Source organism: Pseudomonas helleri, from assembly GCF_009600315.1.
Classification (GTDB): Bacteria; Pseudomonadota; Gammaproteobacteria; order Pseudomonadales; family Pseudomonadaceae; genus Aquipseudomonas; species Aquipseudomonas helleri_A.
Window position 1 is genome coordinate 1 of record NZ_WIWC01000031.1, and the last position, 56,368, is coordinate 56,368.

53 protein-coding genes, 2 tRNA genes and 3 pseudogenes (1 of these 58 cut by a window edge) are annotated in these 56,368 nt (G+C 57.5%); 38 read left to right on the forward strand and 20 right to left on the reverse strand.

Annotated elements, in window-relative coordinates; genetic code table 11:
• Position 1 precedes the first annotated feature (1 nt).
• From GHN86_RS16740 to GHN86_RS16755, 4 genes are all read left to right on the forward strand, one after another.
• Positions 2-77 (forward strand) — tRNA-Glu (locus tag GHN86_RS16740).
• Between the two features lie 174 nt (positions 78-251).
• The gene (locus GHN86_RS16745) at positions 252-686 is read left to right on the forward strand and encodes an acyl-CoA thioesterase (protein WP_153382753.1); all 435 of its coding nucleotides are present in this window, start codon (positions 252-254) and stop codon (positions 684-686) included.
• A gap of 73 nt (positions 687-759) precedes the next feature.
• Positions 760-1,719 carry a tRNA dihydrouridine synthase gene (locus tag GHN86_RS16750; protein ID WP_153386966.1) on the forward strand — a complete coding sequence of 320 codons (960 nt, stop codon included), beginning with the start codon at positions 760-762 and terminating at the stop codon, positions 1,717-1,719.
• A 134-nt stretch (positions 1,720-1,853) separates the two neighbouring features.
• Positions 1,854-2,306, forward strand: coding sequence for an Hsp20 family protein (locus GHN86_RS16755; RefSeq protein WP_153382749.1), 453 nt, complete (start codon positions 1,854-1,856; stop codon positions 2,304-2,306).
• A gap of 139 nt (positions 2,307-2,445) precedes the next feature.
• Here GHN86_RS16755 and pbpG read toward each other — a convergent pair whose 3' ends face one another.
• Positions 2,446-3,372 (reverse strand): D-alanyl-D-alanine endopeptidase, encoded by a 927-nt coding sequence (gene pbpG / locus GHN86_RS16760; protein ID WP_323369581.1) that lies wholly within the window; start codon positions 3,370-3,372, stop codon positions 2,446-2,448.
• A gap of 310 nt (positions 3,373-3,682) precedes the next feature.
• Between pbpG and GHN86_RS16765 the strand changes: the two genes are divergently transcribed.
• Positions 3,683-4,624 (forward strand): class I SAM-dependent methyltransferase, encoded by a 942-nt coding sequence (locus GHN86_RS16765; RefSeq protein ID WP_153382745.1) that lies wholly within the window; start codon positions 3,683-3,685, stop codon positions 4,622-4,624.
• Between the two features lie 158 nt (positions 4,625-4,782).
• Here the strand turns inward: GHN86_RS16765 and GHN86_RS16770 are convergent, their stop codons facing one another.
• Complete coding sequence (locus GHN86_RS16770) at positions 4,783-5,301, reverse strand: Dps family protein (RefSeq protein WP_153382744.1); 519 nt, start codon at positions 5,299-5,301, stop codon at positions 4,783-4,785.
• Between the two features lie 202 nt (positions 5,302-5,503).
• Here GHN86_RS16770 and GHN86_RS16775 point away from each other — a divergent pair, with 202 nt between their 5' ends.
• Together GHN86_RS16775 and GHN86_RS16780 are read left to right on the forward strand one after the other, a co-directional pair.
• Positions 5,504-6,199 carry an AzlC family ABC transporter permease gene (locus tag GHN86_RS16775; RefSeq protein WP_153382743.1) on the forward strand — a complete coding sequence of 232 codons (696 nt, stop codon included), beginning with the start codon at positions 5,504-5,506 and terminating at the stop codon, positions 6,197-6,199.
• Complete coding sequence (locus GHN86_RS16780) at positions 6,196-6,507, forward strand: AzlD domain-containing protein (protein WP_153382741.1); 312 nt, start codon at positions 6,196-6,198, stop codon at positions 6,505-6,507. The genes GHN86_RS16775 and GHN86_RS16780 overlap by 4 nt, the downstream gene beginning before the upstream one ends.
• Here GHN86_RS16780 and GHN86_RS23715 read toward each other — a convergent pair.
• The 3 genes from GHN86_RS23715 to GHN86_RS16790 all read right to left on the reverse strand — a co-directional run bounded on the left by GHN86_RS23715 (position 6,455) and on the right by GHN86_RS16790 (position 7,440).
• The gene (locus GHN86_RS23715; RefSeq protein WP_228389624.1) at positions 6,455-6,649 is read right to left on the reverse strand and encodes a hypothetical protein; all 195 of its coding nucleotides are present in this window, start codon (positions 6,647-6,649) and stop codon (positions 6,455-6,457) included. The two genes, GHN86_RS16780 and GHN86_RS23715, sit on opposite strands and share 53 nt — an antisense overlap.
• Before the next feature lie 94 nt (positions 6,650-6,743).
• Positions 6,744-6,938: a hypothetical protein gene (locus GHN86_RS16785; protein WP_153382739.1), complete on the reverse strand. Its 195-nt coding sequence runs from the start codon at positions 6,936-6,938 to the stop codon at positions 6,744-6,746.
• A gap of 148 nt (positions 6,939-7,086) precedes the next feature.
• Positions 7,087-7,440, reverse strand: a complete 354-nt coding sequence (locus GHN86_RS16790; RefSeq protein WP_153382737.1) for a hypothetical protein — start codon at positions 7,438-7,440, stop codon at positions 7,087-7,089.
• 193 nt (positions 7,441-7,633) lie between these two features.
• Here GHN86_RS16790 and GHN86_RS16795 point away from each other — a divergent pair, with 193 nt between their 5' ends.
• On the forward strand, positions 7,634-8,452 hold the full coding sequence (locus tag GHN86_RS16795; protein WP_153382735.1) for a shikimate 5-dehydrogenase: 819 nt from the start codon (positions 7,634-7,636) through the stop codon (positions 8,450-8,452).
• Between the two features lie 36 nt (positions 8,453-8,488).
• Here GHN86_RS16795 and GHN86_RS16800 read toward each other — a convergent pair whose 3' ends face one another.
• The 6 genes from GHN86_RS16800 to GHN86_RS16825 form a co-directional block, all read right to left on the reverse strand.
• Positions 8,489-9,160, reverse strand: a complete 672-nt coding sequence (locus tag GHN86_RS16800) for a YceH family protein (RefSeq protein WP_153382733.1) — start codon at positions 9,158-9,160, stop codon at positions 8,489-8,491.
• A 289-nt stretch (positions 9,161-9,449) separates the two neighbouring features.
• Entirely contained in the window at positions 9,450-10,766 is a 1,317-nt protein-coding gene (locus tag GHN86_RS16805; RefSeq protein WP_153382731.1) for an MFS transporter, read from the reverse strand.
• 188 nt (positions 10,767-10,954) lie between these two features.
• Entirely contained in the window at positions 10,955-11,593 is a 639-nt protein-coding gene (locus GHN86_RS16810) for an N-carbamoylsarcosine amidohydrolase (RefSeq protein WP_153382729.1), read from the reverse strand.
• Between the two features lie 9 nt (positions 11,594-11,602).
• Entirely contained in the window at positions 11,603-12,358 is a 756-nt protein-coding gene (locus GHN86_RS16815) for an Asp/Glu racemase (RefSeq protein WP_397462591.1), read from the reverse strand.
• Positions 12,355-13,182, reverse strand: a complete 828-nt coding sequence (locus GHN86_RS16820; protein WP_153382727.1) for an alpha/beta fold hydrolase — start codon at positions 13,180-13,182, stop codon at positions 12,355-12,357. The genes GHN86_RS16815 and GHN86_RS16820 overlap by 4 nt, the downstream gene beginning before the upstream one ends.
• Positions 13,179-14,327, reverse strand: a complete 1,149-nt coding sequence (locus GHN86_RS16825) for an FAD-dependent monooxygenase (protein WP_153386968.1) — start codon at positions 14,325-14,327, stop codon at positions 13,179-13,181. The genes GHN86_RS16820 and GHN86_RS16825 overlap by 4 nt, the downstream gene beginning before the upstream one ends.
• Before the next feature lie 329 nt (positions 14,328-14,656).
• Between GHN86_RS16825 and GHN86_RS16830 the strand changes: the two genes are divergently transcribed.
• The 4 genes from GHN86_RS16830 to GHN86_RS16845 all read left to right on the forward strand — a co-directional run bounded on the left by GHN86_RS16830 (position 14,657) and on the right by GHN86_RS16845 (position 20,593).
• Positions 14,657-15,694, forward strand: a complete 1,038-nt coding sequence (locus GHN86_RS16830) for a 2,5-dihydroxypyridine 5,6-dioxygenase (protein WP_153382723.1) — start codon at positions 14,657-14,659, stop codon at positions 15,692-15,694.
• A 226-nt stretch (positions 15,695-15,920) separates the two neighbouring features.
• On the forward strand, positions 15,921-16,349 hold the full coding sequence (locus GHN86_RS16835) for a MarR family winged helix-turn-helix transcriptional regulator (protein WP_153382722.1): 429 nt from the start codon (positions 15,921-15,923) through the stop codon (positions 16,347-16,349).
• A 178-nt stretch (positions 16,350-16,527) separates the two neighbouring features.
• The gene (locus GHN86_RS16840) at positions 16,528-17,016 is read left to right on the forward strand and encodes a (2Fe-2S)-binding protein (protein WP_153382720.1); all 489 of its coding nucleotides are present in this window, start codon (positions 16,528-16,530) and stop codon (positions 17,014-17,016) included.
• A 13-nt stretch (positions 17,017-17,029) separates the two neighbouring features.
• Positions 17,030-20,593 carry a molybdopterin cofactor-binding domain-containing protein gene (locus GHN86_RS16845; protein ID WP_153386970.1) on the forward strand — a complete coding sequence of 1,188 codons (3,564 nt, stop codon included), beginning with the start codon at positions 17,030-17,032 and terminating at the stop codon, positions 20,591-20,593.
• On the opposite strand, the gene GHN86_RS16850 is transcribed toward GHN86_RS16845, so the two are convergent.
• On the reverse strand, positions 20,587-21,246 hold the full coding sequence (locus GHN86_RS16850) for a TetR/AcrR family transcriptional regulator (RefSeq protein WP_323369549.1): 660 nt from the start codon (positions 21,244-21,246) through the stop codon (positions 20,587-20,589). The genes GHN86_RS16845 and GHN86_RS16850 overlap by 7 nt on opposite strands.
• Before the next feature lie 97 nt (positions 21,247-21,343).
• Between GHN86_RS16850 and GHN86_RS16855 the strand changes: the two genes are divergently transcribed.
• Both GHN86_RS16855 and GHN86_RS16860 read left to right on the forward strand, forming a co-directional pair.
• Complete coding sequence (locus GHN86_RS16855) at positions 21,344-22,543, forward strand: XdhC family protein (protein WP_153382332.1); 1,200 nt, start codon at positions 21,344-21,346, stop codon at positions 22,541-22,543.
• Between the two features lie 102 nt (positions 22,544-22,645).
• A complete protein-coding gene (locus GHN86_RS16860; RefSeq protein WP_153386973.1) occupies positions 22,646-23,155 on the forward strand; it encodes a DUF1993 domain-containing protein in 510 nt (169 codons plus the stop codon).
• 53 nt (positions 23,156-23,208) lie between these two features.
• Here the strand turns inward: GHN86_RS16860 and sstT are convergent, their stop codons facing one another.
• Positions 23,209-24,429, reverse strand: coding sequence for a serine/threonine transporter SstT (gene sstT, locus GHN86_RS16865; RefSeq protein WP_153386975.1), 1,221 nt, complete (start codon positions 24,427-24,429; stop codon positions 23,209-23,211).
• 361 nt (positions 24,430-24,790) lie between these two features.
• Between sstT and GHN86_RS16870 the strand changes: the two are divergent.
• A pseudogene (locus GHN86_RS16870) lies at positions 24,791-25,947 on the forward strand (MFS transporter).
• Here the strand turns inward: GHN86_RS16870 and nhaR are convergent.
• On the reverse strand, positions 25,944-26,840 hold the full coding sequence (gene nhaR, locus GHN86_RS16875) for a transcriptional activator NhaR (protein ID WP_153386977.1): 897 nt from the start codon (positions 26,838-26,840) through the stop codon (positions 25,944-25,946). The pseudogene GHN86_RS16870 and the gene nhaR overlap by 4 nt on opposite strands.
• 134 nt (positions 26,841-26,974) lie before the next feature.
• On the opposite strand from nhaR, the gene GHN86_RS16880 reads away from it, so the two are divergent.
• Positions 26,975-27,214 (forward strand): hypothetical protein, encoded by a 240-nt coding sequence (locus GHN86_RS16880; protein WP_153382322.1) that lies wholly within the window; start codon positions 26,975-26,977, stop codon positions 27,212-27,214.
• Between the two features lie 30 nt (positions 27,215-27,244).
• Positions 27,245-28,006 carry a TerC family protein gene (locus GHN86_RS16885; protein ID WP_153382320.1) on the forward strand — a complete coding sequence of 254 codons (762 nt, stop codon included), beginning with the start codon at positions 27,245-27,247 and terminating at the stop codon, positions 28,004-28,006.
• Between the two features lie 52 nt (positions 28,007-28,058).
• Here GHN86_RS16885 and GHN86_RS23430 read toward each other — a convergent pair whose 3' ends face one another.
• On the reverse strand, positions 28,059-28,226 hold the full coding sequence (locus GHN86_RS23430) for a hypothetical protein (RefSeq protein ID WP_194286285.1): 168 nt from the start codon (positions 28,224-28,226) through the stop codon (positions 28,059-28,061).
• 220 nt (positions 28,227-28,446) lie between these two features.
• On the opposite strand from GHN86_RS23430, the gene GHN86_RS16890 reads away from it, so the two are divergent.
• Positions 28,447-29,127: a peptidase C39 family protein gene (locus tag GHN86_RS16890; RefSeq protein ID WP_153382318.1), complete on the forward strand. Its 681-nt coding sequence runs from the start codon at positions 28,447-28,449 to the stop codon at positions 29,125-29,127.
• A 10-nt stretch (positions 29,128-29,137) separates the two neighbouring features.
• On the opposite strand, the gene GHN86_RS16895 is transcribed toward GHN86_RS16890, so the two are convergent.
• Positions 29,138-30,421, reverse strand: coding sequence for an NAD(P)/FAD-dependent oxidoreductase (locus GHN86_RS16895; RefSeq protein WP_153382316.1), 1,284 nt, complete (start codon positions 30,419-30,421; stop codon positions 29,138-29,140).
• A gap of 184 nt (positions 30,422-30,605) precedes the next feature.
• Between GHN86_RS16895 and GHN86_RS16900 the strand changes: the two genes are divergently transcribed.
• From GHN86_RS16900 to GHN86_RS23725, 4 genes and pseudogenes are all read left to right on the forward strand, one after another.
• A tRNA-Val gene (locus tag GHN86_RS16900) sits at positions 30,606-30,682 on the forward strand.
• Positions 30,683-30,915: 233 nt separating this feature from the next.
• Positions 30,916-31,749, forward strand: coding sequence for an S-type pyocin domain-containing protein (locus GHN86_RS16905; RefSeq protein WP_153382314.1), 834 nt, complete (start codon positions 30,916-30,918; stop codon positions 31,747-31,749).
• A 2-nt stretch (positions 31,750-31,751) separates the two neighbouring features.
• The gene (locus tag GHN86_RS16910; protein ID WP_153382313.1) at positions 31,752-32,012 is read left to right on the forward strand and encodes a bacteriocin immunity protein; all 261 of its coding nucleotides are present in this window, start codon (positions 31,752-31,754) and stop codon (positions 32,010-32,012) included.
• Positions 32,013-32,711: 699 nt separating this feature from the next.
• Positions 32,712-33,179: pseudogene (locus tag GHN86_RS23725) on the forward strand (host specificity protein); the annotation flags it as partial.
• Positions 33,180-33,197: 18 nt separating this feature from the next.
• On the opposite strand, the gene GHN86_RS16920 reads toward GHN86_RS23725, so the two are convergent.
• Positions 33,198-33,407 carry a cold-shock protein gene (locus GHN86_RS16920; RefSeq protein WP_153382309.1) on the reverse strand — a complete coding sequence of 70 codons (210 nt, stop codon included), beginning with the start codon at positions 33,405-33,407 and terminating at the stop codon, positions 33,198-33,200.
• A gap of 156 nt (positions 33,408-33,563) precedes the next feature.
• On the opposite strand from GHN86_RS16920, the pseudogene GHN86_RS16925 reads away from it, so the two are divergent.
• The 3 genes and pseudogenes from GHN86_RS16925 to GHN86_RS16935 all read left to right on the forward strand — a co-directional run bounded on the left by GHN86_RS16925 (position 33,564) and on the right by GHN86_RS16935 (position 35,756).
• Positions 33,564-34,089, forward strand: a pseudogene (locus GHN86_RS16925) (glycoside hydrolase family 19 protein).
• A gap of 85 nt (positions 34,090-34,174) precedes the next feature.
• The gene (locus GHN86_RS16930; RefSeq protein ID WP_153386979.1) at positions 34,175-35,359 is read left to right on the forward strand and encodes an HNH endonuclease; all 1,185 of its coding nucleotides are present in this window, start codon (positions 34,175-34,177) and stop codon (positions 35,357-35,359) included.
• A 190-nt stretch (positions 35,360-35,549) separates the two neighbouring features.
• Positions 35,550-35,756 carry a hypothetical protein gene (locus GHN86_RS16935; RefSeq protein ID WP_153382305.1) on the forward strand — a complete coding sequence of 69 codons (207 nt, stop codon included), beginning with the start codon at positions 35,550-35,552 and terminating at the stop codon, positions 35,754-35,756.
• A 357-nt stretch (positions 35,757-36,113) separates the two neighbouring features.
• On the opposite strand, the gene GHN86_RS16940 is transcribed toward GHN86_RS16935, so the two are convergent.
• The 3 genes from GHN86_RS16940 to GHN86_RS16950 all read right to left on the reverse strand — a co-directional run bounded on the left by GHN86_RS16940 (position 36,114) and on the right by GHN86_RS16950 (position 37,789).
• Positions 36,114-36,671, reverse strand: a complete 558-nt coding sequence (locus GHN86_RS16940) for a Smr/MutS family protein (protein WP_059762984.1) — start codon at positions 36,669-36,671, stop codon at positions 36,114-36,116.
• A 63-nt stretch (positions 36,672-36,734) separates the two neighbouring features.
• Positions 36,735-37,055: a hypothetical protein gene (locus tag GHN86_RS16945; protein ID WP_153382303.1), complete on the reverse strand. Its 321-nt coding sequence runs from the start codon at positions 37,053-37,055 to the stop codon at positions 36,735-36,737.
• Between the two features lie 143 nt (positions 37,056-37,198).
• Complete coding sequence (locus GHN86_RS16950; RefSeq protein ID WP_153382301.1) at positions 37,199-37,789, reverse strand: cysteine hydrolase family protein; 591 nt, start codon at positions 37,787-37,789, stop codon at positions 37,199-37,201.
• Positions 37,790-38,060: 271 nt separating this feature from the next.
• On the opposite strand from GHN86_RS16950, the gene prmB reads away from it, so the two are divergent.
• The 13 genes from prmB to GHN86_RS17015 all read left to right on the forward strand — a co-directional run.
• Positions 38,061-38,969 (forward strand): 50S ribosomal protein L3 N(5)-glutamine methyltransferase, encoded by a 909-nt coding sequence (gene prmB / locus GHN86_RS16955; protein ID WP_122782951.1) that lies wholly within the window; start codon positions 38,061-38,063, stop codon positions 38,967-38,969.
• Between the two features lie 227 nt (positions 38,970-39,196).
• Complete coding sequence (locus GHN86_RS16960) at positions 39,197-39,634, forward strand: hypothetical protein (RefSeq protein ID WP_153382299.1); 438 nt, start codon at positions 39,197-39,199, stop codon at positions 39,632-39,634.
• 172 nt (positions 39,635-39,806) lie between these two features.
• Positions 39,807-40,859 carry an NADP(H)-dependent aldo-keto reductase gene (locus GHN86_RS16965; RefSeq protein WP_153382336.1) on the forward strand — a complete coding sequence of 351 codons (1,053 nt, stop codon included), beginning with the start codon at positions 39,807-39,809 and terminating at the stop codon, positions 40,857-40,859.
• A 15-nt stretch (positions 40,860-40,874) separates the two neighbouring features.
• The gene (locus GHN86_RS16970; protein WP_153382297.1) at positions 40,875-42,272 is read left to right on the forward strand and encodes an LLM class flavin-dependent oxidoreductase; all 1,398 of its coding nucleotides are present in this window, start codon (positions 40,875-40,877) and stop codon (positions 42,270-42,272) included.
• Between the two features lie 146 nt (positions 42,273-42,418).
• Positions 42,419-44,053, forward strand: coding sequence for an ABC transporter substrate-binding protein (locus GHN86_RS16975; RefSeq protein WP_153382295.1), 1,635 nt, complete (start codon positions 42,419-42,421; stop codon positions 44,051-44,053).
• 13 nt (positions 44,054-44,066) lie between these two features.
• Complete coding sequence (locus tag GHN86_RS16980) at positions 44,067-45,047, forward strand: ABC transporter permease (protein WP_153382293.1); 981 nt, start codon at positions 44,067-44,069, stop codon at positions 45,045-45,047.
• Positions 45,044-45,907 carry an ABC transporter permease gene (locus tag GHN86_RS16985; protein ID WP_153386981.1) on the forward strand — a complete coding sequence of 288 codons (864 nt, stop codon included), beginning with the start codon at positions 45,044-45,046 and terminating at the stop codon, positions 45,905-45,907. The genes GHN86_RS16980 and GHN86_RS16985 overlap by 4 nt, the downstream gene beginning before the upstream one ends.
• The gene (locus tag GHN86_RS16990; RefSeq protein ID WP_153380586.1) at positions 45,904-47,616 is read left to right on the forward strand and encodes a dipeptide ABC transporter ATP-binding protein; all 1,713 of its coding nucleotides are present in this window, start codon (positions 45,904-45,906) and stop codon (positions 47,614-47,616) included. The genes GHN86_RS16985 and GHN86_RS16990 overlap by 4 nt, the downstream gene beginning before the upstream one ends.
• Before the next feature lie 23 nt (positions 47,617-47,639).
• Positions 47,640-48,848 carry an acyl-CoA dehydrogenase family protein gene (locus GHN86_RS16995; RefSeq protein ID WP_153380588.1) on the forward strand — a complete coding sequence of 403 codons (1,209 nt, stop codon included), beginning with the start codon at positions 47,640-47,642 and terminating at the stop codon, positions 48,846-48,848.
• A 307-nt stretch (positions 48,849-49,155) separates the two neighbouring features.
• Positions 49,156-51,195, forward strand: coding sequence for a type VI secretion system tip protein TssI/VgrG (tssI, locus tag GHN86_RS17000; RefSeq protein WP_153380590.1), 2,040 nt, complete (start codon positions 49,156-49,158; stop codon positions 51,193-51,195).
• The gene (locus GHN86_RS17005; protein ID WP_153380592.1) at positions 51,192-52,070 is read left to right on the forward strand and encodes a DUF4123 domain-containing protein; all 879 of its coding nucleotides are present in this window, start codon (positions 51,192-51,194) and stop codon (positions 52,068-52,070) included. The genes tssI and GHN86_RS17005 overlap by 4 nt, the downstream gene beginning before the upstream one ends.
• On the forward strand, positions 52,067-55,492 hold the full coding sequence (locus GHN86_RS17010) for a toxin VasX (RefSeq protein WP_153386983.1): 3,426 nt from the start codon (positions 52,067-52,069) through the stop codon (positions 55,490-55,492). Before GHN86_RS17005 ends, GHN86_RS17010 begins: the two co-directional genes overlap by 4 nt.
• Positions 55,485-56,368: the 5' portion of a hypothetical protein gene (locus GHN86_RS17015; RefSeq protein WP_228384980.1), read on the forward strand. The gene runs 307 nt beyond the window's last position; only the first 884 of its 1,191 coding nucleotides appear in the window; its start codon is at positions 55,485-55,487; the stop codon falls past the right edge of the window. The genes GHN86_RS17010 and GHN86_RS17015 overlap by 8 nt, the downstream gene beginning before the upstream one ends.

A 56,368-nucleotide genomic window follows, 5' to 3' on the forward strand; every position in this document is an offset into this window, starting at 1 on the left:
TGTCCCCTTCGTCTAGTGGCCTAGGACACCGCCCTTTCACGGCGGTAACAGGGGTTCGAGTCCCCTAGGGGACGCCACGATTACCCGCTTTGCGGGATTTTTAAGGGTCATTCAATTATTGAATGGCCCTTTTGTTTGTCTGGCGTTTACTGCCTGCGTGACCATTTCCCTGGATCAATACATGCCCCGTGCCTTTGCGCAGAGCGGGTGCGTTACACTGCGCGCTTCATTTGTGTGCGTGGAGACAGGGCATGAGTTGGGACTTGGCAACACCGTTCATCATTGATCTGCAAGTGCAGGCCGAGGACATTGACGGATTTGGCCATGCCAATAACGCCGCCTACGTGGTGTGGCTTGAACGTTGCGCCTGGCGCCACTCACAGCGTCTGGGGCTGGATTTAACCGAATACCGCCGCCTTGATCGCGCCATGGCCGTGGCCCGCCATGAAATTGATTACCTGGCCAGCGCCTACGAAGGCGATGAGTTGCAACTGGCCACCTGGATTGTGGATTGCGACCGTCGCCTGCGCATGACCCGTCACTTTCAGTTGATACGCCCCAGCGACGCCAAAACCTTGCTGCGAGCGCAAACCACCTTTGTGTGTATCGAGCTGTCCAGTGGTAAGGCGAAGCGTTTGCCGGCCGAATTTCTTGAAGGGTATGGCCCGGCCATCGTGGCGCGCTGATCAAGACACGTCGTTGATACCGCATCGCGGCCGAACCCCGTAAACTGCCGCACGTTTTTGAAGAGAGTCACCCATGCAAATTGCCTTGGCGCCGATGGAAGGGTTGGTCGATAACATCCTGCGTGATGTGCTGACCCGCACCGGCGGTATCGACTGGTGTGTGACCGAATTTATTCGCGTCACTGAACGGCTGCTGCCTGAAGCCTATATCCACAAGTTTGCCCCTGAGCTGCAAAACGGTGCGAAAACCCGCGCCGGGGTGCCGCTGCGCGTGCAGTTATTAGGTTCTGACCCGGCGTGCCTAGCCGATAACGCAGCCTTGGCCTGCCAGTTGGGCAGTGAGGTGATCGACCTCAATTTCGGCTGCCCGGCCAAAACGGTGAATAAATCCCGCGGCGGGGCCGTGTTGCTCAAAGAGCCGGAGTTACTGCACGCCATCCTGCTGCAAGTGCGCCGTACCGTCCCTGCGCATATTCCGGTGACGGCAAAGATGCGTCTGGGCTTCGACACGCCTGACAGCGCCAATGAATGTGCGATTGCCCTCTCCGAAGGCGGTGCCAGCCAGATCGTGGTGCATGCGCGAACCAAGATGGACGGTTACAAACCGCCTGCGCATTGGGAGTACATCGCTCAAGTGCAGGACGTGGTCAAGGTGCCGGTATTTGCCAACGGTGACATCTGGTCGGTTGAAGATTGGCGTCGTTGCCGCGAAATCAGTGGTGCCGAAGACATCATGCTGGGGCGTGGTCTGGTGTCGCGCCCTGATTTGGCCCGGCAGATTGCGGCAGCTCGTGCGGGCGAAGAGGTGGTGCCGATGACCTGGGCCGATTTGCAGCCCATGATCCAGGATTTCTGGGCGCAGGCCGAGGCGCAGTTGACCCCGCGCTCAGCGCCGGGTCGGCTCAAACAGTGGCTGGCCATGCTGACCCGCAACTACCCCGAAGCGGTGGTGTTGTTCAATGCCATGCGCCGTGAAACTGACTGCGAAAAAGTCCGCCATATGGTCAACAATCCGCCGCAGGACGCTGCCTGAGGGGTGGAAAAAATAAATTAAAAAAAATTGAAAAAAAACCCTTGAAATGGATTTGGCGGTCCCTATTTAGGGGTTAAGCGATGCCGAAACCGGGTCGCAGATACACAATCTCGCTGAAATCAGGAGGCTAAATTATGAGCAACGCATTTTCCATGGCGCCACTGTTCCGTAATTCTGTCGGCTTTGACCGTTTTAGTGACTTGTTTGAAACCGCACTTCGCAATGATTCGAGCGGTGGGTACCCACCTTACAACGTTGAAAAACGCGGTGAAGACAGCTATCGCATCGTCGTAGCAACCGCAGGCTTCCAGCAAGATGACCTGGACCTGCAAGTAGAGAAAGGTGTGCTGACCGTGAGCGGCAGCAAACGCGAAAGCACCAACGAAGAAGGCGTGACCTTCTTGCATCAGGGCATTGCGCAACGGGCATTCAAATTGTCCTTCCGCCTCGATGACCATATCGAGATCAAAGGCGCAAACCTGAGCAATGGCTTGCTGAGCATCGACTTGCATCGAGTCGTGCCAGAAGAAGCGAAAGCAAAACGCATCCCTATCAATGGGGATCAACAAGCCACTCTGCAAAACTGATCTGAGTGAGCGTCTGACAGGAACCCCGTCTTTGGGCGGGGTTCTTCTCAACCCGTCCGGGCGCTGGCCCGTGACGCACTAAAGAGCAGTACGCAGGCATTTGCTTTGAACCCTCTCCCCAAAGCGAGTGCCTGCTTTTTTATTTGCCGGTTTCGTGGCGGGCTTTCAGGTTTTTATCCGCTTTATAGCGCAAGGCCACATCGGGCACGCTGCCGCTTTTACCGGTTTCTACCCACTTACGAATACGCCCTGCATCAGCAAAGTGGGTGTATTTGCCAAAAGCATCAAGAATGACCAGCGACACCGGGCGGTTGCCCATTTCGGTGACCAGTACCAGGCAGTGGCCTGCCTGATTGGTAAAGCCGGTTTTGGTGATCTTGATGTTCCACTTGTCTTTGTTCACCAGATGATCGGTATTACGAAAACCCAGCGTGTAGTTAGGTTTGCGGAACGCCACGGTTTTTTCTTTGGTGGTGCTCAACTGGCTGAGCATCGGGTATTTGCGGGCCGCTGACAGCAGCTTGCTCAAGTCCCGGGCCGTGGACACGTTGTGCATCGACAGACCGGTGGGTTCGACGTAATGCGTATTCATCATGCCCAGGCTCTTGGCCTTGGCATTCATCGCGGCGATAAAGGCGACATAACCTCCCGGATAATGGTGGGCGAGGCTGGCGGCGGCGCGGTTTTCCGAAGACATCAAGGTGATCAGCATCATTTCGTGACGCGACAGCTCGCTGCCCAGCTTGACCCGGGAAAACACGCCCTTCATTTCCGGCGTGTCGCTGATATTGACTGAGATGTACTCGTCCATCGACTGCTTGGCATCCAGCACCACCATGGCGGTCATAAGCTTACTGACCGAGGCGATGGGGACAACAACGTCGGGGTTGCTGGCATAAATGACTTTATTGGTTTGCAGGTCAACCAGCATGGCGCTGCCTGAGGCAATGTGCAGTTGTGAGGTATCGCGTGGCGCTAGTGTGCTTTCAGTCGCTGCGGCAACTGAAGAGGCGGCGGTGCCTGTGAGCACTAAAAAAAGACTCAAAATCGAAAGATGAATTTTCACGCAGATTGACTCAAAAAAGGTGGAAGAGAGCTGCAACCCAGGGGGTGATTTACACATTGGGTTACATTTGCGGAGTATGGACCAAGACTGCTTGAAATTCCTGTATTTGCGGGGGGTTACACGATGTATTTGATGTTAATAGTCTTTTTTGGGCATTAAGCCGATGGCCATTTCTCGAACAGACGGCGGCGCGCACTGAGGGTAGCAGTTTGAAACTGAGCGCCACCTGAACGGGGGCTTGAAGGTCGTGCAGCACGCTGACCCTGGCAATTGTGTAAAATGCCGCCCCTTTAAATGACCGGCCGTCCCGATGACTCCTGAAGCATTAAGCACTCTGCACCTGCATTTATCGACCGCGCTGGAGGCTGCGCCGGCAGAAACCCGGCGCTTGTTCCATGGCCGTGGTCGTTGCTGGCCGGGGCTTGAGCAAGTGACGGTGGACTGGCTGCAAGGTGTGGTGCTGGTTTCGCTGTTCAAGGAGCCTGAACCTGAACAGCTTGAGGCGCTGAAGCAGTTGCTGCTCGACCTTGCACAGTCGCCTGTGTGGCAGGCCAGCGGCGCACACACGCTGGTGTTGCAGCATCGCTATACCCTGCAAAGTGATACCGAGTGGCTGGTGGGTGAGGCGATTGACGAGTGGACGCTGACCGAAGGGGGGTTGCGGTATCTCGTCGACCTGGGCCGCAAGCAGAACAACGGCTTGTTTCTGGACATGCGCTATGGCCGCGATTGGGTGCGAGCCCATGCCGAGGGCAAGCGGGTCTTGAACTTGTTTGCCTACACCTGCGGTTTTTCGGTCGCGGCCATCGAAGGGGGCGCGCAGCATGTGGTCAACCTCGATATGTCGCGCGCCGCGCTGAGTCGTGGGCGTGATAACCACCGGCTCAATGGGCATGACATGAGCAAGGTGAGTTTTCTGGGGCATGATCTGTTCAAGTCCTGGGGCAAGGTCAAAAGCATGGGGCCCTATGATCTGGTGATCATTGATCCGCCGTCCTTTCAGAAAGGCAGCTTTCTGTTGACCAAGGATTATCAGCGCGTGGTGCGCCGCTTGCCGGAACTGCTGACTGAGAACGGCACGGTGTTGGCCTGCATGAATGATCCGGCGTTGGGCTCGGACTTCCTGATTGACGGCATCACGGTCGATGCACCGGCTTTGAGGTTTGTGCAGCGTCTGGACAATCCACCGGAATTTCCGGACGCCGATGCTGAATGCGGCCTGAAGGCGCTGGTGTTCAAACAGGGTATTTGACAGGCAAAAAAAAGCCCGCGGGGGAGGGTGCGGGCGAAGGGTTCATTAAATGAGCAAACCGAATATAGCGCGCGTTACCAGCAAAAACTGTGAAACAAATTTCATGCGGGTGTAGCCGCTGCCAAAGGCCGTAGGCGCAGGGCTACACGAATCGAGTATTACTTGGTGCGTGACGACTCGAACAGGAACCAGACGCGCTCTTCAGCTTCGTCGATCCAGTTTTCCAGCAGACTGGTGGTGGCGACATCGCCCAGCTCCGAGCACATGTCGTGGGTTTCACGCATGTAGCCGGCCAGCTGAATATTGTCTTCGCGCAGCTCTGCCAGCATGTCTTCGGGGGTGACGAAATCAGCGTCGTTGTCCAGCAAACGCTGCAGCCGTTTGATATGGCCGATGGAGCGGATGGTGGTGCGACCCAGCTTGCGCACGCGCTCGGCAATGGCATCGGTGGTGGCATAAATCTGGTCAGCTTGTTCGTCCAGCAGCAGGTGGAAGTCACGGAAGTGCGGGCCGGACATGTGCCAGTGGAAGTTCTTGGTTTTGAGGTAAATGGCAAAGGTGTCTGCCAGTAGAGCATTCACTTCAGCCGCAATATTGATGCAGGCTTCTTCGCTCAGCGCCGTAGGTGTCCGCAGATCGGCCTTTCTGCTTTCCTTGGCGGATTTCAGGTCTTTCATGGTGGTTCCTCGTGATGGCTGTGAATGAAAACAGGTGGGTCATGCCCGCTGACTAAAGACCACGATCAGTTTTCCGTCAAACCTGTCAGACCGCTGCACGTCAGCGGTTACACTCATCGACTGGTTGAATAACAAGATCGTTCAAGACTTTTTTATCTCGAACTGCGACCCTTTGACGCTGCTGACTGCCGGATGCTTTTAAATGCCTACCACTGTTCCTCGCATCGCATTTTCTCGCGGTGCAATTGCCTGTCTTCCTTTGACGCTGGCGTGCGCGCCCTGGGGCTTGCTTGCAGGCTCGACGGCGATTGATGCCCAACTGTCCCCGTTGCAAAGTCAGGGTCTGTCCTTATTCGTGTTTGCCGGTGCTGCCCAATTGGTGGCCATTGGCATGATCAAGGGCGGTGCCAGTGTGATTTCAATTTTGGTGACCACGCTGCTGCTGACCTCGCAGCATTTGCTCTACGCGATGCACCTGCGCCCGCTGGTGGCGCCCTTGCCTGGCAAGTGGCGTTTGGGGCTGGGGTTTTTGCTGACGGATGAGTTCTTTGCGCTGGTCAGCCCGTTTGACCGCCAGACCTTTAATCGCTGGTACGCGCTGGGTGTGGGGCTGTGCATGTACGTGGGCTGGAACATCTTCACCCTGTTGGGGGTGGTGCTGGGCAAAAGCATTCCGGGGCTGGATCAGTTAGGCCTTGAGTTCTCGATTGCAGCGACCTTTATTGCGCTGATTACCCCGATAGTGCGCAATCTGCCCACGGTGGTGTGCGTGGCGGTTTCGCTGCTGTGCGTGGTGCTGTTCAGTGCTTGGCAGTGGGAGTCGGCGATTGTACTCGCGGGCCTTGCCGGCATGTGCGCGGGTTATGTATGCAAGCGCCTGGGAGGGTACTTCGCATGATCTGGGTGATTATTGGCGGGATGACGCTGATTCTGTTTTTCAACCGCTACCTGTTTCTGGAGCCGCGCTTGCCGATTCGCCTGAATCGCGGGGTCAAGGAGTTCCTCGGGTTTGCGGTGCCGGGCATGTTGACGGCAATTTGTGGGCCGATCATTTTTATCAAGGATCACACCTTGAACCTGAGTCCGGCTAATCCTTACCTGCTGGCCGGGCTCTGTGCGATAGGTCTGATGCTCTGGACCCGCAACGTGTTGCTCAGTGTCGTGTTAAGTGTGGCGTTGTTTTACCTGTTTCGCTGGTGGCTATGACCTCCGCGGCAGCGCGGGTGGAGAAGGGGCCGCTGACGGTAACGCCGTCGCTGACGACGTACCAGCAGGCGAGCAGGCCGTCAGCCCTGAGTGGGGCGGGAACAGCGCTGCCAATGACTGACATGACATGAACGTTGGACATATACACCTCCGGCTAACAATGGACTTAGCTTACGGCGGTGGCCGCCGAGCAAAAAATCATTGCGGGTGATAGTGGCCATTGATGTCAGTGTGGATCAGTCGACCACTTGGTCAAGCATGTCCATGACATCCTCCTCGCTCAGCAAACCCTGATGGACAAGATGCTGGGCCAACAACGACACCATTTTTGCGCTGCGATGGCCTTCAAGCTGCTTGAGTTCCGTCAGGGTGTTGTAGACCTTGCTGGAGGTGCACAGGCCTACAATGCGGTGCGGGTTTTGGGTGGGCATGCCGGTCGTCCTTGTTTTTATTTACGTCTTGTGGTCTTCGCTCATGCCGCTGCATGGCGTTACTTTATGCCGCATTTGCAGCGGGTTGATCGGTTCACAAGCGACTTTCATGCCAGTTTTATGGGTCGCGCCCTTGAATTCCCCCCGATTACCAGCGAGGCGGGCCGTAGTAGCCTCTTGGAGGACCGTAATACACCGGCTGCGGCCGACCGTAATGACCTTGATAGTAGACCGGCTGCGGCGCCTGCACATACACCGGCTGTGGCTGGTAGTACACCGGCGGGGCCTGCACATACACCGGTTGCGGCTGCACATAGACAGGCTGTTGTTGCACATACACCGGGCGTTCTTGCTGGCCGGCGATCACCGAACCGATAACAGCAGCACCGACCACTGCGCCGACGATGGCCGGGCCCGCACCCCAACCGCCATGAGCGGAGGCGGGGCCTGTGACAGCCAATGCGCCAATAAGTAAAGCGACTGCGGGGAGAGTACGCATCATGACGATTCCTCGAACTTCAGCACGGCCCGCAGACAGCGTGCGGGGATAACATTCAGACAGCGGTTTTTGAAAAAACTGCGAAGCCCCTGAGTAAATTTTGTGTAAGGTCTTGCGGGGTGCTGACACGTTTAAGCGCTGCGCCTCACGTTCCAGTCATAAATATCATCAGAAAGCATTCAGCAAGGAGATGGGCATGCAAATGAATCCGGATAAAGATACCCGGTTGTGCATATCGCTGTCGGGCCGACCGGGCAACTTCGGACTGCGTTTTCATAATCATCTGTACGAACAACTGGGCCTCAATTTTTACTACAAAGCCTTTACCACCAAAGACCTTACCGGGGCGGTGACCGGTATCAGGGCGCTGGGAATTCGCGGTTGCGGGGTGTCCATGCCGTTCAAGGAAGCCTGCATCGCGCTGGTGGATGAGCTGGATGCCTCGGCGCAGGCGATTGCGTCGATCAACACCATCGTCAATACCGACGGGCACCTTAAGGCCTACAACACCGATTACATCGCCATCGCGCAATTGCTCCAGACCCATCAGGTGCCCAAGGACACGACCTTTGCCCTGCTGGGCAGTGGCGGCATGGCCAAGGCCGTGGCCAGTGCCTTGCGTGATGGCGGTTATCGCAACGGCATGGTGGTGGCGCGCAATGAGCTGACTGGGCCGGCGCTGGCGACCAGTTGTGGCTATTCGTGGCAAGCGCAGTTAGGCGCGCACAGGCCGCAAATGCTGATCAATGTATCGCCGGTGGGGATGGCGGGCGGGGCGGAAGCGGATGATTTGGCGTTTGAAGAGGATGCGGTAGACAGTGCAGAGATTGTCTTCGACGTGGTGGCCATTCCAGTGGAAACACCCCTGATCAAGCGCGGGCGTGCACAGGGCAAGCAGGTGATCACCGGGCTGGAAGTCATCGCGATTCAGGCGGTAGAGCAGTTTGTGCTGTACACCGGCGTTCGCCCAACCCCTGAGCAGTTTCAGGCGGCTGTGGCCTTTGCGCGCAGCTGACAACGTAGCGGGCGAGTCACCTCGCCCGTTCGCGGGTTACTCCAGTTCTGCCAGGCGCGCTTCCAGCGCGGCAATGCGCGCCTCCAGCGCTTCAAAGCGTTCCAGTGAAACACTTGAACCGCTGCTGCGCTCAGCAGGTTGCTGACGGGCAGCCATCAGGGTGTCGATATCGGCCGGGTCGCCCAGTGCGTGCATGTAACGGTCTTCGCGCTGGCCGCTCTGGCGTGGCACCAGTAACGCCAGATCGCGGGCGATCAGGCGTTCGAGCTGGTGCTGCACTTGCTCGGTGTCTTCAAAGTCGTGCATGCGCGAACTGCGGGTCAACAGTTCGTTGAGGGTTTGTGGGCCGCGCAAAAACAGCAGGCCCAGCAGGATCACTTGCGCAGGCACCAGTTCCAGTGCCTTATCGACTCGATGTTCCCAGCGGTCTGCCCGGCTGCCCATCACCAGCCGGGTAAAGCCGCGGCCTTCCAGTGCGCGCAGGCTGTGTCCGACCTGCCCTTGGGTCAGGCTCATCACCGGCTCGCGGCTGGTTTTCTGATTGCATGCCAGCACCAGCGCATTGAGCGTCAGCGGGTAGGTTTCAGGGTTGGTGGCTTGTTTCTCGATCAGCGAGCCGAGAATGCGAATCTCGATGGCGTCGAGCCGGGGTTCGCTGGGGGCGTCGAGGAGGGTGCTATCCGAGGATTGACTTGAAGGCGCTTCCATTTTTCTTCTCCATTTTTAGCCAGCGGCCATTGTGGAGTTTTTTCTGCGCCAGAGCGACTGTCATGCGCAGCAATGACAACGCTCGTCGCCTCGTAGCAACTGACGAGCTCTGCGAGGCTGCGTTCGACGATGCAATCGTCGCAAGATCTGCGGGTGCGGAGTAACGAATAGCCAAAAAAGCTGGCCTTTACGCATTTGACGGACCGGGCTTAATGGTTTTGCGACGGCTTTGCCGCCGAACGCAGCCTCGCAGAGCTCGTCAGCTGCTACGAGGCTTTTGCATGTTGGGTTAACGGTTAACCAGCTTCGCCGGGAGTGCGATCACCAGCAGGCTGCTCAGCAGCAGGCAGAGCGCGAAGAACCACAGCGCGCCATTGCCGCTGCCGGTGACGTCGATGGCAATGCCCATCAAGGAGTTGCTCACCAACCCGGCAATATTGGCCAGTGAGCAGGCCAGGGCAAAGCCGGTGGCTGCCGCGCGGCCTTTGAGAAAGGTTGCCGGTAGACTGAAAAACACCGGCACGGCGCCAATGATGGCCGCCGAAGCAATGCCGAACAGCAACACCGTGGCAAACACGTTATGGCTGTAAAAGGTGGTGCCTGCCATCGCGGCCGCGCCAATGATAAACGGCACAATGATATGCCAGCGGCGTTCGCGGCGACGGTCAGAGCTGGCGCCGATCATCAGCATGCCAATCACGGCGGCGGCGCTGGGCAGGGCGGTCAGTACGCCAATATGGAAGTTGTCCGCCACGCCCGCATTGCGAATGAAGGTGGGCATCCAGAAGGCCATCGCATAGGCGCTGAGCAGGATGGAAAAATCGATACCGCCCAGCATCCAGACTTTCAGATTGAAGAAGCCGTCGCGAAAGCTGTGCTTACTGTGTTTGCCTTCGGCGTCGTCCTGACGCAGCTCGGTTTCGAGCAGGGTTTTTTCTTCAGGGCTCAGCCATTTGACCGAGTGATGACTGTTGGGCAGTGCCCAGAACGTCAAAATACCCAGCAATACGGTGGGTACGGCTTCAAGGATAAACAACCACTGCCAGCCGCGAAGGCCTGCCGTGTTGTCGAACGCGCCCATGATCCAGCCCGACAGTGGCCCGCCGATGACGCTGGACAGGGGCATGCCGATCATGAAGAGGGCGATGATGCGACCGCGCCGATGGGTCGGAAACCAGGTGGTCAGGTAGTACAGCACGCCCGGCAGAAAGCCCGCTTCAGCCGCGCCCAGCAGAAAGCGCACGATATAGAACTGGGTCGGGGTGGTGACGAGCATGGTGCAGGCCGACAGCAGCCCCCAGCTGATCATGATCCGGGCGATCCAGACTTTGGCGCCGATTTTTTCAAGGGCCAGGTTGCTCGGCACTTCGAACAGGATATAGCCCACAAAGAACAGGCCCGCACCCAGGCCGAACGCCGTTTCACTGAACTGCAAGTCGCCGAGCATTTGCAGCTTGGCAAAGCCGATGTTGATCCGGTCCAGATAGGAGGCCAGATAACAAAAGCAAAGAAAGGGAATGAGCTTCCAGGTGATCTTGCGATAGAGCACCTGGAGCGGATCTGCGACAGGGGTCGCAAGGGTTGTACCAGCATTTGCAGAGGGCATGTGTGTCTCCTGGCGGTGACGTATTGTTATGGGTGTAGCCGCGATCAGTGCTTTGGCAGGCTCGTATAGCGGCTTCCAAAGGCAGAGTCAGAAGACTGGGCAGGCCTCGAATCAGGCCCTTGCTCAGTTAGGGCGACCAGTGCTCTGCGGCCTGGTTCAGTGGCGGACTACCCTGTCCGCCGGTCAATCTAGTGGCTGATTTTGAACTGTTTGATGGCCTCCTGCTTGCTGACAACGTCACCGTATTTGCTGTCGATATCGAACAGATTGGCTTCATGGGGTGCGCTGTGACGATCACCGACACATTCGCGCACAACAATGGTTCGAAAGCCGTGTTGCACCGCATCCACCGCCGTGGCTCGGATGCAGCCGCTGGTGGAGCAACCGGCCAACACCACGGTGTCGATACCTTGAGCGTGCAACAGGGATGCCAGGCTGGTGCCGAAAAACGAACTGGCGTATTGCTTGCTGATCACGACTTCGTCCGGGGTAGGCAGCACGGCCTCGCAAAAGGCGGCCAATGGATTACCCTCGACCATGTCTTTCATGACCGGCGCTTTTTTAACCCAGATGCCGCCATCAATAAAATGCCCCGGGTGATAACGAATATTGGTGTGCACCACCAGTATCTGCTGATCGCGGGCGCAGGCCAGCAGTTCGACACTTTCGGCCACGGCACTGACCACGCCGGGAGCGAACAGAGGAGCGCCCTCAAGGGTGTAGCCCTGCATGAAATCGATCATCAGCAACGCTGGTTTCTTACCGAAACCGATGCGTTGGCCCCACACGCCCTGATAGTTGGCGTCGGCACTTAGCTCTTCAGACATGTTTAGCTCCTAGTGATACGCGCCGGAAAGCAAGGCCCCGGCACCCGGCACAACAGGCTCCAGGTCGAGGGCCTTGAGCATGGCGTAGGTGGTGGCGATGGCGGCGGTCAGTACCGGTTTGCCGGTTTGCGCTTCAACCTGCGGCACCACGGGCAACGACTGCATCTGCACACAGGCCGACAGCACGATGACGTCCACGCCTTCAAGGTTCATGCCGCTGACAATGCCGGGCAGGTTGGCCGGGTCATGCTGGGCCACTTGCAGGTTGTCGGGGATCTCCAGCGCGCGCCAGTCCACCACCTCGAAGCCTTCCTCGCGGATGTAATCCACCACCAGTTCAGTCAGCGGTTTCATATAGGGCGCGACGATAGCGATTTTTTTCGCGCCCATCACCTTCAATGCGTCGATGAGGGCGCCAGCGCTGGTGATCACCGGCGCGTTGCCGTCATTTTCAGCCGTGGCCCGGGTCAGGCGCTGTTCGGATTGGCGGTGATAACCCAAGCCCATCGCCATGATTGCCACCAGACAGGCGTAGCCCAGCACGTCGACTCGGGCGTCGGACAGTTCGATGGCGCAGCGGTCGGACTCACCGTCCATGGCAGCCAATTCTTCTTTGCGCACTTGCTTCATGCGCATGCGGCTGGAGTGAAAGGTAAAGCGCTCGGGGCGGATCAACTGGCGCGCGGTCAGCATCGCCGGGATCTCGGTTTCCATGGTGGTGTTGGAGCTCGGCACAATCTGGCCGATACGGTAAGGCTTGATCACGGGTAACTCCTTTGAGGGTGGGCGAGGAAGTCGGTGCAGGCGCTCAGGAACCCTTCGAGGTCATCCCACGGGATCATGTGCCCGGCGTTTTCCACGCGGGCGATCTGAATGCGCGGTTGCAGGTCAAGTATTTCGGCTTCGTCTTCGGCTTCAATCACGCCGCCACGCCCGGCCACCATCAGCAGTGTCGGTACCTTGAGGGCGGGCAAGTCTTGATGAAAGTCCACGTCATGGAAGTCATTGAAAGCGCGAACAATGGCGGGCTCGTAGCAGGTGTGCAGCCATTCGGCGCGCAGTTGCAGTTGCTCCGGCGTCCAGGTTGGACAGAAGGCGCGCATGGCTTCTGCGTCCATGCCGTGCTCAGCCAGTCGGATCGAGTCCACGTACCACGGCAGTTTGCTCGGGTAGGCGCGACGGCCCGGCCCCGACACGGGCGGGTCGATCAGTACCAGACTTCTCACGCCTGCGGGGTGCTGCGCAGCGCTGCGCACAGCAAAGCGCGCGCCCATCGAGTGGCCGGCCAGGTGGTAGTGGTCAAAGCCCATGGCTTGAGCAAACGCAGTGATGTCGTCGGCACAGGTATCGCTGCTGTAATCGAGTTGCGGCCCGCTGGATGACAGGCCGCGCCCGCGCACGTCCAGCACGTAGGTGTCGAATTGAGCGCCAAGGCGTTCAGCGACAAAGCCCCAGGTAATCGCCGGGCTGGTGATGCCGGGAATCAGCAGCAGCACCGGTTTGCTGCCGCTTTGCTGGCCGCCGTAGCGCAAGTAGTGCTGGCGAATGCCGTTGGCGTGAACGTTGCCGCCCTCTATAAATGTGCTCATGCCACCACTTCCGATTCAAGCGCGTGGCTGTAGATGTCGTAGCCGTAGACCCAGGCCGGATCTTCCTGGGTGCGCAACCAGGTGTTGGCATTGGACACGGCTTGCACCCGCGAGGCGCGATTTTTGCGGTTGGCTTCGTACAGGTCGAAGGCGGTTCGGTAGTCGCTCAGGCCGGTTTCCTGCAGGCAGCGAGTGAGCATGGCGGCGTCTTCAATGGCCATGCCAGCGCCTTGGGCCATGTGTGGCTTCATCGGGTGGCAGGCATCCCCCAGCAGTACCAGTCGGCCACGGCTCCAGAGTGGCAGCGGGTTGCGATTGAGCAACGGCCATTTGGTCACGCTTTCGCTGGACTCGATCAGGGCCTGCACCGTTGGGTTGTACCCCTCAAAGGCGTCAAACATTTCTTCGCGACTGCTGTCGACGAAGTTGCCCTGAAAATCCCAGGCGGCGTGCGGCACGCCGGTGACGTAGTAGTACTCATCGCGCTTGGCGGTGGTGTGGTAGACCATCATGTGGCGGTCTTCGCTCCACCACTTCACGCAGTTCTCGAAGTTCAGGTTGTAGCGGGTCAGTTCTTCGCTGCGAATCAGCGCGCGGTGGGCCACCCAGCCGCTGTACAGCGGTTTTTCCGCGCCGAGCAATTCTTCACGGATTTTCGAATTGATGCCGTCTGCACCGATGACGATGTCGGCTTGGGTGCTAGTGCCGTCGCTGAAGTACAGGTTGACGTGGGTGTCGGTTTCTTCGAGGCGTGTCAGGCATTTGTTGAAGTGAGTGGTGCCGGGGGCGATGGTCGACATTTGCAGCGCGTGCAGGTCGCCCCGGTGCACGGTGATGTACGCGGCGCCGTATTCCTTGCGGGCAAATTCCCCCAGTGGAATGCGTGACAGATAGTCCCCGCTGGCGCCGTCCCGGCTGAACCAGAAGTCCGGGTGCGAGCCCATCTCGCTGAGCTGTTGCTCAATGCCCATGCGGCGAAAGATTTTCATGATATTGGGGCCCATGTGAATCCCCGCACCGATGCGGGAAAACGCCGGTGCCTGCTCATACACATCGACCTGGAATCCGGCTTTCTGCAACAGCGTGGCGGCGGCAGCGCCGCCAAGGCCCGCGCCGACGATGGCTATTTTCTGTTGTGTGGGCATGCAAGGCTTCCTTTTTTTTCTGAAAATGGCTGGCGCTGAGCGAGCTGCTTCGTCCAGATATTTACAGTGTATACGCTATATATTTTTATCCTGTATAGACCCTTCGATTAAAAAACCTTGACTGAGCAGGCCGCTTTCCAGTCGGTTTCAGCCTTTAAATGCAGGTAATTGCTGGGGTGCATGGGTTTTAATTCAGAGCAAAAAATAATTTACGTAAAGTCATAAATAGCGTGTACGCTCTAGTTTCGAGGGGTAATGCCTTGCCTGAGTTCTACGGAGCGAGCGAGGGTGTTGCCTGTATGCAGCCAGTCAATTGAGAGGATGAGTGAATGCCGGTAAGCGACTGCGAGTTGACTCAAATGTTTGAGCACGTGTTGTCACTGTCAAAAGTGGATGCGACCCAAAGTGTTGCGGTGCTCAAGAGTCATTATTCCAACCCGCGCACCGTGCGGGCGGCGATGGAAGCCGCCCAGCGGCTGGGGGCCAAGGTGTATGCCGTGGAGCTGCCTTCGTTCAATCATCCAATGGCCATGGGCAATGACATGACGGCCTACTGTGGCGACACGGCGCTGACGGGCAACATTGCCGCCCAGCGGGCGCTGGAAGCGGCAGACCTGATCGTGGACACCATGATGCTGCTGCATTCGCCGGAACAGGAGCAGATTCTCAAAACGGGTACGCGCATCTTGCTGGCGGTTGAACCGCCGGAAGTGCTGGCACGCATGCTGCCCACCCTGGCCGACAAGGCGCGTGTGCAGGCGGCCGAAAAGCTGCTCAAGCAAGCGCGCTCGATCCACGTACGCTCCAAAGCGGGCAGTGACTTCAAGGCGTTGCTGGGGCAGTACCCGGCGGTGACCGAGTATGGTTTTGCCGATGAGCCGGGCCGTTGGGATCACTGGCCCAGCGGTTTTCTGTTCTCCTGGCCCAACGAAGAGACCGCCCAGGGCGTGCTGGTGATCGACGTGGGCGACATTGTGCTGCCGTTCAAGAACTACTCGCGCGAGCAGATTACGCTGGAGATCGACAAGGGGTTTATCACCGCTATTCACGGGGGCTTCGAAGCTGAATACCTGCGCGATTACCTGAAGTATTTCAATGACCCTGAGGTGTATGGCATCTCCCACATCGGTTGGGGCTTGCAGCCGCGAGCGCAATGGACCGCGATGGGTTTGCACGACAAAAATGACGGCATGTGCATGGACGCGCGGGCCTTTGAAGGTAACTTCCTGTTTTCCACCGGGCCCAATACCGAAGTGGGTGGCACCCGCAAAACACCGTGTCACCTCGACATTCCGCTGCGTCATTGCGATGTGTACCTCGATGACCTGGCCGTGGTCACGGCTGGGGTGGTTAACGAGATGTCGTGATCGCACATCTCGTAGCAGCTGACGAGCTCTGCGAGGCTGCGTTCGACGATGCAATCGTCGCAAGATATGAGCGCGATGTTTCAGTCTGGCGTATCGGATCGAACGGTTTTACGACGGCTTCGCCGCCGAACGCCGCCTCGCAAAGCTCGTCAGCTGCTACGCAATGGAGCGCCCGCAGGTTAAGGTCACATCCCGTTCCCCAAAAAACACGTAACCCGAGAGCCCCATGAATTACGATTTTTCCGAGCAGGTAGGCCATTTATTGCGCAAAGCCTACCAGCGCCACATGGCCATTTTTCAGCAGAATATTGGCAATTCCCAATTGACCGCCGTGCAGTTCATCACCCTGTGTGCCGTGCACAATCACGGCCCCAGCTCTTTAAGTGAGCTGATCAAGGCCACTGCGGTCGACCAGGCCACGATTCGCGGCATTGTCGAGCGCCTGCAAGCGCGCAATCTGATCAGTCTGGCGCCTGCCGAACACGACAAACGCAAAGTCATCGTCAGCCTTACTCAGGACGGCGAGCAATTGGTGCGCGAAACCCAGCCCCATGCACTGCAAGTGAGCGAATTGACCATGGCCAACCTCAACCCGGCAGAGCGGGTCGCCATGCTGTATCTGCTGCGAAAAATGGTCGATGACAGCAGCGAATAAGCTGACAAATCTCCTTGGCATCGTTCTTGCTGCCGGTTTGATTAAGTAGTTACTTCATCAAACCGATGGATCTCTTGTTTCTGCGCGTCCAGCGCTTTGTTCCGCCTGTTTCATGAAGTAACCACTTAATAAGATCCGCACAACACAGCGCGGACATTGCTACCTGGGGAAGCCTTGAATGAGCGATCAAACCCTTGCGCCGCTGCAAACGGTAACACTGGACGTCAACGGCCAGCGCGTCGTCGTCAGTGCGATGGCCGATACACCGTTATTGCTGATTTTGCGCAACGATTTGCAGCTCAACGGCCCTAAATACGGCTGTGGTCTGGGCGAGTGCGGGGCGTGCACGGTGATCATCGACGGGGTGGCTGCGCGTTCCTGTGTGTTCCCGCTGTCGGGCGCCGAGGGCCGCACGATTACCACCCTTGAAGGCCTCGGCAATCGCGAGCGGCTGCACCCGGTTCAGCAAGCTTTTATTGATGAGCAGGCGGCGCAATGCGGCTATTGCATGAACGGCATGATCATGACGGCCAAGGCGCTGCTTGATCGCAATCCCGATCCCAGCGAAGAGCAGGTGTTGAACGAACTGTCAGCCAACCTGTGCCGTTGCGGCACCCACATCGAAATTGTTCGAGCGGTCATGCGTGCCGCCCGTCATAAGCCTTGAACGGATGATGACTATGACCCTTACCACGCTCACCCGTGATCAGTTGTTGGCCAAGTCTGGCGTTTTGCTGGTGGTGGACCAGATTCAGCCGCCTTCCGGGCCGGTCGCCAAAGGCGGCGTGCCGGTGCTCAAACCCAAGGAGCAGGGGCTGTTTATTGCGGTCAACGATGACGGTCAGGTGTATGGCTTTAATGGCCACGTCGATCTGGGCACGGGGATCCGCACCTCGCTGGCGCAAATCGTCGCCGAGGAGCTGGATCTGGTCCTGGATCAGGTGTGCATGGTGTTGGGTGACACCGACAATGCACCCAATCAGGGCGCAACCATCGCCAGTGCAACGCTGCAAATCACCGCCGTACCTTTGCGCAATGCGGCGGCTGAAGCACGGCGTTTTCTGCTGGCTCGGGCAGCACGGCTATGGGGTGTCGAAGCGCAGTCATTGCAGATTGAAAAAGGTGTGGTCAACAGCAGCGATGGCCGGCAGCTGAGTTTTGCCGAGTTGGTCGCGGGTGAGCAGCACGTAGTGAGCATCAGCGGCGATGCACCGCTCAAGGCCGTGCAGGATTACCGGCTGGTGGGCCAATCTTCGGCGCGGGTCGACATTCCTGCCAAAGCCACCGGCGAGTTGACCTACGTGCATGACATGCGCCTGCCCGACATGCTCCACGGTCGGGTGATTCGCCCGCCCTATGCCGGGCTGGACAGTGGCGACTTTGTCGGTAAAAGCTTGTTGCACGTGGACGAGTCATCCATTGCGCATATTCCCGGCGTGGTCAAAGTGGTGGTGATCGGTGACTTTGTGGGCGTAGTGGCGCTGCGTGAAGAGCAGGCAGTAAAAGCCGCGCAGGCACTCATCGTGACGTGGAAAGCCTGGAACCAAAAACTTCCCGACATGACGGATGTGGAGCAGGCCATTCGCGACAACCCGCGTATCCAGCGCGTTGTGCTGGATAAGGGCAATGTGCAGCAGGCATTGGCTCAGGCCGCTGAGCGAATGCCTCGCACTTACCTGTGGCCTTATCAGATTCATGGTTCCATCGGCCCGTCCTGCGGGCTGGCGGACTATCAGTCCGCGCACATCCGCGTATGGTCGGGCACGCAAAACCCGCACTTGTTACGCGCTGATCTGGCCTGGCTGCTGGAGTACCCGGAAGAACAGATCGAAATTATTCGCATGGAAGCGGCGGGCTGTTATGGGCGCAACTGTGCCGATGACGTGTGTGCCGATGCGGTGTTGTTGTCCCGCGCCGTGGGTTTGCCCGTGCGGGTGCAACTGACCCGTGAACAGGAGCATGTGTGGGAGCCCAAAGGTTCGGCACAACTGATGGAAGTGGATGGCGGTCTCAATGCCGATGGTGGGGTCGCGGGCTATGACTTCCAGACCAGTTATCCCTCCAATGGCGCGCCTACTCTGGCGTTGCTGCTGACCGGGCGGGTCGAGCCGGTGGCGGCGATGTTTGAAATGGGCGATCGGACGTCAATTGCGCCCTACGATTTTGAGCACATGCGCGTGACCATCAACGACATGGCGCCGATAGTTCGGGCGTCATGGATGCGCGGAGTGTCGGCGTTGCCCAACACCTTTGCCCACGAGTCCTACATTGATGAGCTGGCGTTTGCTGCCAAGGTCGATCCGGTCGAATACCGCTTGCGCTACTTGCACGATGAACGCGCCGCGGAATTGGTCAAGGCCACGGCGGCGCGTGCCGGTTGGGAACCGCGCACCGAGCCGATGCAGACCCCCGCGCAGGACACGATCTTGCGCGGCCGGGGTTTCGCGTATGCGCGCTATATCCACAGTAAATTCCCCGGTTTTGGCGCGGCGTGGGCAGCGTGGGTGGCGGATGTAGCGGTGGACCGGGTCAGCGGCGAAGTCTCAGTGACCCGGGTGGTGATTGGCCATGACGCTGGCATGATGGTAAATCCGGCGGGGGTGCAGCATCAGATCCACGGCAATGTGATTCAGGCCACCAGTCGCGTGTTGAAAGAACGCGTGACCTTTGAAGAGTCGACGGTCAGCAGCAAGGAGTGGGGCGCTTATCCCATTTTGACCTTCAAGCAAGTGCCGAAAATTGATGTGTTGATGATGCCGCGTCAGCAGGAACCGCCAATGGGCGCCGGGGAATCGGCCGGTGTGCCCAGTGCGGCGGCCATTGCCAATGCCATTTTCGATGCGACCGGCATTCGTTTTCGCGAGCTGCCCATTACCCCCGAGCGGGTGCTGGCGGCGCTCAAACAATCGGAAAGTGACGCCGCTCCAGCGCCTGAAGCGGCTAAGCCCAAGCGTTCAAAATGGTGGTTTGCGCCGGTGGTGGCAGGGTTCGGTGCGCTGATCGGGATGGCGGCGACGGCGTTGCCGTGGCGGGCAGAAATCGCCCCCATTGCGCCACCGGCGCTGGGCACCTGGTCGGCCGCCACCCTGGAGCGTGGGCGTTTGCTGGCGGCGGTGGGGGACTGCGCGGTGTGCCACACCACACCGGGCGGTGCCACCAATGCGGGTGGGCTGGCGATGCAAACGCCTTTTGGCACGCTGTACAGCACTAACATCACCCCCGATCCCGAAACGGGCATTGGCCGGTGGTCATACCCGGCGTTCGAGCGGGCGATGCGCGAAGGCATCAGCCGCGACGGCAAACATCTGTACCCAGCTTTTCCTTATACCTCTTTCAGAAATATCGACGATGCCGATCTGCAGGCCCTGTATGCCTACCTGATGTCACAAGCCCCGGTGAGTCAGCCAGCCAAGGCTAACGACATGCAATTCCCGTTCAACCTGCGGCCGCTGATGGCGGGTTGGAATGCGATCTTTCTGCGCTCGGGGGAGGTCAAGGCGCAGCCCCAGCAAAGCGCGCAATGGAATCGCGGCTCGTATTTGGTCAATGGGCTGGGCCACTGCGCGGCCTGCCATTCGCCGCGCAATTTCATGGGCGCGCAAAAGGGCGGTCAGGCTTTTTTGGCTGGGGGCACGGTGGATGGCTGGGAGGCCCCAGCGCTGAACGGTTTGTCCAAAGCGCCAACGCCGTGGACCGAGGATCAACTGTTCACGTACCTGAGTACGGGCTATTCCGATGCCCACGGGGTTGCGGCCGGGCCAATGGGGCCGGTGGTCACTGAGCTGGCCAAACTGCCCGACACCGATCGGCGGGCGATGGCGGTGTATCTCGCTTCACTCAGTGGCGAGGCTCAGGCTGAGCCGGTCGAGACCCCGCAGGTGGCGCAGGCGAGTGCGCAAGCAGTGTCGTTGAGCAACGGCCAGCGAGTGTTCGAGGGGGCGTGTCAGGCCTGTCACGCCGACGGGGCCGGGCCAACGCTGTTTGGGGTCAGCCCGTCTCTGGCCAATAACAGCAATGTTCACAGCGCGCTGCCTGACAACTTGCTCAAAGTCATCCTGCAGGGCATTGCGGTACCGGCCACGGCGGACCTGGGCTATATGCCCGCCTTCAAGGACAGCCTGTCGAATCGCCAACTCAGTGAGCTGGCGGCTTACCTGCGTCAGCGATTCGCCCCGGCTGAACCCGCGTGGCAAGGGTTGGAGCAACGGGTGGCGCACCTGCGGGCCAACCCCGGCACTCACTGATCGGCGGTGGCTGCAGGCAGCGCCATGACACCGCGTATCACCAGATCGCTGATAAACGCCAGCCAGTCCTGCTGCTGGCCCGGATCAGCGAGGTTCTGGCCCAGAAATGAGGAGAGCGTGTGCTGGTTGGAGTTATAGAAGTAGCACAGCGAGGCGATCATCAAGTAGACGTGATTGATGTCGACGTCTTGACGAAAAAGGCCTTGCTGCTGGCCTGCCTCGATAATCGGCTGGATCACCCCGACAGTGGTCGCCGAAAGTCGGCTCAGCTCGCGCGATTGCTGGGCGTGCTTGCCTTTGTGCAGATTTTCGATGGTCAGAATGGCCACGAACTCGGGATGAGCCACGTAGTAATCCCAAAAGAACCCGACCTGTTGGCGCAAGGCTTCCACCGGTTGGCTCAAGTCCGGGCGGCGCACGCTTTCGGCTTGATTGAAGGCTTCGTAGGTGTGTTCCAGCACCTGAACAAACAGATTTTCCTTGCTGGCGAAGTAGTAATAAATCATCCGGTCGTTGGACTCGGCTTCTTTGGAAATTTGCTCGATACGCCCGCCGGCATAGCCGTCGCGGGCGAACACGGTGATGGCGGCCTTGAGAATGCGCGCCTTGGTCTGATCGGCCTGATGAGCGCGGACACCGGTTTTTTTGTTCACGCTGTTGTCCTTCACGGTTACGCGTAGCGCGGTGGATGACGGAAAAACTGCCGTCGATGGTACGGCAATTCTCTGAAAAACGTTGGGAGCGGCGGCGATGAGTGACCTGTGTGGCGTACTCGATGCACTGGACGAGGCCGACAGTAACAAGGACGAGGTGGTACTGGCCACCGTGGTCAAGGTCGAAGGCTCCGCCTATCGCAGGCCCGGCGCGCGGATGGTGATACCGCGTCTGGGGCGCGCCGTGGGAACAGTGAGCGGCGGTTGCCTTGAGCGCGAACTGGTGCAAAAAGCCTGGTGGCTGACCGCCTCGGGCGCGCCGGTCATCCGCTGTTACAGCACTGCTGACCGCGACGATGAAGAGGACGACGACGAAGGCGCGGCGTTGACGTTTGGACTGGGCTGTAATGGTACGGTGCATGTGCTGCTTGAGCGGTACACGCCGGGCCAGCCCTCAGTACTTTACGCGCTGCTGCAAGGCGTCCGAACCAGCGGCCAGTCTGCCGCGTTGGCCACTGTGCTGTCGGCGGGTGAACTTAGCGGCCTCAGTGTCGGAGCGCGACTGGGGCAGACTGCTGAGTCCCGGCTGTGCGAAGGCTTTGAGGGGCATGCATTGCGCAGCAGCGTTGAGGCTGATCTGTTCGCCACCCTTGAACGCAAAAAATCGTCGCACATGACCTACGCCAGTGGCCCGCAGGCCGTTGAAGTCTTGCTGGAATACATCGCCCCACAGCGGCGACTGGTGATTTTCGGGGCGGGCGATGATGCTCAGCCCGTAGTGCGTTTCGCCACCGAGCTGGGCTGGGAGGTGACGGTGGTGGACGGGCGCGCCCACTTTGCCCGCGCTGAACGTTTTCCGGGTGCCCGTCAGGTGTTGGCAACCTCGATTGAGCGGCCCTTTGCGCTGCATTCAAAGATTGACGGTGCCGCGGTGGTGATCATGACCCACAGCTATCGACAGGACCGCCACTGGCTCAAGCAGGTGCTGGCGTGTGCGCCAGCCTATGTCGGGCAGTTGGGCCCCAAGGAGCGAACCGAGCGGTTGCTGGATGACATCAAAGGCGCGGCTGATGTCGCGACCCTGAGGGCACACGTTCACTACCCCATGGGCCTGGATCTGGGCGGCGATACCCCACAGAGCGTCGCGCTATCCATCGTCAGCGAAATCAGCGCCTGCCTGAATCAGCGCCAGGGCGGGATGCTGCGCTATCGTACTCGCACGATTCATGACGCCACAGAGGTGCGCCACACTGCCCTGATTGAACCGCTGGCAGACGTAAGGCGGGTCGGGAATTAATCAAAGAAAGGCAGGAGAGGGAAGGGCGGTGCGCCAGAACACGGAATGCATGGCTATAATCGCGGCACATTCAATTCCTGCCCACAGACTGTCGAGACCTTTATGACTATCTCTCTGTACGCTGCTTCTGTTCCTGTGTTCAAGCAAATGCTCAACGCCCTGAGCGGTGTGCTGACCAAGGCCGAAGCGCACGCGACGGCCAAAAACATCGAGCCAAGCGTATTTCTGCAAGCGCGTCTGGCGCCGGACATGTTCCCGCTGGTGCGTCAGGTACAAATCGCGGTTGATTTTGCCAAGGGTGTTTCGGGGCGTCTGGCTGAAATCGAACTGCCGAAGTACGACGACAGCGAAGTGACCTTTGCCGATCTGCAAGCGCTGATCAGCAAGGTGCTGGCCTTTGTCGATGCCATCAAGCCCGAGCAAATCGACGGCAAGGAAGGTATCGAAATCATCACGCGTCAGGGCACGCCGAAAGAAAAACGCTTCACTGGCCAGTCGTACTTGCTGACCTACGGCCTGCCGCAGTTCTTCTTCCACGTGACCACGGCTTACGCGATTCTGCGCCACAACGGCGTCGAAATCGGCAAGCGTGACTACATGGGTGCGTTCTGATTTAGTGCGCAATGGCGGGCGAGGTACGGCGTACCTCGCCCGCCGCTACAGCCTCAGTTACGTTCTTCTTTGGCCAGACAGGCCGCAGCGGTAAACAGAACGTCGGTGGAGGAGTTGAGCGCGGTCTCGGCCGAGTCCTGCAAGATACCGATGATGAAACCCACCGCGACCACTTGCATGGCAATCTCGCTCGGGATGCCGAACAGGCTGCACGCCAGCGGGATCAACAGCAACGAGCCTCCCGCCACACCCGATGCGCCACAGGCGCAAATAGCCGCCACTACGCTGAGCAAAATGGCGGTTGGAATATCGACCGAAATCCCTAGTGTATGCACGGCTGCCAAGCTCAATACCGTAATGGTGATAGCCGCGCCGGCCATATTGATGGTGGCACCCAGCGGGATCGACACCGAGTAGGTGTCTTCATGCAGGCCCAGACGTTCGCTTAACGCCATGTTGACGGGAATGTTGGCGGCTGAGCTGCGGGTAAAGAATGCGGTGATTCCGCTTTCACGCAGGCACAGAAACACCAGCGGGAACGGGTTGCGACGCAACTTCCAGAACACGATGAGCGGGTTGACCACCAGCGCCACAAACAGCATGCAGCCAATCAACACCACCAGCAGGTGCAAGTAGCCGAGCAGGGCGCCGAAGCCTGAACTGGCGAGGGTCGATGCCACCAGACCAAAAATGCCCACGGGTGCAAAACGGATGATCACCCGCACGATCAAGGTGATGCCGTTGGACAGGTCATTAAGCACGGTGCGAGTGGTGTCACCGGCATGGCGAATGGCAATGCCGATACCGATCGCCCAGGCCAGAATGCCGATAAAGTTGGCATTCATCAGGGCGCTGACCGGGTTATCCACCACGCTCAACAGCAGGCTCTGCAACACTTCGCCAATCCCGCCGGGGGCGGAAATGGTGACGTTTTCAGTGGTCAGCACCAGATGCGACGGGAACATCATGCTGGCGATTACCGCCACAACGGCTGCGGCAAAGGTGCCGAACAGGTAAAGCACCAGAATGGGCCGTATATGGGTTTCCTGACCGTGCTTATGGTTGGCAATCGAGGCCATGACCAGCACAAACACCAGAATGGGGGCCACTGCCTTCAGGGCGCTGACGAACAGTTTGCCGATAAAGGCCACCGACAGCGCCGCCGCCGGTGCCAGCCAAGCCAAAACAATGCCGGCGATCAGGCCGATCACGATCTGGGTGACCAGACTGGTACGCGTCAGCTTTTGCAGCAGGGTAGGTGCAACGTCACTCATAGGGGCATCTCTAGTTGTTTTGAATAGCGCATGGCAATACCTCAGGTGACCAGCAAAGTGAGCAGGCTGATGCACGCGGATAGTAAGAAAAAACGTTTTGAGTAAAGCAGAGTCAGCGGCCGAGCATAGTCGTGTGCGCTGAGCGCGTCTGTGTGGCAACGTTCAGGTTTGGGTGCGGACTTTAACATAGTGATGTAGGGGCATTCCTACGGACGGACAATCTGTCACGCCAGCCATCGATCTTCCCTGATGCGCAGGTTCCTGCGTCGAAGCATTCTGTTACTATTACGCCCATCCATTCTTATCTTCGTCAGCGAGCACAATTTGGCCTTCGCTGGCAGCGCCGTTTCTGGAGTTATTCATGCTGTTGCCTATCCTGCTGCTGTCTGCGGCCGGTTTTACTGTGCTCACCACAGAGTTCATCATCGTCGGCCTGCTGCCCGCGATTGCCCGCGACCTGGAGGTCAGCGTGCCCCAGGCGGGTTTGCTGGTGACGTTGTTTGCTTTTACCGTGGCAGCATTGGGGCCGTTTCTGACAGCCTACTTCGCGCGCTTTCCGCGCAAGCCTCTGTTTATCGCGATTTTGCTGATGTTTGCGTTCGCCAATACCGTGGCCGCACTGGCCCCGAATATTTGGGTCATGGCCTTCGCGCGGTTGCTGCCGGCATTGGGTTTGCCGGTGTTCTGGGCCTTGGCCAGCGAAACGGCGGTGGACATCGTAGGCCCCGAGTATGCGGGACGGGCGATTGCCAAAATCGGTTTCGGCATTGTCTGTGCGACGGTCTTTGGTATCCCGGTCGGTACCTTGATTTCTGATGCGTGGGGCTGGCGCAGTGCGTTCGGCATTCTGGCCGTGGTCGCGCTGGCCAAGGCCCTGCTGTTGTGGGTGTATTTGCCCGCCACTCAGGTGGTCAAAGCGCACGTGACTTTGCGCTCACAGTTTGGCCTGCTGCGCAGTCCGCTGATGATGGGGCATATCGTGCTTTCAGTATTGGTGTTCAGCGGCATGTTTACCGCTTACACCTACTTGGCTGACATTCTTGAGCGGCTGGCGGGTTTCGACGGCAACGTGGTGGGGTGGTGCTTGATGGGCTTTGGTGCGGTCGGCCTGATTGGCAACTCGCTGGGCGGGCGCATGGTCGACCGTCATCCGCTGATCGCTTCTATGGTGTTTGCGCTTTCCTGATCGGCGGCATGGTCGCGCTGGTGCCGAGCATTCAGTCAACGTTGGGGCTGGCGGCCGCGTTGGCCGTGTGGGGGATTACCCAGTCGGCCCTGTTTCTGGTCAGTCATGTGCGCTTGATGAAAGTCGCCCCGCATGCGCCTGCCTTTGCGGCGTCGCTGAACATTGCCGGAGCTAACTTTGGCATTGGCCTGGGCGCGATGGTCGGCGGGCGCGTGATCGACAGCTACGGTTTGGGCAATCTGGGCTTCGCCGCTGCGGGCTTCATTGTGGTGTCGATTGTGCTCGCGTTATGGCTGATGACGGCAAAACCTCACGCCGCAGCCTGCGCTTAATCGGTAAACAGTTCGCGCCGGGCACCTTCGGTAATCGCAATGATGCCGGGGTGCCGGCTTTTACGTTCTACGGTGATGGCATAAAACGACTCGGTCACCGCCTCGGTTTGTCCGATCAGTTCAACATTGAACTGGCGCATGACCTCTTCCGCGATCACGCTGGGGGCAATAAACACCCCGATCCCTGAATGCCCAAACGCCTGCATCAAAGCGCTGTCATCACATTCGCCGACAATTCGCGGCTGGATCTTTTGTTCCGCCAGCCAGCGCAAAAGTCGGCTGTGCAGTACGGTTTCCGGGCCGGGAATCAGCAGAGGAGCGCTTTGCAGGCTGTAGGGGAAATTCTGTGTATACAAGGCTGCCAGCGCCGCGGTGGCAAAAAAGCTGATGCCGCACTCGCCCAGCTTTTGGCTCAGGCCTTTTATATCGAGGTGAGAAGGCATCGGGCTGTCGGAAATGACCAGATCCAAGCGTTGAATCGCCAGATCTCCCAGTAGCCTGTCGAGCTTGTCTTCGCGACAGGTGATACGAATGGGCTCATCCAGCGCCATGGTCGGCGCAATCAAGCGATAGACAATTGATTTGGGCACCACGTCTGCCACGCCGACCCGGAACAGAATCTGCTGCTCCTTGGGCGCCATGCGCAGCATGGTTTCCAGTTCGCTGCCGAGCTGGAACATCTGCTCGGCGTAAGGCAGTACCTGACGCCCGGTTTCAGTCAACTCAAGCTGGCGTCCGACCCGACGAAACAGCGGCAGGCCGTAGGTGTCTTCGAGCAAGCTGATTTGCCCGCTGATGGTTTGCGGCGTGAGGTTCAATTGTTCGCAGGCGCGAACAATGCTGCCGGTTTTGGCAACGACCCAAAAATAATGAAGTTGGCGGTAATTAAGCATCAGACAGACAACACTTCGTAAAAAGCGAAGTATAGCGTTTGAAAATACGAATTTTCCTGAACTGTTTGCCTCTCTAGAATCGCGCGTTATTAGCGAGCCATCCTCAAGGCCGCCGGTTTAGAGAGGAATTCCCCATGAAGGTTAAACATACAGCTGTCGCAGCGCTCTTGGCCGCGGGCTTATTGCTGATCAGTGGTTGTGATCAGGCTGAAAAAGCGGCGCAACAGATGTTGAACAAAACTGCAGAAACGGCCAAGCAGGCCATTGATGACACCCACAAGGCTGCGGAACAGGCATTAAGCGACGCAACAGGCGGGCTGATCGAAAAAAAGCAGTCTGAGCCAGAAAACCAGGAAACATCGAACGCCATTTAACCCGTAGCACTCCAGAGTCAGAACACACCTATGGACTATCTTTTACAGCTGGCGGCGAGCCCCGCCGCCTGGGTCGCGTTGGCCACGTTGATCGTGATGGAAATCGTGCTGGGTATCGATAACCTGATCTTTATCTCGATCCTGACCAACAAGTTGCCCGAGCAATACCGCACCAAAGCCCGTCGAATCGGTATCGGCATGGCGCTGATTCTACGTTTGGGTCTGCTGGGCACTATTGCCTACATCGTGCAGCTCACCGCGCCGGTATTTGAAGTGTTGGGCAAGGCCTTTTCCTGGAAGGACATGATTTTGATCGCCGGTGGTTTGTTCCTGGTGTGGAAAGCCACCAGTGAAATTCACCACAGCATGACGCCGCAACCTGAAGAAAAAACCGAAAGCGTGTCGTCGAAAGTGACACTTGGCTTTGCGGCGGCGATTGGTCAGATTTTGATGCTGGATTTGGTGTTTTCCATCGACAGTATCATTACCGCAGTCGGTATGACCGAGCACTTGCCCATCATGGTGATTGCAGTGGTCGTGGCGGTACTGGTGATGTTGCTGGCCTCTGAGCCCTTGGCCAAGTTCATCAATGACAACCCGACCGTGGTGATGCTGGCGCTGGCCTTCTTGATCATGATTGGCATGACGCTGATTGCTGAAGGCTTTGGTGCTCACGTCCCTAAAGGGTATGTGTATGCGGCGATGGCATTCTCTGCGACGGTCGAGACGCTGAACATTCTGGCCCGCCGGGTACGTGAAAAGCGTCAGGCTGCTGTGGCGAAGTCCTTGTAACAGTAAGTAGCTGCATAAAAAGCCGTCCTCCCTGCTCGGGTAGGACGGCTTTTTAATGGACGTTGATCGCGCGGGCGGGCGGTTTTTCCAGGCTGACTTTCGGCTTTGGCTGAACCTGCGGGTGATGATGGCGGCTGATGCGCATTAAACCCCACAGCATTGCTCCGGCAACGCTTAGCCAACCGCAGACCAGCAAAAAAATGGTTAATGCCGGGCTCATAAGTGCCTCCTTTGCCCCCGATGGGCACACACACTAAGCAAGAGACAGTCTAGCGTGGACGATGTTGCAGTCTATTGACCAAAGGTCGTGCTGCACCAACTGATTTGCTCTATCGGGTCATAATCTCTGCCCTTTAAGGCTATACCTCACCTGTTGGCCACCCTATGATCTGCAGCCATGCCGGATCGCAGGTCTGGCACTTTTTTCAAAGTGAGGGAGCATGCAGGCAGTGACGGGATTGAGATCGGTACGACTTTGGCTGGCGCCATTAATTGCGTGGGTGGTAGTGGGATGCGCCAGTGTCGAACCGCCAGGTATCCGCCATTTGCCTGAAAGGGTGGAGCTCAACGGCGTGCCTTTCTACCGTGGCAATGCCCATCAGAGCGGCCCGCACGTATTAGCCAGTATGCTCGGCGAGCAGCGGATCAGCGTGACTCCGGGCCTGCTGGTCAAGCCCTTGAAATTGCCGGGCGCAGAGGCGTCTTTGCAAGGCAATATCGAGCAACTTGCTAGCGGGTATGGGCTGGTGGTGTATCCGCTGGACACTTCACTTGAAGCGCTGTTGACTCAAGTGGCTGCCGGTTACCCGGTGATGCTGCGTTTCAGCGACGGGACGGTATGGTCCGAACCGCGCTACGCGATGCTGGTGGGCTACAACCGTGCCAAGCACACCGTGCTGCTGCGTGCAGGCATGGAGCGTCGGCGGTTGATGGACTTCAACACCTTCGAGTCTGCCTGGAAGGATGCAGGAGGGTGGGCGGTGCTGATTCTGTCGCCTGATCAACTACCGGCCAAAGTCGACAAAGCGCGTTGGCTGAAGGCAGCCAACGACTTGTCGCGTTCGGGTCAGGAACAGGCCGGTGCAAAGGCGATTAAAACGCTGTCCAACGCAGCACCTTAATTATCAGAGCCTAGAAGCCGAACTTGTCCCTCAAACTGTAATACCAGGCCCCCAGCGCTGTAAGCGGCGTGCGCAACAGTTGCCCGCCGGGGAATGGGTAGTGCGGCAGATCGGCAAAGGCATCAAACCGCTCGGCTTGTCCGCGCAAGGCTTCAGCCAACACCTTGCCGGCCAAGTGGGTGTAAGTCACCCCGTGACCGCTGCACCCTTGCGAATAATAGATGTTGTCACCTATGCGGCCGACCTGAGGTAGTCGTGACAACGTCAGCAGGAAATTACCTGTCCACGCGTAGTCAATTTTCACATCCTTGAGCTGTGGGAAGGCTTTGAGCATTTTCGGCCGGATGATCGCCTCGATATTGGCCGGGTCCCGTGCTCCATAGACCACGCCACCGCCGAAGATCAGGCGCTTGTCGCCCGAGAGACGGTAGTAGTCGAGCAAGTAGTTACAGTCTTCGACACAGTAATCTTGCGGCAACAAAGTGCTGGCCAACGACTCGCTCAACGGCTCGGTGGTGATCACCTGAGTGCCGCACGGCATCGACTTGGACGCCAACTCCGGTACCAGATTGCCCAGATAGGCATTGCCCGCCACGATAATAAACTTGGCGCGCACCTTGCCGTGTGGCGTATGCACTACCGGATTGGGGCCGCGATCGATACGCACAGCGGGCGACTGTTCATAAATCGTGCCGCCCAGTGACTCGACGGCAGCGGCTTCGCCCAGCGCCAGATTCAACGGATGAATATGGCCGCCGCTCATATCCAGCAAACCCCCTTGGTACTGATCGCAGGCTACTACTTCACGAATACGTCGCTGGTCCAGCAATTCCAGCTGCGTATTGCCGTAACGCTCCCACAGTTTTTTCTGCGCTTCGAGGTGGCCCATCTGCTTGCTGGTGATCGCCGCGAAGACGCCGCCGTTTTTCAGATCGCACTGAATGTTATAGGTGGCGACGCGCTCGCGAATAATCCTGGCGCCTTCAAACGCCATCTGTCCAAGCAGTTGCGCCTGCCGGGGCCCTACCGTGCGTTCAATCACATCAATGTCGCGGCTGTAACTGTTAACGATCTGGCCGCCATTACGACCCGAAGCACCAAAACCCACCTTGGCAGCTTCCAGCACCGTCACCTTGAATCCGCTTTCGAGCAAGAACAGCGCGCTAGAGAGGCCGGTGTAACCTGCACCGATGACGCATACATCCGTTTCGATATCGTCGTGCAGAGCAGGGCGCTCTGGAGCCGGATTAGCCGAGGCCGCGTAGTAAGACTGAGGGTAGGGGGTGTTCGACATTCTGCAGCCTCTGTTTTATATTTTTTACGAGTGAGGCCGATGCTACCTGAGAAGAAAACCAGCGGCTAGCCACTGTCTATTGAGGTTTTTTGCGCTTCCGACAAATAATTCGACTATTCATAGAGTTAGCTGCAAAAAAGGTGTTGACACCCCTCCGCAAATCTATAGAATGCGACCCCACAGCAGGCACGTAGCTCAGTTGGTTAGAGCACCACCTTGACATGGTGGGGGTCGTTGGTTCGAGTCCAATCGCGCCTACCAAACAAAATCCGCTCTGCTGGGCGGTCTAGAAGGGCTCACCGAAAGGTGGGCCCTTTTTTGTTGTCTGCGATTTGCAAAACCTTTGCAAAACCCCCACCTCAGAACGCCAAATCAGCCCCCACCTCCAGGTACTCGATACCTTTCTCTGTGTGTCCCTCCAGCCTGGCCCTAAGTACGACTGGTTCAGGGTCGGTGTAGCCGCGCCGCTTTTAGTAGGCGGTGTAGCGCTATTGATGCCCAACACCACTTCTGCTGACTGCGCCTTTTACAAATCAGAGCAATACGCCCAGCTCACCAAAGGCAATACGCAGGTTCGTATAAACCTTAAATACCTGGACGATGGAGCGGTCAGTGTTTACGGGTTCTACACAGGCAATCAACCGGACTGGAGACAAGTTCCGGTTGTAGCTGCGACCCCCCGCGGTGAGCAACTGGTGGCAGATGTCGGCAACGGTCTGGAAATTATATGGACTCCAGCCGTCGATACGAATGAAGTACTGGGCATTCCTGCGTTAGAGGCGGCATCACTAAAGCCTGGTGCATGGGTATTTCCGGCGACCGAGCAAGCTGACAGGATTCTGGAGAATCCAGAGCATCCACCGGAATATCAGGATTTTATCATCTGGTTTCCGACCCACCCGCAGATAGCTCCGATCTATCTGTCACTGAACCTGCGCTATGCACCGGGTGTGGTATCAGGAACGGGCGAGGATCTTTGGGGGGTGTGGCTTGATCATGCCAGCAGTGGCATGGGTGCACCTCTTCCTACGGCAGTGGTCGATGTGCTTAGGGGCAGGACGTACAGCAGGTTTGATTCTTTCAGGCGTGCGTTTTGGAGGGAGGTTTCGAGGGTTCCGGAACTTGCCGATCAGTTCACTGTTCGCGTTCTTGAGAAGGCACAGAAAGGAAAGGCTCCAACGGTAAAATTTTCCGACAAAGCAGGGAAAAGACATCGTTATGAGCTTCATCATTTAACGCGAATAGTCGATGGTGGGGGGGGTTATGACGTCGATAATATTCGTGTAAATACCCCTAAAAATCACATAGCGCTTCATGAGCAAGAGTAAACATGGAACTTAGAAAAGCGTTGAGCGACTACACTGAGCGTCAGTTCGAACAGTTTGTTCAGGAAATAATTGACGATATTGGTACCGATACCTATCAAGACGAACTGATGTCTCACTTTGATTTTCTAGTGGGTCATATAGGTGGGACAGATTTGATTTTTTATTCAAAGCCCGGTGCAGATGACTCAGCACAAGGCATCACAAAAACTATAAAAAACTGGTGCGAAGCCAACGGTTTACCCGGTTTTAAACCACGATTCTAAGAATCTACCTACCCAATAATTCCCCCGCAAATCCTACAGTGCTGCTTGTTCTAGTTGATTTTAGACTTGGACAGGCAACGCTGTGGCCAATAGAAAAGCTAATCACATGATCAATGCATTTAGTTTTCTGCCTGTACCTGAGGAGGGTTAATGCCAGCTCGAACAGTATTCATCGGCTGCCAGCCTTTAGTCGTTCAGATCATTCTGTACGCAGTGCTGGGCGTCCGCTTTGGCCGCGAACACCGGCTGGCAGTGCATTCCTGCGCCGAAGCCATTCATGCCTTGTGCGTCTCGATACCCGGTTTTAAGCGCTTCCTGCGCTTGTCGGAAGAGCGCGGCCTGACCTTTGCCGTGTTCCGGGGCAAACAGAACTTATCCGTGGATGAAATGGACATGCGCTCAGGGCGCGCCGAGCCGATCCGCATTGCACCCATCGTTATGGGTCGTAAAGCCGGACTGTTTCAAACCATCGCCGGCATTGCGCTGATCGTGGTGGGGGCTATCACCCAGCTGTATTACCTCGTCGCGGCGGGTGCAGGCTTGGCCATTGGCGGGGTGGCGACCCTGCTTTCGCCATCACCTGCGGGGCTGTTGGGGCAAGAGGATTCAGGCAACAAAGCCAGTTACGCGAGCGCGACATCGGCGGCGCATTGGGTTCAGTGGACATTTACGCAACAGATCGACAGTAGGGAATTTCCGGACGGCGGGGAAAACTTTCCCGGCGCCAGTTGGGATTTTCGACCGGGCACGGTCGATCAAAACCACATCTCTGGATTTCCTGCGGTTGAAAACGAAATCACCCAAGGCTTCCCGATTGAACTGCGTTCTGATGCGGCGTGGACTCGGGCCATTACCGACCCGCAACTGTCGGCCGTGCGCATTCGTCTTTCATGGCCACAAATCTGGGAAGTCAAAACCAACGGTGACCAAGTCGGGTACCGCATTGATTACGTGATTGAACTGTCCGTCAACGGCGGCAGCTTTCAGCCTTACCTCAATGCCACGCTCGCCGATAAAGGCACCTCAGAATACGAGCGCAGCCACCGGGTAGACCTGCCCGAGGGCTTTACCATGGCGCTGGTATGCGTGCGCTGGTTGACGGCCAACCGCAACGACAGCAACTGGGCCGACACCATGCGCACGAATGCGCTGACCGAAGTCATCGATGTAAATCACATGTGACCGTCAGCTTATGGTTTTTATGTTTATCGCTTGCATCACACCTTTTGAATTAGGTTCTAAGTCGTAAGAAACTCTAACCCCTGCTTTCAATGTTTTAGCAATATCTTCATTAACGGTGAAAGAATTGAAAAAAACATCGGCTCCACTCTCGTCAGCTGTAATGAAGCCCTGAGGTTTTTCGGGGTAGAAAAATTTAATGGATCCAGTGCTCATGATTGTGTCTCCTTATAGTTACTGAGTGGCGAAACTCTTTATTTACAATGAAACTTTAAAAGCTGAATGGATACTGTCATTAATAACAGGTGGCATGACCGGTCATCTGAAAGAATTCATAGATACAAGGAAGCGAATGTCAATATCCAGTAGGCAATGGTGCTAATCCTTCCGAATGCCGGCCAAGTTGCCGGCATTTATGTACCTGTCTTAAACACTGCCATGAACCGGTACCAGATTGTGGCCCTAAACGCGTTGCGGTCTTTATCGCGCAGATTGGCCACGAATCCGGCCAGTTCAAATATGTCAAAGAAATCTGGGGGCCAACCGTTGCCCAGACCCGCTATGAAGGTCGCGCAGATCTGGGCAACACCCAGGCGGGTGACGGCTCGAAGTATCGCGGCGTGGCCTGATCGAGATCACCGGGCGTGCAAACTACAAGGCATGCGGCGAAGCGCTAGGCCTTGACTTGATAAACCATCCTGAATTGCTAGAGAAGCCGCAGCATGCGTGTATGTCTGCTGGGTGGTTTTGGGCAACGAAAGGTCTGAGCCCCCTGGATGATGAGGGCGGTCTAGAAGGGCTCACCGAAAGGTGGGCCCTTTTTTGTTGTCTGCGATTTGCAAAGCTTTTGCAAAACCCTACCGCCGATGGTTTTTGCGTGCATTGGCGTGCCCAGTAGGAAACGTTTATTTATTACGTAGTAGCGTGGTTGTGATGGCTCATTGATCTCAATATGCTACTAGCCTCAATTATAGAGGTGAGCAATGAGTAAATACGCGCCTTTGGCAGATCATCTTAAAGCTCAAGTCGGAGACGCTGTTGAGTTGACTTTCACTCAGATCGACCAACTTGTTGGGGGACTGCCCCCGAGTGCTCGGAGCTATGACGCTTGGTGGGCGAACTCTCGAACAAATGACACCCATGGCTGGGCTCATCAATGGATTGAAGCCGGCTGGGAGTGCAAAAAACTCGATCGGGTGAATGAGCGAGTCGTTTTTCAGCGTATTACTTTGGAATCCGAACGACGTTACTGGTGGGTCAACCATAAACAGACCTTCAAGTCGGAGTTTGAAGGTGGCTATATTTGGTCCCCAAAAACCAGCAAAAATGGGGTTCGTAATACGTCTTACGACAACTTGACACGTGTACAGGCGGGTGATGTGGTCGTGTCTTATGCAGGAGGTGTGGTAAAGGCAATAGGCGTGGTCACTCATGTTCATTTCGAGGCAGCGAAGCCTGAAGAGTTTGGTAAAACGGGTGAAAATTGGGCTGACGGCGGGTGGTTAGTTCCGATTGAATGGGCGGCGCTAACTACACCTTTCTCTCCCAAAGCTCATATTGGCCAAATAGCAGATTTACTCCCGAAGAAGAACTCTCCACTGCAAAAGAACGGCAACGGCAACCAGGGTTGTTACTTGGCTGCAATTTCTGCTGAGTTAGGCCGTTTGATAACTGCTCTAGCAGGTCAGGAGTGCCCTGACTTGGTAGGTGCTATTGAAGACATAGAGCGCTCAATCGATGACGATGTAATCGAGAGCGAGATACAACAAGCAGAAAACGTTCCTGTGACAGAGAAAGATCAATTGATCCGTTCTCGCCGCGGTCAGGGTATATTTCGTCAAAGGGTTTTGTTGATGGAAATAAAGTGTCGGCTCACTGGGGTTGTTGATCAAAGTTACTTGGTCGCGAGCCATATAAAACCCTGGAAGGTGTCCGATAACAGCGAACGTCTCAGTGGAGACAACGGATTGATGTTGGCCCCCCATGTCGACAAGTTGTTCGATCGCGGCTGGATAACATTCGAAGATAACGGGGACGTGAAGTGTGCTTCTCAAGCTGAGCCTGTCGTTGCAGCATGGGGATTGGACGTGATTAAAAATGTTGGGCCGTTCTCTAAAAACCAACAGGCGTTTCTGCTTTACCACAGAGAGTTTATTTTTAAAGGGTAACGGCAAGCGGGCTCTGTGCGCGGGGCCAACGCTTTAAATCAGCAGTATGAGAGCGCTTCAAGGCGTAGGGTTACTCGCGGATGATACATAGGCGTCATCAGCCGTTTAAAGATGATCACACGAAGATTGTGATGATGGCATAAGGCCTGCTACAGTCCGCGCCGAAATTCATAAGGCAAGGAAATCTCCCGTGAACCGCATCCAGCTTTTGGCTTTAGTAGGCGCAGCATTGTTAATGAGTGGGTGTGTTGTACAGAGCACTTACAGCAAAACCATTGCTGTGACCAAGGATGCTAATGGCAAGATCATCCAAACGGTTGAAAGCGAGACAGTGATTCAGCCAGCGAATGGCTATCCAATGCGTCTTGAGAAAATCAGAGGCATACAGCCTCAATAAACGCCTGTACTGAATCAAAGAAACCCGCCAAATGCGGGTTTTTTATTATCGGTTGAACGCCATGCCCACCAATACGCAGCAACTGCTGTAGATACTCCCGAACGCCGGCCAAGTTGCCGGATCTTTTGTGCCTGGCTTGACACTGCTATGAACCGGTACCGGATTGTTGGTACCTCATTCTCGGGGATGTTGAGCTGTGTAAATCAGGACTGCACGCCTATGCACGCTCAGGACGGCGGGGAGCCTTTTCCCGGTGCCATTCGGGATTTTCGACAAGGTACGTCGATCGCCCAATCCCGCTGCCTTCAGACGATAACGACTCAGCTCGCGTGGCACTCTAGCTGCCACGACACGACGTTATTCGTCGCGGCCTTCCATCATGGTGCGTTTAAGCATGACGTAAACCGCTCCGGCGCCACCGTGTTTAGCTTGGCAGGAGCAAAATCCCAGGACTTGTGAGTGCTGTCGCAGCCAGGTGTTGACGTGGCTTTTGATCATGGGGCGTTTGCCGTCCAGGCGCACGGCTTTGCCATGCGTCACGCGTACGCAGCGTACTTCTAGGCGGGTGGCTTCGCTGAGGAACTCCCACAGGGTTTCTCTGGCCTTCTCAACGGTCATACCGTGCAGGTCAAGGCTGCCTTCGAAGCTGATCTGGCCAAGCTTGAGCTTGCGCATCTGACTTTCCTGCACGCCGTCACGCGCCCAGCTCAATTGATCTTCCGGGCCTACATCAATGACAAATTGATCAGACAAGCCGTCAATAATGGTTTCATTACTGCGCACGATAGCGTTTTGACGCAGTTTGGCCAGTTGCGCACGGTCAGCTTTGGGTTTTCCAGTGTCGGCCCGATCGTGTTTGATCGGTTTAACACCGCGAATTTCATTTTTAAATAGGGAAAAGTCGTCGTCTTGCATGTCAGCCTCCGCGAAGGTCGGACAGTTTACCCAAGTCGACGGCCATCGTGCGCTGGATGTGCCTCAGTCGCGTTTTTTCATCAGGTGCGCAGCCATGTTGAGGCCCATAGGTTGACGCATTTGACGGCGACGACGACGCCATAGCCATGTCCCCAGCCAACTGATTAACAGGCCGATGACGAGCACGATAGCAGCTCCCGCGGGGCTGGCGTTGAGGTCGCCAAGTGCCGCCGGTTGGCCAATCAGGCTGCTGGCACCCACTGCAAGCAAAAGCACGCCGCAGAGGGTCAGCAGAGCTGCAAAGGTAAGAACCAGTCGCGAGCCCCAATTACTGTGTGCTTTGGGACGCAAGCGCCGCGCATCAAAACCATCGGCGATTTTCATTCCGATATTTCCTTGAAGGGTATCGGGCCTTCGACAGGAACATGGGCAGGTTGTTCCGGAGGATGTTCAGAAATGACGGGTAAAGGTGTCGCAGAGTGGATTTGCCGATAGGCGGCGCGAGAGTCCGCCTACCAGACGCGCCATCAGATGAGGTTTTGAGTCAGTGCCAAGGTAGCGAAATTGTCATTCATGATGGCCATTTCGGTTCTCTGCACGTCGGCGGCGGGGATGATGCCGTCACGTGTGGGCAGGTCGCGGGTGGCGCATGCATCTTCTACCAAGGTGCAGCGAAAACCATAGTCTTTGGCGGCGCGCACCGTGGTGCTGACGCTTGAGTGGCTCATGAAGCCGCAGACGATCAAGTCCAGCGGGCCTGCTTTTTCCAGTGTTTCTCTAAGACGTGTGTCATTGAAGGCGTTGGGCATGCGTTTTTCAATGATGACTTCATCGTCGGAGGCTTCAAGGCCTTTGATGAACTTGCCGCGCTCGCCCTGCGGGTCGAACAGGCCGCCAACGGTACCCAGATGGCGTACATGGATCACCGGGCACTTGGCTCTGCGGGCGGCTTCCAGGAGCGCAGCAATGTTGGCGGTGGCGGCGTCCATCCCCGACAGGGCCAGAGGCCCGCTGAGGTATTCTTTCTGCGCATCGATGATCAGCAGGCTGGCATTACTCAGGCTGGCTGCGGCATAACCACGCCCGGTAAGTTGAAACATCGTCTTTAAAGCGGACATTCAGGGGCTCCTTTGGGTAGGGCTTTTGCGACATTCTCCACTGGCCGAGCGTTTATGTGAATGACTAGTCGTATAAGGCACGTAGTTGTTGGCCTACAGCGATGTCAAGTGTCATCACGGCAGTGCAAAAATATACAAAATGGAACGAGCAGCGCCTTCAAGCATGTTTTTTGGCTTCAGCGTTTGGGGTTAAAACCACCGCTGGGCACAACTTTGGCTGTGTCGAGGTTTGGCTGTTAGAATCGTCGGTCGATTTTTAGGAGTAAGACCATTGATCACTTCCCGCCTGCGCACTTTGCGCGACCATATTCGCTGGGCCGTTAGCCACTTTCATGGGGAAGAGCTGTTCTTTGGTCATGGCACCGACAATGCGTGGGACGAAGCCCGCCAATTGGTGCTGGGTGCGTTGAATCTGCCCTGGGAAATTGCGGACAGCTACCTTGATTGCCGCCTTGAAGACGATGAGCTGGTCAATCTTCAGCATTTGCTCAAACGCCGGATCGAAGAGCGTGTGCCAACCGCTTATTTGTTGGGTGAAGCCTGGTTCTGCGGCATGTCGTTTATCGTTGATGAACGTGTGTTGATCCCGCGCTCGCCGATTGGTGAGTTGATTGAAAAACGCTTCGAGCCCTGGTTGGCCAGCGAACCAGCGCGCATTCTCGATTTGTGCACCGGCTCGGGGTGTATCGGCATCGCTTGCGCGTACGAATTCCAGAATGCTGAAGTGGTATTGGCCGACCTGTCGTATGAAGCCCTTGAAGTGGCCAATCAAAACATTGAACGCCATGGTGTGGATGAGCGCGTTTACACGGTTCAGGGCGATGGTTTTGATGGTTTGCCGGGTCAGCGTTTTGACCTGATCGTGTCAAACCCGCCGTATGTGGATGCTGAAGATTTTGCCGATATGCCGGCGGAGTATCAGCATGAGCCTGAGTTGGGTCTGGCGTGCGGTGATGATGGCCTGAATCTGGTGCGCCGTATGTTGGCCGAAGCCGCTGATCACTTGACCGAAAAAGGCTTGTTGATTGTTGAAGTGGGCAACAGCCAGGTGCATGTAGAAGCTCTTTACCCGGAAGTTGATTTTGCCTGGCTGGACTTTGAACGTGGTGGTCACGGCGTGTTTATGCTGACAGCGCAGCAATGCCGAGAGCATCAAGCGTTGTTTGCTTCGCGGGTTTAAGAAAGGGGTTGTCGCTGACGAGGAAGGGAGGCTTCTGGGGCATCAAGCAGATCACAATGGGCGCTGATTCGCGTGCGTAACCATTGTGATGAATGCATCGCCAATTGCAGCCTTCGTGCTTCGCCAGCGCCTGTATACCCTGATCTTTACACGAAATTACACGGCCTTGACGGCCCTGTACGCCATCCCCCCGTAGACTTTGCGCTCATTTTTAAGTGGAAATGGGCATGTTCCTGGTTCATAAAAAAGGCTTTGTTGCCGGCAAGAAAATGGTCGATGGACTGGTGCCTTACGACTTTTTTTGTGAAGACAACCCCTCCATCAATCTGTTTGTCTTTACCGGTGCAGGCACTGCGGGCAAGCACGTTGAGGAGCAGACCTTATGGGGTTTTACCCGGCTTGAGCGGTTTGAGGCACTGAGCAGCACGCTGGTCGCCAACCAGAAAAACGACGGTTGGTTTCAAAGCGTCAACGTGATGACCGGCCCTGCACACAATGGCACCCGGTCGGTGAAGTTTCAGCGCGTCCTGAAAATCATCAAACACGTGAACACCGCCAACAAGGCAGGCTACGAGATTTTGACCGATGAGGGTGAGAGCTACTTCACCCTCAAACAGATAGCCGGTGGCACCGCCCAAACCGTGATTTACGCGGCCGATCAGTAGCAACTGCTCACCCGGTCACTGTCTGCGCAGCAACAGTGTCGGTGCAGACTGTGTGACCCTCAACACCGTGGACTAGCAGCCCACCTCGTACGTGCGTGCAGCACGGGGTGTGCAGGCGCATGGCATGTTTGATGCTAAGTACCTTCCTGACATTCACATTCAGGGAGATTTCATGCATTACCGCCAATTAGGTAACAGCGATATCAAGGTCAGTGTGCTGGGGTTGGGCACCATGACCTGGGGCCATCAGAACAGCGAAAGCGACGCTCATCAGCAAATAGAACTGGCGCTGGCTGAAGGTATCAATCTGATCGACACCGCCGAGATGTACCCCACACCCACCCATGCCGACACCTGGCGCACCACCGAGCGCTATATCGGCAGTTGGCTGGCCCGCAGTGGTCGGCGTAACGAGGTGGTGCTGGCCAGCAAAATTGCCGGCCCGGCCCGGGACCCCAACGGTCAGTTGCATATCCGCGACGGTCTGACCCGGCATGACCGGCGCAATATCGTCGAAGCGCTGGACGGTAGCCTCAAACGCTTGAACACCGACTATCTGGACCTCTATCAATTGCATTGGCCCGACCGCGCCACCAATTTTTTTGGCCAGCGCGACTACCCCTATGCCGAAGACACCCACAGCACCACCATTGAAGAAACCCTGTCGGTGCTGGCGGATCAGGTCAAGGCGGGCAAGGTCCGCCAACTCGGCGTGTCCAATGAAACCCCGTGGGGCGTGGCCGAGTTTCTCAAGCAGAGTGAGCGTCTGGGGCTGCCGAAAATTGCCAGTATTCAGAACCCTTACAGCCTGCTTAATCGCCTGTTCGAGGGCGGATTGTCCGAGTTTACCCACCGTGAAGGTGTCGGCCTGCTGGCCTATTCACCCTTGGCATTCGGTTCGTTAACCGGCAAGTATCTGGGCGGCGCGCGCCCTGAGGGCACCCGGCTTTCATCGGTGTACCGCACCTTCAATCGCTATGACAGCCCTTCGGCAGATGCGGCCATCAGCGGGTATGTGCAGATCGCCCAGGAACATAACCTGACCCCGGCGCAATTGGCCCTGGCCTACGTCATCAATAAACCGTTCGTGGCCAGCGCCCTGACCGGTCAGACCAGCCTCGCGCAGCTGCGTGACAACCTCAGTGCCCTTGAAGTAACGCTGGATGCGCAGACGCTGGCGCAAATCGAAGCCATTCATCAGCGCATACCCAACCCGGCGCCCTAGGCAGGAGTTTTGACGATGCCCAAACAACTGCACGTCAACTTGTTTGAAATGAACTGTGTGAGCCATATCGTTCACGGCCTGTGGGTTCATCCCGAGAACAATCGGCATCGTTTCAACGATCTCGATTACTGGACCGAGTTGGCGCAACTGCTGGAGTACGGCACTTTTGACGGGGTGTTTCTGGCCGACGTGATCGGCACCTACGACAGTTTTCGCGATGGCCCGCAAACGGCGCTGCGCGAAGCCATGCAAATCCCCAGCAATGATCCGCTGTTGGTGATTCCGGCCATGGCGGCCGTGACCCAAAACCTGGGTTTTGGCGCGACTTTTTCCACCACCTATGAACCGCCGTTTGCCTTCGCTCGGCGCATGAGCACCCTCGATCACCTGACCAAGGGCCGGGTCGGCTGGAACATCGTCACCTCGTACTTGCCCAATGCGGCGCGTAACTTCGGGCATGCCACCGAAGTTGTTCACGACCATCGCTACGAGATTGCCGATGAGTACCTGGATGTTTTGTACAAGTTATGGGAAGGCTCCTGGGACGATGACGCGGTGATCCAGGACCGCGAACAGCGCGTCTATACCGACCCTACAAAAGTGCGTTACATCGATCATGTCGGCGAGCACTTCAAGGTCGCTGGCCCGCACTTGTGTCAGCCCTCACGGCAACGCACGCCGGTCTTGTTTCAGGCCACCGGCTCGCCTGCGGGCATTGGGTTTGCGGGGCGTCATGCCGAAGTGGTGTTCACCGGCGGTATAGACACCGCTGCTGTGCGCGCCAATATTGAGGCCATGCGCAACAAGGCGATTGCCCATGAGCGCGACCCGGCGGGTTTGAAATTTATCGTCATGGCCGGGGTGATCGTTGGCCGTACCGATGAAGAGGTCAGCCGCAAGCTCGACAGCTATCGCACGCTGATGAGCGTGGAAGCATCCTTGGCCCACCAGCAGTCGGCAGTCGATTTGACGCGCTACCCCGGTGACGCACTGATCAGTGACTTGATTGCGCTTAAGGTCAAGGGCTGGGAGAGCTTGCAGCGCTATAAGCCCGAGTGGAAGGTGAGCACGGTGCTGGCCCAGTTTTCGGGCTTCAACCGCGAGCGATTTTTTGTGGCGGGCACACCCACCGTGGTCGCGGATCAAATCGAAAAATGGCTGGATGAAGACGGCATTGACGGCATCAACTTGCGTCAGTATTTGTCGTTTGAAACCGCGCGCGACTTTATTGAACTGGTGATCCCCGAACTGCGTCGACGCGGGCGCTTTCGCGAGCGTTACAACGATGGCGAAACCCTGCGTGAACGCCTGTTTGGCGCAGGGCAAGCCAGATTGCCGGGTGATCACTTTGGCGCGCGTTATCGAGATGCGGCGGTATTGCAGCAACCGGCGCGGCCGTTGCGTTTCTCGTAAATCCCAACTGTTGCCCCACCAACAGTCCCTGCACAGACTGTTGGTTTTCAACCCTGCTCTCACCCGTTAACCCTCGTATTTACGGGGCCTAAAACCCGGCATGGCTTGTGCAATAGCCTTATTCCCGGACTTTAGGCAGCAAGCCCATGCGTGAAATCTCCCCTTTTATCTGTCTCGCTGCGCTGTGCGGCGTCTTAAGTGGCTGTGGTCAAGACACCTCGACAGTGGCGCGCAGCGATAAACCCGTCAGCGGCGGCACCTTGATCTACGCCACGGACCGCGAACCAACCTGCCTTGACCCGCATGTATCCGGCGATATGCCGCAGGTGTTTATCGGCCAGCAGTACCTCGACTCGCTGGTCTCCATGGACGAGCAGGGGCAAATAGGGCCATGGCTGGCCGAGCGTTGGGAGGTCTCGGCGGACGGTCTGAGCTACACCTTCCATTTGCGCAAGGATGTGCGCTTCACCGACGGCACACCGTTCAATGCGGCGGCGGTCAAAGCCAACCTTGATCACATGGCCAACCCGAAAACCCAGTCGAGTACGGCGGGCGGTTATATCCGCCAATACCGCAGCACCGACGTGCTGGATGACTCGACGGCCGTGGTGCATCTGGCCACGCCTTATGCGGCTTTTCTGGAGGTATTGGCACAAGGTTTTCTGGGCATCGAATCGCCCACGGCCTTGCTCCGTTCCCGTGATGAAAACTGCGAAAGCCCGGTGGGCAGCGGCCCGTTCAAAATCGTCAAGTGGGACCGTCAAAGTCAGGTAGAGCTGGTGCGCAACCCGGATTACAACTGGGCGCCACCCACGGCCAAACACCAAGGCCCAGCCTGGCTGGAACGCATCGTGTGGAAGTTTATTCAGGAGCCTTCCGTGCGTTTCGCCTCGCTGCAAGCGGGGGAGGTGGATGTGATCGAGGCGCTGCCCCCCGAGTCCCACGAGGCCGCACGGCGCAACCCCGACTTGAATGTGATCGTCGCCCTGCGACCGGGCAACCCCACCAACGGCACGCTGAATATCACCCGCGCGCCGTTCGATGACGTCAAAGTGCGTGAAGCTTTTGTGCGTAGCGCAGATGTCGAAGGCGCGTTGAAAAGCGTGTACTTCAACGAGTTCCCCCGTGCGGGCGGGCCACTGAGTTCGGCCACGCGATTTTACAGCCCGGACTTTCAGCACGCGCAGGATTACGACCCGGCGCGGGCCGCGCAATTGCTCGACGACAGCGGCTGGACCGGACGCGATGCCGAGGGCTATCGCACCCGTGACGGCAAACGGCTGCAAGTGCATGTGGTGATGGGCAACCGCACGCCGCCCTCCGAATACACCCTCTGGGAGCAGGTTCAGGCCACCACCCGCAAGGCCGGTTTCGACATGATCGTCGAACAGATGAGCGATGTTCAGGCCACCCAGCGTCAAGCGGACTGGGATTACGACATTCGTCTGGGCTACTGGAACACCAACACCGCCGACGTGTTGCGGATCATTTTCGGCGCGGAGTTCGTGCAGCCCGCCGGTGTCGGTGGCTATCACCAGAACACTGCAGGGTTCGCCAACCCGGCCTTTGACGCCATCAACCAGCAAGCATTGGCGACCCAGAATGCCGATCAGCGCCGCGCCTTGTATTACCAGGCGCAACAAATCGCTTCGCGCCAATACCTGCAACTGACCACCTACCCGCAAAGCTCGCGGCTGGGCATTTACAAAACCACTCAAGGGGTGCGGCTGGAGCCGTCTCTGGCGGTGACCTATCTGTATGACGCCTGGGTTAATAAATGAGAAGGGTGAAGGCATGAGCCAATTAACAGTCACACATCTGCGACGTGAACGATTGACGCTATTGGGGCGGCGCGCGGTCTGGCGGCTGGCTGGCGGGGTACTGGTGCTGTGGGCGGTGGCGACCCTGACGTTTTTTGCCTTGCGCCTGATGCCGGGTGATCCGGTGTTGGCCATTTTAGGCGGGCCGAGCGCCAACCCGACCGCCGAAACCATTGCCGAGGCGACACGCGAATACGGTCTGGACAAGCCGCTGGCAGTTCAGTACGTGCTGTATCTGGGGCGGCTGGTGCAGGGTGATCTGGGGGTGTCTTATTCCCAACACATGCCGGTGACCGGCGTGCTTGCCGATCAATCCTGGGCCACTTTGCAACTGACCTTCACCTCGCTGCTGCTGGCCTGGCTGCTGGTCATGGTGTTGACCGTGCTGACAGCAGGGCGGCGTCGCTGGGTGGCCAATCTGGCTTCGCTGGCCGAAACCTTTGCGGCTGCCTTGCCGCATTTCTGGCTAGGGATTTTGCTGCTGTCGGTGTTCGCCTTCGGCCTGCGCTGGTTCCCGCCAGCGGGCAGCGATGGCTGGCGCACCTTGGTGTTACCGGCCGTGGCGCTGGCCATTCCACTGGCGGGTTTTATCGCTCAAGTCACCCGTGAGTCGCTGGAGCTGACGCTGGAGCAACCCTTTGTGTTGACCGCCCGCACGCGGGGCTTGAGCGACACCGCGGTGCGTTTCAAACACGCGCTGCGCCATGCCGTATTACCCGGTATTTCTTTGTCGGGCTGGGCCATCGGCGCATTGATCAGCGGCGCCGTGGTGATTGAAGTGATCTTTTCGCGCAAGGGCCTTGGCCGCCAGCTGTATCAGGCGGTGCAGGCGCAAGACTTGCCGTTGACCATCGGCATCAGTCTGGTGGTTGCCGCGGTGTACGTACTGGCCAACATTCTGATCGACCTGCTGTACCTGTGGGTCGACCCTCGCCAACAGGGGAAAACCGCATGAGTGCACTGACGATGGAAACGACGCTGCCCGCGATCCGGGTTCAGCGCACTGCGCGCCCGATCCGTCTTGGGCCTTGGTTGGCCGTGGGTTTTCTGGGCTTTCTGATCATTGCGGCACTGCTGCCCGGCGTATTTGCCCACAGCGATCCTCTGGCCATTGTGCCGCAGGATGCTTTTCACCCGCCCGGCTGGGCGCACTGGTTCGGCACCGATCAATCGGGGCGGGATATTTTTTCGCGGGTCATTTACGGCACGCGCCAGTCGCTGTTTATCGGTCTGGCCGCGACGGCCTTGGCCATGAGCATCGCGATTGTGCTGGGGCTGCTGGGCGGCTTGGGCGGCGCCCGTCTGGATCGTGGTGTCGGCTGGTTGCTGGAAGTGCTGTTTGCGTTCCCGAGTCTGGTGCTGGCGCTGCTGTTTGTGGCGGTGTTCGGCAGCGGCGTCGGGCCGTTGATCATCGCCACCGGACTGGGCGGCGCCCCCGGTTATGCGCGCATGGTGCGCGGTCAGGTGCTGGCGGTGCGCAATGCCGGGTACATCGAAGCGGCGGTGGCGCTGGGTCACTCGCGGCGGCGGATCATCCTGCGTCAACTGTTACCCAACGCCATGCGCCCGCTGATCGTGACGCTGACCATGGGCGTCGGTCAGGCCATTGTCTGGGCCTCGGCCCTGAGCTTTCTGGGGCTGGGCGCCCGTCCGCCCGCGCCCGAGTGGGGCACGATGCTGTCGATGGGCCGTGACTTTATCGCCAATGCCTGGTGGCTGACCTTCTTTCCGGGGCTGTTCATCGTACTCACCACGCTGTCGACCACCGTCGCTGGCCGTTACCTGCAACAACGTCTGGAGGGGCGTCTTTCATGAGCGATAAACACTTGATCGTTGAAGGCCTGTCCATCGAGTTCGGTGGCCAGACCGTGGTGCAGAACCTGTCGTTTACCTTGGCGCCGGGCAAGACACTGGCGCTGGTGGGGGAGTCCGGTTCCGGCAAAAGCGTGACCGCCCGCAGCCTCATCGGTCTGGCCGGTGCCGGAGCGCGGGTCACTGCGCGCACCTTGAGTTATGGCGGGCAGGATTTGCTCGGGTTGTCCGAACGTGGCTGGCGCGGGCTGCGCGGTAAGGGCATCGGTTTTGTCTTGCAGGATGCGCTGGTGTCGCTGGACCCTCTGCGTCCGGTCGGCAAGGAAATTCTCGAAGTGCTCAAGACCCACGGCTGGGGCGATCGTCGCCGCCGTGCGCAACGGGTGATCGAGCTGCTCGACACCGTGGGCGTACCCGACCCCGAACTGCGGGCCCGGCAACGTCCCGATCAACTCTCCGGCGGCCTGCGCCAACGTGCGCTGATCGCCAGTGCGCTGGCACTGGATCCCGGTCTGGTGATCGCCGATGAACCCACCACCGCGCTGGATGCCACCGTGCAGGCGCAGATCCTTCAGGTGCTGCAAGCCATCAAGGCCCGTGGCGATTCGCTGTTGATCATCAGCCATGACTTGGCGGTGGTCGCGCAACTGGCCGATGAGGTGCTGGTGCTGCGTCACGGCGTGGCGGTGGAACAAGGACCGATGCAACAGGTGCTGCGCAATCCGCGTCACGCCTACACCCGCGCCCTGCTCGACGCGGTGCCCGCCGAACATGCCCGTGGCACACGTTTGTCGCCGCAGCAGGGGACGCCCGTGGTGCAAGCGCGGCCATCGGTTGCCGGGGCCGTGCTGCTTAAAGCCACGGCGTTGGGCAAGCGCTATATCGGCCCTGATCAGCAGCCCCGGCAAGTGGTCGATGGCGTCAGTTTTGAACTGCGTGCAGGGCGCACACTGGGCATCGTTGGTGAGTCCGGTTCGGGCAAAACCACGGTCGCGCGTATCGTACTCGGCTTGCTGGAGCCGGACGCCGGGAAGGTGGAGTTTCTTGGGCAGGACTGGGCGGGCGCGGGACGCCAGCACGTGGACGAACAACAGCGGCGTGTGCGTCGGCGCGACATCAGTGTGATTTATCAAGACCCGTTGAGTTCCTTCGATCCGCGCTGGAGCGTGGGCCAGATTCTGGCGGATGCGCTGGATGTGGCGGGCGTGACGGCGCCGCAACAGACGGCACGCATCCAGCAGTTGCTGGAACAAGTACGCCTGCCGACTGAACTGGCCACGCGTCGGCCGTTGCAACTGTCGGGCGGTCAGCGCCAGCGCGTGGCCATTGCCCGGGCCATTGCCAGCAACCCGAAAGTGATTATTTGTGACGAGCCTGTGTCGGCGCTGGACGTGTCAGTGCAGGCGCAGGTGCTCGATCTGCTGGCGGATCTGCAAGCGAGTTTGGGACTGGCCTACCTGTTTATCTCCCACGATCTGGGGGTGATTCGCCACGTCAGCGATGAGGTGCTGGTGATGCGCCACGGCAAGGTGGTGGAAAGCGCCCCGGTGGAAACCTTGTTTGAACACCCGCAACACGACTACACCCGCCGCTTGCTGGGGGCGGTGCCGCGGCTGCCGGGTGCCGAAACGCCCTTGGTCGTGCCGCCGCTGGAAGCGGAAAACAGCGCCTGGCTGTTTGACGAATCGCAACTCTGGAAAATCGCCATTTAAGCGCTCACCCGCAAGGAACTGCCATGAACAGATTATTTGCTGTCACTGAACATCCCGTCACTTCGGTGGCCGAACTCAATACCCTGGCCGACCGGCTCTTGCCGGATATTGGCCGGGGCGCCGCGCAACGTGAGCGTGATCGTCTGCTGCCGTTTGAGGCGGTGGCCCAGATTGCCAAGGCCGGTTTATTTACCACGCGCATTCCCGTCCGTTATGGCGGCAGCGGTGGCTCGGTCAAAGACGTGATTGCCTTGCTGATTCGCATCGCGTCCGTGGATTCCAACGTCGCTCAGGCGTTGCGTCCCGGCTTCGGTTTTGTCGAAGGCTTGCTCGCTTCGCAAACTGACGATGCCGAAGCAGAGCGCGCCCGCTGGTTTGAGCGTTACCTGCAAGGTGCGGTCATCGGCAATGCCGGCTGGGAAGTGGGCGGCGCCAATGGATCGATCAGTGCGCGCATCGTGCGCGACGGTGAGCACTATCGAGTGACGGGAAACAAGTATTACAGCACCGGCTCGCTATACGCCGATTGGGTCAGCGCGGTAGCACTGGACGAAGACGATCAGCCGGTGTCGTTTATTCTGCCGCGCCAGCGCCAGGGCCTGGAGTTGCTCGATGACTTTGACTCGATGGGGCAGCGCCTCACGGCCAGCGGCACGACACGGCTAAATAACGTACAGGTATTGGCCGAAGAAATTCGCACCCGCACGGTAGAAGAGGGCAAACGCACCATCGTCACCCCGTTTTTGCAGTTGTTTCTGGCGGCGGTGCAGGCGGGGATTGCGCGCAACGCCCTGAACGATGCAGTGGCCTTTGCCAACGAGCACGCGCGGCCGATCAAGCACAGCTCGGCCACCCGCTCGGTGGACGATCCCTACGTGGAACTCAGTGTGGGTGATATCTCGGCGCGCGCGTTCAGCGCTGAAGCGGTGGTGCTGCACGCCGCCGAGTCGATTGACCGGGCCTGGGCGGGCGGGCTTGATCCGTCATTGGTGGATCAGGCCGCAGTGGACGTTGCGCAGGCGCAATACATTGCCGCCGAATCGGCGCTCAAAGCGGCAGAGCTGGTGTTTGACGTGGGCGGTGCTTCCACGACCGGGCGTGCGCACAACCTGGATCGTCACTGGCGCAACGCACGCACGGTGGCCAATCACAACCCCCGTCACTGGAAAGCGGCAGCGGTTGGCAGTTGGCAGCTAAAAGGTACGCCGCCGCCTACGTCTGGGTTGTTTTAGGCGCCCTGTGCAGTAGGGATCAAGCCATTGCCACAATGGCTTTTTCTCCTATTAATAAGGCGCCCGTGTGGATCGTGTGGGCATTCACGGGTTAACGTCTGCTGATTGTTTTTTACTTCCGGGCGTGCAGCGTGATTGCGTGGGCGAGCATGCCGCGCCCGTGGGGGCTACCCGGATTCCCACCGTCATTTCATCTCCAGCACCGAACAATCGGTAATACTTATTAGGAATCTTTCAGAATCCTCCTACACCCCCATCACCCCTCTATCCGTTAGCGTTCAGCCCTTTATTCAGGGAGGAACCCGGTATGTCCACGTCAGCCCGTCAACACACCTTCAGCCTGCACATGCAACACGTTCAACATGATTTCAAGGTGCTGGAGTTCTCGGGCGATGAGGCCATCAGCACGCCCTATGCTTTCACGATTGAACTGGTCAGCGAACAGGTCGGCATTGACCTCGACACCCTGTTGGGCCACAGCGCTTTTCTGGCCTTCGACAGTCAGGGCAGCGGTATTCACGGGCAGATATCGAGCATTGAGAAGGGCAGTCCCGGCAGTCGTCTGACGCGCTATAGCCTGACCTTGACTCCCCATCTGGCCAACCTGGTCCATCGCACCAACCACCGTATCTTTCAGAACCTGACGGTCCAGCAGATCATTGAACAACTGCTCGAAGAACACGGCATTTTCAACAATGCCTACGCCTTCGATGCCTTTTCGCCCTGTTTGCCTCGCGAATACTGCGTTCAGTACGCCGAGTCCGACTTGGACTTTATTCAGCGCCTGTGTTTTGAAGAAGGCTTCCACTATTACTTCAAGCATTCACCTGACGGCCACACGCTGGTTTTCGGCGACAAACAGCAGGCATTTACTCCGCTGGAACATCCCACCCCTTACGTGCCCAATAACGGCATGGTCGCCGCCGAACCCTCAATCGACCACTTTCAGCTGAAGGTAAAAATCGGCACTAACCACATCGTGCGTCGCGACTACGACTTCCAGAAAGCCAGCCGAACGCTGGAGGCCGACAGCCATTGCGAGCGCAAGGACCGGGTACTTGAGGATTACAGCTACCCCGGCGGTTTCAAAGGGAAAGCCGACGGCGAACGGATTAGCCAGCGCACGCTGGAGCGTCACCAAAGCGGCCATCGGCAGGCCGGTGGCAGCAGCAATCAACCGCGCCTGTGCAGTGGCCACTTTCTGACCCTGAGCGAGCATAAAAACACCTCCTGGAATGGCCGCTGGTTGCTGACCCAGGTTCACCATGAAGGCAAACAGCCGCAAGTGCTGGAAGAACAGGGCCGCCCCCGCCAGCCTGCGCAGCCTGATGAATTTATTCAGGGCTATCGCAACACCTTCGAGGGTATCCCCGAAGTGATCACTTACCGCCCGCAAAAGGTCTACCCCAAGCCGCGCATCATGGGCAGCCAGACCGCCCGCGTCACCGGGCCGGTGGGCGAAGAGATCCATTGCGATGAATTCGGGCGGGTCCGCGTCAAGTTTCATTGGGATCGCAGCGACCTCAACAACGAGCAAAGCAGTTGCTGGATCAGGGTGTCGTCCAGTTGGGCCGGGGATGGCTATGGCGCTGTGACCATTCCCAGAGTCGGCATGGAAGTGCTGGTGGAATACATCAACGCAGACCCGGATTTCCCGGTCATTTTTGCGTGCGTACCAAATAGCCTCAACCCGGTCGCTCACGACTTGCCCGCCAATAAGACCCAAAGCGTGTTTCGTAGCCGCAGCAGCCCCGGTGGCAGCGGCTACAACGAACTGCGCATCGAAGACCGTCAGGGTCAGGAACTGATTTACCTGCACGCCCAGCGCGACCTGCAACAGCACATCAAAAACGACAGCCGCGTGCAGATCGATGGCGCCAGCGAAACCCGGGTCACGGGCAACAGCGTGGTGGTGCTCAAGGCGCAGGAGCAACACACCGTCACGGGTGATCGCAAAGTGCAGCTCAAGGCCAGCGACCATTTGCAGGTGGCCACCAGCAGCCACACACGGGTGGGGCAACTACTGGCCGCTGAGGCCGGGCAAGAAGTGAGCATTCAAGCGGGTGCTCGTGTGGTGTTGGAAGCGGGGGCGAATATCACGTTGATGGCGGGTGGTCAGCATCTGGTGATTGGCGCCGGAGGCATTTTCAGCAGCACGCCGATTGTGCTGGGCGGTGCGCCAGTGCCGGGGACACCGGCGAGTCCGTTAGTGTCCGAAGGTGCGCAGTCGCTTTTCACGCCTTTTCAGCCCTATTCATTGCTCAGGCAACGCAAAAACCTGCTTAAGGAACACGCCCTGTGCGCCATTTGTGAAGAGCAGTCGTCCACCCCGGAGCCCAACTCATGATTGCAATGCCAGCACTGCCCAACCACCTGCCCTGGCACCTTAGGGCGTACCTCGTGCTCGATGCAGTGCGTTTGCCTGATCTGGCCGAACGGTTTCAACACTGGCCAAACCCCAAAGAATATCTGTACGTGACCACGCGCTGGCATGCGCTCGTGGACATTTCCCCGTGCTTGATCAGCCTGTCCGGGCCTGACGATCCTGTGTTGAGATACTTCAAGGTCAATGCCGAGATCGAACCGGGCTATCTGCTGTTTACACAGACTGACGCTGCCACGCTGAGCACTTTTTTACGCAGCCTGATTGTTGTGCAACACCCTTCGGGTGACGAAGTGATGATGCGAATGGCTGACCCTGCGGTGCTCCATCAGTTGATCAGCGCAAGTGAAAACCCATTGGATTCACGCTGGTTGGGGCCCAGCGAACAGATCTGTTTGCCGGACGGCTTGCATGTTCAATGGCTTGAGCATAAACGGCCCGCCAGCGCTGGAGCGACTGTGCCCAGCACCTTGCGACTGTCCGATCAAGAACTGACGGCGTTGGGTGAAGTGGAATTTCGCCGCTTTGTCCTGCGCTTGACCCGGCATATGACGACTTACTTTCCCGATGTCATGGCTCAGTTCTCTGAGACCGAACGGCGCATCCGTGCCTACAAGCTGGCGCAAATGGCCTACAGCCAAGGTTTTTACTCGGCTCGGGAAGTCACTCTGTACGCCAACGTGCTGTGTTTGCTGGTGAACGAGGGTGTCGATTCGTACCCGGATATTCACCATTTACTGAATCAACCGTCCACAACCCAAACCCCACTGGAACGCGTGACACTCGCCGCCGAATTAGCGCAAGCCTACCGCCTCGCGGCTCAAGGACAGCCACAATGAACAGTCAAACGCCGGTCAACAACAGCCCCCATCTGGCCGCCCTGGCCGCGAGCGCAACCGATATCCGCGCAGCGATGGGCATGTGCGACTTGATGAGTAAAACGCTACAACTTCTGCCGTTGCGTTACGCGCTGGTCGAGCGGCTGGACCCGTCTTCAGCACTCGACATGCCGTTCAGGCTGAGCAGCCATCCCGTGGGGATTCGCTTGTTGCGCGATGGTTACCTCTACCTGATTGATAACGGCAGCGGTTACCTGCATGAATACCAGATAGAACAAGGCCGCATCACCAAATTGCTGTGGCAGGACAACGAAGTGGCCGCTGATGTGCGGACCTCATCCGTCGGTGAGCCACACCTTATTTTTAAACGGCATACCACGCTATATGCCTGCTACTCCGAAATTCAGTGGACAGCGTTCAAATGCTCCCAGGTATTAAAAGACCCGAGCGAGCGCGGGCGCGTAATGCAGTTGGTCGAGCCCGGCAAAGCCTGCCCGGTTAACGGTGGCGCCAACCTGTTAAGCCAGCAACAGGTCGAGCAATGGCTGGCCGAAGTGGCCGAAACTCCGAGCAGCACCGAGCCTCCCCACCGCTTGCCCGAAGGAGCCCACCCTGAGGAAAGCCAGCCTTACAGCTGGGAAGCTCAAGCGCTGTTCCAGAACACGCCTATACACACCCTGACCAGCCAAGTGTTGGGCGCTTACCAGAATGATTATGTGTATCTGGTGCTGCGTGATGATTTCGGGGTCATGCGCGATCTGGCCCAAGAACAACTGAAAATCAGTGACTGGTTAGGGCACTGGAGTGCGGATGAAGACGTACAGCGCAAGTACCTGACCGGGAGTTATATCCAGTCGTTGTATGGCGTGAATGCTTCGCGCCTCGATCAAATCAGTGCGGTCGACCCGGCGGTAAAAGCCTTGAAAGATCAAACATCGCCCGCGCAACAGGCCTTGATCTATGACTACCTCGAAGCCATGCGCAACCACCAAGGGCCGGTGATCTATGCCCCAGAACAGATATTGCGCGGGCTCAAAAATTTGTCCGATTACCACCGCGCCCGATTGGCCATGCAAGACGGCTTGGGTGAAACCCTGTGGCGGCGCCATGAGGACACTATTTATGGCTTGGCCAAAGATACCTGGGACGCATTGGATGGCACCCTCCCAGGGCAACCCGGTATAGACGACCTGACACACCGCGTGCCCATGCAAGACTTTGTGGTCAGAGAGCAAACCCTCCTGAACCATTGGCATGCACGCCTGGGGAGAGTGCGCGAAGACCGGTTAAAAATGATTGTCGAGGGGTATTTCCATCGTGCCGCGTGGTACTACGACTTCACGTTGGATACGCAAATCAAGCATCGACTGGAGACTGAGTTTTTATGTCTAGCGGCCATCTGTGAAAACCGGGAGATGACCGAAAAACTGGCAGCGTATCTAGAAAAAAACCTGCTGACCCTGATCCCAGGGCTGGAAACGCTGCATCTACGTGACCAGACCGAGCTTGCCAAAAAGCTGGCAGATCTGAGCAGCTTCACGATTGGCGTGCTTGAGTCGGGAAAAAACATCGACAACGTTTCAGGGCTGGCCAATCAGTTCAATAGTTTGATGAACGAACGGTTGCCTAACTATGCCTTACTGAACACTCGGTTTCAGGGCATGCAAAGTATGTTGGAGGGGGCGTATAACCCGGCACTTCAATTACAAGCAGCAGACGAACTGGATAAAGCACAGAGTGCATTTCGACTCAATCAACATATTCCCCCTGAAAGCTTTGTTCGTAGTATAGGTACGCCCGCACGCCTAAAGTTACTGCGTGAGTTTTCACTAAACGGATTAACCGTAAGAGGTGCAACCCCTATCGAAATCCAGCAATACAACCTTGCCCGTGACACCGCACTGCAATATCGAGCTCAACTAAAAAACCTCTATAAAGAACGTAAAACAGCACTCAACCGTCAAATATATGGCTTGGACCCCGTCGGCAGCGAAGAGCGTATCAACCGGAGCATCATTCAAGTAAAAGCGGCTTTGGAGCCGCTAGAAGAAAGATTGACGTTGGCATTGACCCCAGGCAGCGGCAGCCCTGCACAAATTGGCACGGTGGTTGATGGCTGGAGCCCTGAGGTGCGTGCTGAACTGAATCGAACCGTTCGAGATTTTCGAGCGACCGGAACGTTTGCAGCGCCGATGCGTAGCGTGTTGAGTTCAAAGGGCGATTGGATTGCGCTGACGTTGGTCGTGTTTCAGGGACTTAAGTTGATTGAGGTGTTTGGGGCGTCACGCCCCGACAACGGATCTCTATGGGAAAAGTCCAAAGCCATTATTGAGGCTTCTGTAGGTTTCATAGCCGTTAGTACGGCTGCGACACAAGGTTTGGCAGTCACCGTTTTCCAGGCTCATATCCAACAAATGGAGAGCGTGGCAGGGAAGCTTAACGCCATGAGTCGATTAGGACGCTGGGTGGGATTTTCCGGTATAGGTGCTTTCAAATTCGGCGTCGTAAACGCTTTGGTTGATGTGGGCAAGCACTCACAACAGTGGGGCGAAGCGTTGGCGACGGGTAATCACAAGACATTAGTGGCTACAACCCTTCAACTGACCGGCGATGGAATATTAGTGGGCACCAATGTGTGGGGGCTTCGCCATACAACCCGGATCGTTCAACAAGTCATGAGCCTCTCGTCGGAACTCAGAGCGCTGGCGTGGGCGCAAGCAAGCCCTAAACTCCTGAGCATAGCGGTGAGAGTCAATCTGGTCGGGTTGATCGCCACCGCCTTGCAGTTAGCGGGTGAAGGCCTTTATAACTTTTTTCACCGTGATGCAATGCAGAAGTGGCTGGAAAGCAGCGTGTGGGGCACTCAGTCTCTTCAACGTAGTTTGCAAGATGACTGGAGCGCTTTAGCCCGCGTAGTACAGCAGCCTACTTGCGAACTGATCCGGGTTGAAAAGAAGACTTTTTTGCGATTTGTGCTGCCGGGTATCCGCACGCGAGAACTGGACAGCCGCCAATTACAGCTCCTTGTGTACCAACGGCAAACCGAAAAAAACACCGACCGTCCTTATGGCTCGCACTCCACGGCACGCTGGCATGAACGCAGTGCGGCGTGGGCGGGTATGGGCCAAGTAGCCAGTGAGGAAGACGAGGCGCTGGTCGTGCAGATTCCGATTCCCGAAAACCTGCAAAACTCGGATTTTAGTTTGGCACTGAGCATTGGCTATCAACTGGAAGCCGAGCGTGCATTGATTCATCGTACGTTCTTTAGAGTGAACGACTTGAAGATTATTACAGGGCGTGGCCACCGGGCGCCGCTGTCGGGGAGGTTCAAGCTAAAAGCGGTAGAGGCTTTACCTGAACAGCTAGGGGCGGATAAACCATGGCTGATCCAGCGAGATGAACTGGAGAAGGTAGATGCTTAAGCGCTGGTTCAAACGCAAAGACATTAGCAATGAAGATCCCGCGCTGGATCTACGCAACCAGCGACCCGGTGCAGGAGAAATTCGCAGTCAGGGTTCAAATGAAACCCTGTTTCTATCGCCGCTCCCTGTGTACACCGGTCAAGTGCAGGCAAGCAGTAGAAACTTTTCGCTAATGAATGATGTGTTTCTGGAAATGGGTGGCTCCAACCGGGGATTGGTAGAACAGGGCAAGATACTTGCGGCGGGTATATGGATGGTTTTAATGACTGCTTTCGCTTTGCCGGTTGTGATGTCCCTGATTTTGGCACTTACGAGTTCACCCGAAGCAGGGGAGGGTTTTTTCGACACTATAGGGTTTATGTATGATGCCTCTACAATGCCCGCTTTCTATGCGGCCTGTTGCATCGCAATTTATTTCAGCGGGATTGTTTCGAATGTTCGTAAACAAGCCAAAACGTATCCCCTGCGTTTTAATCGCCAACGTCGTGAAGTGTGCTTTGTCGACAGTAAGACTCACCGAGTTTTAATCGTGCCATGGGAAAGTGTGGTGGCTTGGGTATCAAACAGTCAGGCGGTCACTTCCTATGGTGCAACACGGCAGTATGGCTTCGGCATAGGACTGGAGGATGAAGAACAAGACCGCGTGCATTTCATTACCATCCCTCAGTTCAGCGATGCTCACTCATTGGGGCTGTGGGCAGCGATTCGCAATTATATGGAAGAGGGGCAATTGGTGGATGCCCCCGACCCTTGGCTGACCGCGCTGGGGCTTTTCCCTACGGGAGATCGATTAAAAAATTATGAAGGACTGCATAGCTTTGGACTTGAACGCGAAGATGCCCGGTATATGGGGAAAATGGATGTTGTTGGAGGAGA

Coding starts and splice junctions, on each gene's coding strand:
- GHN86_RS16745 (WP_153382753.1), top strand. CDS start 252: ATGAGTTGGGACTTGGCAACACCGTTCATCATTGATCTGCAAGTGCAG.
- GHN86_RS16750 (WP_153386966.1), top strand. CDS start 760: ATGCAAATTGCCTTGGCGCCGATGGAAGGGTTGGTCGATAACATCCTG.
- GHN86_RS16755 (WP_153382749.1), top strand. CDS start 1,854: ATGAGCAACGCATTTTCCATGGCGCCACTGTTCCGTAATTCTGTCGGC.
- GHN86_RS16765 (WP_153382745.1), top strand. CDS start 3,683: ATGACTCCTGAAGCATTAAGCACTCTGCACCTGCATTTATCGACCGCG.
- GHN86_RS16770 (WP_153382744.1), bottom strand. CDS start 5,301: ATGAAAGACCTGAAATCCGCCAAGGAAAGCAGAAAGGCCGATCTGCGG.
- GHN86_RS16775 (WP_153382743.1), top strand. CDS start 5,504: ATGCCTACCACTGTTCCTCGCATCGCATTTTCTCGCGGTGCAATTGCC.
- GHN86_RS16780 (WP_153382741.1), top strand. CDS start 6,196: ATGATCTGGGTGATTATTGGCGGGATGACGCTGATTCTGTTTTTCAAC.
- GHN86_RS23715 (WP_228389624.1), bottom strand. CDS start 6,649: ATGTCCAACGTTCATGTCATGTCAGTCATTGGCAGCGCTGTTCCCGCC.
- GHN86_RS16785 (WP_153382739.1), bottom strand. CDS start 6,938: ATGCCCACCCAAAACCCGCACCGCATTGTAGGCCTGTGCACCTCCAGC.
- GHN86_RS16790 (WP_153382737.1), bottom strand. CDS start 7,440: ATGATGCGTACTCTCCCCGCAGTCGCTTTACTTATTGGCGCATTGGCT.
- GHN86_RS16795 (WP_153382735.1), top strand. CDS start 7,634: ATGCAAATGAATCCGGATAAAGATACCCGGTTGTGCATATCGCTGTCG.
- GHN86_RS16800 (WP_153382733.1), bottom strand. CDS start 9,160: ATGGAAGCGCCTTCAAGTCAATCCTCGGATAGCACCCTCCTCGACGCC.
- GHN86_RS16805 (WP_153382731.1), bottom strand. CDS start 10,766: ATGCCCTCTGCAAATGCTGGTACAACCCTTGCGACCCCTGTCGCAGAT.
- GHN86_RS16810 (WP_153382729.1), bottom strand. CDS start 11,593: ATGTCTGAAGAGCTAAGTGCCGACGCCAACTATCAGGGCGTGTGGGGC.
- GHN86_RS16820 (WP_153382727.1), bottom strand. CDS start 13,182: ATGAGCACATTTATAGAGGGCGGCAACGTTCACGCCAACGGCATTCGC.
- GHN86_RS16825 (WP_153386968.1), bottom strand. CDS start 14,327: ATGCCCACACAACAGAAAATAGCCATCGTCGGCGCGGGCCTTGGCGGC.
- GHN86_RS16830 (WP_153382723.1), top strand. CDS start 14,657: ATGCCGGTAAGCGACTGCGAGTTGACTCAAATGTTTGAGCACGTGTTG.
- GHN86_RS16835 (WP_153382722.1), top strand. CDS start 15,921: ATGAATTACGATTTTTCCGAGCAGGTAGGCCATTTATTGCGCAAAGCC.
- GHN86_RS16840 (WP_153382720.1), top strand. CDS start 16,528: ATGAGCGATCAAACCCTTGCGCCGCTGCAAACGGTAACACTGGACGTC.
- GHN86_RS16845 (WP_153386970.1), top strand. CDS start 17,030: ATGACCCTTACCACGCTCACCCGTGATCAGTTGTTGGCCAAGTCTGGC.
- GHN86_RS16855 (WP_153382332.1), top strand. CDS start 21,344: ATGAGTGACCTGTGTGGCGTACTCGATGCACTGGACGAGGCCGACAGT.
- GHN86_RS16860 (WP_153386973.1), top strand. CDS start 22,646: ATGACTATCTCTCTGTACGCTGCTTCTGTTCCTGTGTTCAAGCAAATG.
- sstT (WP_153386975.1), bottom strand. CDS start 24,429: ATGAGTGACGTTGCACCTACCCTGCTGCAAAAGCTGACGCGTACCAGT.
- nhaR (WP_153386977.1), bottom strand. CDS start 26,840: ATGCTTAATTACCGCCAACTTCATTATTTTTGGGTCGTTGCCAAAACC.
- GHN86_RS16880 (WP_153382322.1), top strand. CDS start 26,975: ATGAAGGTTAAACATACAGCTGTCGCAGCGCTCTTGGCCGCGGGCTTA.
- GHN86_RS16885 (WP_153382320.1), top strand. CDS start 27,245: ATGGACTATCTTTTACAGCTGGCGGCGAGCCCCGCCGCCTGGGTCGCG.
- GHN86_RS23430 (WP_194286285.1), bottom strand. CDS start 28,226: ATGAGCCCGGCATTAACCATTTTTTTGCTGGTCTGCGGTTGGCTAAGC.
- GHN86_RS16890 (WP_153382318.1), top strand. CDS start 28,447: ATGCAGGCAGTGACGGGATTGAGATCGGTACGACTTTGGCTGGCGCCA.
- GHN86_RS16895 (WP_153382316.1), bottom strand. CDS start 30,421: ATGTCGAACACCCCCTACCCTCAGTCTTACTACGCGGCCTCGGCTAAT.
- GHN86_RS16905 (WP_153382314.1), top strand. CDS start 30,916: ATGCCCAACACCACTTCTGCTGACTGCGCCTTTTACAAATCAGAGCAA.
- GHN86_RS16910 (WP_153382313.1), top strand. CDS start 31,752: ATGGAACTTAGAAAAGCGTTGAGCGACTACACTGAGCGTCAGTTCGAA.
- GHN86_RS16920 (WP_153382309.1), bottom strand. CDS start 33,407: ATGAGCACTGGATCCATTAAATTTTTCTACCCCGAAAAACCTCAGGGC.
- GHN86_RS16930 (WP_153386979.1), top strand. CDS start 34,175: ATGAGTAAATACGCGCCTTTGGCAGATCATCTTAAAGCTCAAGTCGGA.
- GHN86_RS16940 (WP_059762984.1), bottom strand. CDS start 36,671: ATGCAAGACGACGACTTTTCCCTATTTAAAAATGAAATTCGCGGTGTT.
- GHN86_RS16945 (WP_153382303.1), bottom strand. CDS start 37,055: ATGAAAATCGCCGATGGTTTTGATGCGCGGCGCTTGCGTCCCAAAGCA.
- GHN86_RS16950 (WP_153382301.1), bottom strand. CDS start 37,789: ATGTCCGCTTTAAAGACGATGTTTCAACTTACCGGGCGTGGTTATGCC.
- GHN86_RS16960 (WP_153382299.1), top strand. CDS start 39,197: ATGTTCCTGGTTCATAAAAAAGGCTTTGTTGCCGGCAAGAAAATGGTC.
- GHN86_RS16965 (WP_153382336.1), top strand. CDS start 39,807: ATGCATTACCGCCAATTAGGTAACAGCGATATCAAGGTCAGTGTGCTG.
- GHN86_RS16970 (WP_153382297.1), top strand. CDS start 40,875: ATGCCCAAACAACTGCACGTCAACTTGTTTGAAATGAACTGTGTGAGC.
- GHN86_RS16975 (WP_153382295.1), top strand. CDS start 42,419: ATGCGTGAAATCTCCCCTTTTATCTGTCTCGCTGCGCTGTGCGGCGTC.
- GHN86_RS16980 (WP_153382293.1), top strand. CDS start 44,067: ATGAGCCAATTAACAGTCACACATCTGCGACGTGAACGATTGACGCTA.
- GHN86_RS16985 (WP_153386981.1), top strand. CDS start 45,044: ATGAGTGCACTGACGATGGAAACGACGCTGCCCGCGATCCGGGTTCAG.
- GHN86_RS16990 (WP_153380586.1), top strand. CDS start 45,904: ATGAGCGATAAACACTTGATCGTTGAAGGCCTGTCCATCGAGTTCGGT.
- GHN86_RS16995 (WP_153380588.1), top strand. CDS start 47,640: ATGAACAGATTATTTGCTGTCACTGAACATCCCGTCACTTCGGTGGCC.
- tssI (WP_153380590.1), top strand. CDS start 49,156: ATGTCCACGTCAGCCCGTCAACACACCTTCAGCCTGCACATGCAACAC.
- GHN86_RS17005 (WP_153380592.1), top strand. CDS start 51,192: ATGATTGCAATGCCAGCACTGCCCAACCACCTGCCCTGGCACCTTAGG.
- GHN86_RS17010 (WP_153386983.1), top strand. CDS start 52,067: ATGAACAGTCAAACGCCGGTCAACAACAGCCCCCATCTGGCCGCCCTG.